Consider the following 56,360-nt stretch of genomic DNA (forward strand, 5'->3'; position numbering starts at 1 on the left):
CACCGCCAGCACGCCGCATAATCAAACCAAACAGATGAGCCAAACTCTCTCTTAGGTTCGGACGCTCTTGGTCCCAAAAACCCTGACGACGGACACTCAGGCGGTGGGCTGTTTCATAGTTTCCTTTGGCCTCAACCTTTCGAAGTGTCTTTAGGATCATAGGTGCGGTGATCTCTGTGATCGGCATTCGCCCAAAGTCGCGAGACGCCAACTTGAGATGGTACTCTGTCTTATCCAGCGTGGCTTTTGATTTGCCTTCTTTGCGTTGCTTTTCAAGAAAGGACTCCCCAATCCTCTGGAATGTCTGACCTTTTGCTTCTTGTCTGATCCGCTTGGTTTCTTGTTTAACTTCGTTTGGATCGTTTCCTTCGGCCAACTGTGTTTTGGCTGCGTCTCGGGCCTGTCTCGCTTGGGCAAGAGTGACGGCAGGGTAGTCACCGATAACCAACAACTTTTCTTTGCCATCAATCCGGTATTTGAAACGCCAGGATTTTGATCCGCTCACTTTCACCAAAATAAACAGGCCTTCAAAGTCACTGACCTTGTAGGGCTTGCCCCTTGATTTCAGGTTCCGAAGCTTGATGTCACTGAGAGGCATTGTGGGGGTACGCAACTTTTCCAATTTTCATCGTACCCCCAAAAATACCCCTTATGTGGGGGTACGACGCTGGACGCTAACGTACAGCGTTGGACAAACGATCTCGATGATACCTTTGTAAACATAAGGTAATCGGATGTCATTGGATAATTTTGGATGATGAAATGGTGCCCCCACACGGACTCGAACCGCGGACCTACTGATTACAAATCAGTTGCTCTACCAGCTGAGCTATAGGGGCGTACTATACTGCAACGGAAGCGATATAGTCGGCTGACGAAGAGATAACACCTAGGCACCCTCAGGGGGCCCGAACAACATCGCTCCAACAGCGACGATCCGTTTAGTCATAATCCTGCTGCCACGCAAGTGGGTGATGACAATTTTTTATTTTCTTTGTTGTGGGTGGAATCAACCGTAGCCGCGCAAATAATTGAGATCGCAGAACGGTATAAGGATTCTTCGAACAGCAGGGTTGCCAAGGTTGAGTTCGCAAGCGCTTTTGGCGACGATAAAACAACGTCGAGACAGGCGTTCACAAGATCCAGAACAACGGAAATGCGATCTATTTGTTCGGTGATCTCATGATTGATTAGGTCGCTTACGGGATCTATCACCGCGGACTTGGCTATTCCAATGGCCGCCTGACCAACGAGGGGGGCAATGCAAATGCCCGCGTCGAAGAGGTTGCGTTCTGGTTGGATCAACTGCTGGCCGATGATCTGTCTGCCGGCACATTGAGCAACCCTGATGTCGTGCTGGCAAATCAAGGCATGACTGGCATCGTTCTGTACGGTCTGGTCGATATGGTCAATGCAGACCCGCGGCTGGAAAATTGTGTCTCGGCCGCCGAGTTCAAAGAGGGTGCTGCTGCGGCAGACCAGACGAATGCGATCGTGATCGAGGGGATCAAAGTCACCGGTATTGCTAACGATGGCAAGATCACCCGCGCCGATATCATGGAATTGTCGGACTGGATCGCCAAAAAGTCGCCTTGATGTCTGGCTTGAGGCACTGCTGGCTGACGACCTTGCAGACGGCAGTTTGGCAAGGGCCGCTGTTGATCTGTATCCGCAGGGCACAACCGGCACGGCCTTTGACCAGATCGCTGAACTTGTGACCGCTGACGAAGGGCTGACGAAACGCTATAGTGCCAGTGATTTGACAGAGATTGCGCCAGATGTTGGCGCGCTGAACAAGATTCTTGTGCAGACAATCTTAGAAACGGGGTCAATAAACGATGGCAGCCTGACCGCTCAGGATGTGGTGGCTATTGGCAATTGGTTCAAGAACAAGGCCGCCGAAGAGTTCATCGTCAATGATCGTGCGCTCACCTATGGTTAGATTGCAGGTCTCAATGGTTTCAACATAGACGTGGTCCCTGTCGGCGGTGCTGTCACACCGCCCGTCGAATACACGGACGATGACGCAGACGACCCGACACTGCCGCAGATGGTGGCGATGACACCGGTTGTAACGGCACAGGGTCGGACGATCAGGCCAAGGAGGATGAATAATCTCCAGCCGGTCCGATGGACGGTATCATGGACGGGCCCGATGACAGTGGATCACTTGGGACCGCAGGCGGCACCAAAACCGGCAGTGAAGGCACAGACCTCTATATCGCTCTGGCTGGTGACAATGACACTTCTGGTGCCGGAGGCGGCGACCTGCTGATTGGTGGTTTTCAGGATGACACACTTGAGGGCGGCGATGGCAATGACGCACTGATCGGTGATTTGATTGGCGCGATCTTCGGTGGGAACGATATCCTTGACGGCGGCGCTGGCGACGACATGTTGCGAGGCGGGCTTGGTGCGGACATCTTCCGCTTTGGAACAAATGACGGTGAGGATATCATTGCGGCCTTCGGGCTCGATTTCACGAGTGTTGGGTCCGATGCAGGGTTCCAGACCGACCCGACCGGTCGGGATTTCACTGTTGTCGTCGACGAGGTTTCATTGAACGGGTTTACGACAGAGTCACAAGGCAATGTGCTATCCAGTGGCGCGCCGACCTCAACGGCAGAGGGCAACGTATTTTCCGCCGAGGGCACAACGATCGTGCTGTACGGTTTTAAACTGCCAACCTTGTCTGAAAGCGACTTCACCTTCGGCCAACCCCGGACCATCGAAAAGAATACCGACACCCTGAAGACCAAAGTTTCGCCCTTTGCGCCATCGCAACTCTGCTCGCTGGCTGTGGCGGCGGTGAAAGTGGAGGCAGTGATGCTGGTGCCCCTCCGGCTGTAACAAGGGATATCTTGCCTTATCCGGTCAATGGCACCAGCCAGACCTATCTTGCGATACGCGACACCTCTGCTGGTGAAACAAGTCAACTTGCTGGGTTCGTGCTGGCTAGGTCCAACACTGTTTTCAGTCATTGACGGGTCATTGGACCATTCATCACAATTCTTGACACTGTCCGGTGTGGCAGGTCCACTGCGTGTCGATAACTAAAGTCCATTCGCCTTGAGTAGGTTCGCCTAGCTGTCAGACCCAGAGATTGACGACTCGACCTTTGCAATCGTCGGTGTTCCCACAGCGCTGGACGACATATCTGACAGCCGTGTTGCAGCCTATACCGGCGACCTTTTAGCGCAGGTCGCCGCGAATGGCTCGCTTCCCACGGTGCTTGACTGGGATTCATTCATCCAAGTCAATTTCGCTGGAAGCTGTCGCGTTGATATGACCTTTCGCGGTGAATGCTCATCCCAGATTGATGCGATTACCATCGAAGGCGCAACTATTTTTGGAAATGGTTTTTCAGACAGGACGCTGACGGCCCTGAACAATAACAGTGGCGTTAACATTCTGGAGCAGTCTGTCGATGTGAAGGGACAATTCTTTGGATACAATGCCGCATCGTCCGATCCCGCGGAAGTTGCCTGGGCTATTGTCGCAAGAGGGTCCAATTCGACGCTTGATGGCATGTTTGTCGCTGGCGACTAGACCGTGCAATCACCTTCCCAGAAAAGAAAGGTAGCCATTGGCCAACGTTTTTTTTGGACTGAATTTTAAAACTTATCCGCGCCAGCTGCGCACCTGCCCGCAATCCATATGGACAAAGTTTGACCCCGGATAGCGCCCGACACCGCCCGCGCGGCATGATAGTGCGGCATTGGCGATCTGCGTCGTTGACCGCCCATTGATCCGCAGATCAGCAGCTTGCCCGCGCATGTGCAAGGAATTGCGCGCAACCCCGCGCGACTTGCTGCGCAACATTGCATTTGTTTGCGGCGATCTGTAGCCGGACAAAAGCATATAGGGCTCGCTGGTGTCCATCAGGTTCAACGATGCAGCCATGATGTCGATCGTGCGCAAGTCGATTTGTACGGCCTCGCTTGTCCGCCAATCGCGCATAAATACGTTGATTTCTTTGACGGCCTCACCGATGTATTCGCCATCAATCCAGTAGATCGTATCGATACGTTCGCCCGTGCGGCCGGAGTACATCGCGATATGCCTGACATCGCCCGCGTTCCCACGCAAGAAACCTGCCGCATTTGCGTAAACCGGCGCTGTTGTTACTGCTGTTGCGGCAAAGGCCCTCAGCAATCCACGCCGGGTCATCCCCGTAGAACTTTGTTTTTTCATATCTGTAGCGCCTGTCCCGTCGCCCATTAGATTTCCGCTTTGATGCGGATTTTTTACCTTCATGCCCTTAGACGTTTCCATTTTTATGACATATTTCGAATCGATGACCAAGGTTGTTTATGTGAAAGAAGGTTAATTTGCCTGAAATGAGCGACATTTTGCCCATTTTTGGCCGCGAAAGACCCGTTGAAAGGCAATTGAAAGGGACATGTTCGCAACACCTTGCCTTTGCCTGAGGCTATCGCCGCTTTGTGAATAGACAGGGCGCGGTAAGGTTATTGATACTCTCGTTAGCTCAGTTTTTACATTATTATGGCTGTATTGTTGCCAAAAGGGGATTTTCTTTGATGCGCGTTGTTAGGTTTCCAACTCCGGGGATGGGGTTTCAGTTTGCAGCCCTGTGCGCGGCGGTCGCGATGTGGTTCTTGTCGGTCTCTGGCGCGGTGGCCCAGGTTACTGAATTCCGACAGGCCGTTGCTCAAGCGGCGGCTCGTGACGACGATCTGGCCGCCTTCTACCGCGCCCGCGATTTCCAGGGGATCTGGAGCGGGCGCGAAAACAGTGCCCGCCGCAACGCACTCGTGGCGGCTTTTACGTCTGCTGGCGATCACGGCCTTGCTGCGGACCGTTATGACCCCGATGCCGTTATGGCCAATTTGCAGGCCGCGGCCACACCTGACGCACAAGGCCGGCTCGAGGTCGAAATGAGTCGCCAATTCCTGCAATATGCGCGGGACGTGCAAACCGGTATGCTGACGCCTTCGCAAATCGACAGGAACATTCACAGGCAAGTGCCATTGCGGTCCCGGCTAGGGACGTTGCAGGCGTTTGCCAAATCCAGCCCGGCCGCTTTCTTGCGTGCCTTGCCGCCGCAATCCCCTGAATACACCCGTTTGATGCGTGAAAAGCTCGCGATGGAGCGACGGCTTGCCAATGGCGGCTGGGGCCCGACGGTGCCAGCTGGAAAATTGCAGGCAGGCGACACGGGCGCGCGCGTTGTTGCTTTGCGTAACCGTTTGATTGCGATGGGTTTTCTTGAGAGAACGAATACGCAGACCTATGATCAGGCGATCACACAGGCTGTGCAGCGGTTTCAGCAGGCGCATGGTCTTTCCATCGATGGCACAGTGGGCCCAGGCACCATGGCAGAACTCAACACGCCACCGGAACGGCGCCTGCAAAGCGTGATCGTCGCGATGGAGCGTGAGCGCTGGATCAATCGCCCGCGCGGGCAGCGGCATGTCTGGGTCAATCTGACCGACTTTACCGCCAAGATCATCGACAATGATGTTGAAACATTTTCGACCCGCTCTGTGATCGGCGCAAACAAAGACGACCGCGTTAGCCCCGAATTCTCTGACGTGATGGAATTCATGGTGGTAAACCCAAGCTGGTATGTCCCCCGTTCGATCATCACCAAAGAGTATTTGCCGCAGTTGCAGCGCAACCCGAACGCAGTGGGCCAATTGGAAATCACAGATAGCCGTGGCCGCAAGGTAAATCGGGGGGCAGTGGATTTTGCGCAGTTTAATGCGGCAAACTTCCCTTATTCGATGCGTCAACCGCCAAGCCGCGGCAATGCGCTTGGTCTGGTGAAGTTCATGTTCCCCAACCGTTACAATATCTATCTGCACGATACGCCCGCCAAAAGCCTGTTTGGTCGCGAAGTGCGTGCATTTAGCCATGGCTGCATCCGTTTGAATGACCCCTTTGACTTCGCTTACGCCCTGTTGGCCAAGCAGGTCGGCAATCCGGAAGAATTCTTCCAGGCGACGTTGCGGACGGGTCGCGAAACACGTGTGGACCTGGATCAGCCGGTGCCGGTTCATCTGGTTTATCGCACGGCCTTTACCCAGGCGGATGGCCGGATGCAGTATCGCCGTGACGTTTATGGGCGCGATGCGCGAATTTGGAACGCGCTGGCGCGGGCAGGGGTGGCAGTTCGTGCAGTAAGCGGATAATCCTTCTCCCGGACAAGAACCCGGGGCAACGATGGCACATAGCATTGCAGAAATCGCAGCGGCACTTGGGGCAAAAGCCTTTGGTGCCACTGACTTAATGGTCGACAAGGCATCCGAGCCCGCGGCCGCTGGCCCTGCTGATCTCGCCCTCGCGATGACACCGGCCTATGCGCCTGCCTTGGCTGCGGGGCAGGCACGCTGCGCGGTCGTTTGGCCAGATGCGGATTGGCAGTCGATGGGACTTGAGGCTGCGATTTTTGCCCCCCGTGCACGCCTTGCCATGTCGCGCCTGACGCAAATGCTGGATCAGCCATTGCCTGCAATCGGGATTGCACCGACGGCCCAAATCGATCCGTCTGCCCAGATTGGGGAAGGGGTCCACATCGGCCATTTCACTGTTATCGGCGCGGGGGCCGTGATTGGCGACGGCTGCTGGATCGGCGATCAAGTGACCATTCACGCCGGCGTGCTTGTGGGCAAGGCAACTGTGTTGCATCCCGGTGTGCGTTTGCAAAGGGCGGTGACTTTGGGTGACAATGTGATCTTGCAGCCCAATGTCGTGATTGGCGGCGACGGGTTTTCCTTTGTCAGCGCCGCGCCATCACATGTTGAAGCCGCGCGCGAAACGCTTGGCGAAGGGCCGACAGTGATACCGGACGACCCGACATGGTACAGGATACATTCGTTAGGTGGTGTCACGCTCGCGGACAACGTCGAAATCGGCGCAAGCTCGACTGTTGACGCAGGAACAATTCGGGCCACGCAAATTGGCGAGGGCACGAAAATCGACAATCAAGTGCAGGTTGGACACAATGTCATCATTGGCGCACATTGCCTGCTTTGTGCGCAATCGGGTGTGGCGGGGTCTACGATGATTGGTGACAGGGTGGTGATTGGCGGCATGGCCGGCGTTGCCGATAATCTGAAGATCGGCGATGACGTGGTCTTGGGGGGTGCGTCGGTGGTTTTGTCCAACGTGCCCGCAGGGCGGGTCATGATGGGCTATCCCGCCACGAAAATGAAAAGTCATGTCGATAGCTACAAGGCGCTGCGTCGATTGCCACGGTTGCTGCGCAACTTGGGGAAAAGTTAAGAAGCTGTTTCAATGTGCTGCGACTATGACTACATCACAGGTGCGAACAAATTGGGCACAAGAAGAATGAGCACGCAAGACAAGGTCATCGCCATCATTGCAGAGCAGGCACTGCTCGAACCGTCCGATGTCAAACTCGAACACAGTCTGGCAGACGTCGGCATCGACAGTCTTGGACTGGTCGAAAGCATTTTCGCGATCGAGGAAGCTTTTGACGTAACCGTACCGTTCAATGCAAATCAGCCGGACGCAAGTGATTTTGACATCTCTTCGATTGCGGCCATCATCGCGGCCGTTGACAAGTTGGTCGCGGAGCAGGGCAAATAAATGCACCGGGTTGCCATCACAGGCATGGGGACAATCAACGCCCTCGGCGCTGACGTCCCTGCGACCTTTACTGCCATGCGCGAAGGCCGTTGCGGCATTGGACCCTTGGAGATCGCGGATGTTGACCGGCTCTCGATCCAGATTGGCGGGCAGGTCAAAGGGTATGATGAAGCAGCGTACTTCAATCGCCAGAAGATTGCTCTTTATGATCGTTTTACCCAATTTACATTGCTGGCCACAGAACAAGCATTGAGCCAGTCGGGATTGCGCTTTTCGGGTGCGCTTGCCGATCACTCCGGCGTTGTTCTTGGTACTTCGGGCGGTGGGCTGAATACGCAGGACGAAAACTATCGGGCTGTGTATGAAGGCGGCAAAAACCGCGTGCATCCGTTTATCGTGCCCAAACTGATGAACAATGCTGCGGCGTCCCATGTTTCGATGGAGTATAACCTGCGCGGGCCGTCCTTCACCGTTGCCACCGCCTGTGCATCCTCAAATCATGCGATGGGGCAGGCGTTCAATATGGTGCGTTCGGGCATGGCCAAAGTGATGGTCACGGGCGGATCAGAGGCGATGCTGTGTTTTGGCGGGATCAAGGCGTGGGAAGGGCTGCGGGTCATGTCCAAGGATGCATGCCGCCCTTTTTCAGCGACCCGCAACGGCATGGTGCAAGGTGAAGGGGCAGGCGTCTTTGTGTTCGAGGAACTCGAGCACGCGCGCGCGCGCGGCGCGGACATTCTTTGCGAGGTCGTGGGCTTTGCGATGAACTCGGATGCCGCTGACATCGTAATGCCCTCCAAACAGGGCGCGGCGCGGGCAATCGCAGGTGCGCTGCGTGACGCGAAGCTGCCCAAGGAAACTGTCGGCTACATCAATGCCCACGGCACAGGCACGGCGGCCAACGACAAGACAGAATGTGCGGCGGTGGCTGATGTGTTCGGCGCCCACGCTGACCAATTGATGATTTCATCAACCAAATCGATGCATGGCCATCTGATTGGCGGGACTGGCGCGGTCGAGCTTTTGGCTTGCATCATGGCGCTGCGGGACGGGGTGATCGCCCCGACGATAGGCTACGAAGAACCCGACCCGGAATGTGCGCTGGATGTGGTGCCGAATATCGCGCGCGACGCATCCGTTGATGTCGTGATATCAAATGCGTTTGCCTTTGGCGGGCTGAACGCGGTGCTGGTCCTGCGCAAAGTCTGAAGGCGCAACTGGCAGGACCTGTGCCGGCTGCGCCGGGACCATTTAATTGACAGGGTCCAAGCTGTCGAAAGCAGCAGTAAACCCGGTCAGAGACATGACGAGCCTTACTTCGTCCTCAGGGGCTGCGGCCGGTACGACACGCACATTTCCTTCGTTGCCGCGTTTAAACTGGCCCACTTCGTCGGGAGTAAAGCCGATTTTTGCGATACAGCCACCTGCATTGCAGAAATCAAAAGGATAGCGGCGTTCGTTCGCCCCATCGACCGAGACGGTCACACCTTGCCCCAAGAGTGTTTCAAGTGGCACGACGACTGTTGCACCGCCAAGAACCCGCCGGCCTTCTGGAAGCCGGAAGATATTGACCTCTGCGACCTGGTTACCATCGCCATCCTTCAGAAGTTGATAGATGCTGCAAGGGTCCGGGCGGCCTTCCGGCGCTTTGACACAGCGGATTTGCCAATCACCTTCTTCCGTTTTGACGAAGGTTTGGCCAACCTTGGGGCCAACAGGCTCGCCCAGGTTCAGGTTGAGGGTCTCGTCCTCGCCGGATTCTTCTGCTGTCTCGGCGTCGGTTTGGGCTTCCTGAGCGTGACCTGTACTCGCCTGCGCTAGGAGTGCCGCCAAAAAAAGTGATGTCAGTGTGGTGCGCATATGCTCTGTCCTCTAGGTTTCTTGATGTTGCTTTAGCATGGGGCCTTTGGGCTGTCAGGGGCAAAACTTTGTGAACAAAGCGCCGCAAAACAAGGTCCTGAATAGAAAAAGGGCCCCAAAAGGACCCTTCTTCGCTTTTCTCCCTGCCGGACTTTGCCGACTATTTGGCCGAAAGCTACGCAAAGCGATTGTTGCAGTCAACAGGAATTTGGGGAAAATATTTGGCCCGAAGTGGATGCCAAAATCGGCCGCAAAAAAGCCGTGCCCGAAGGCACGGCAAGTCTAACAGGGAGGAAATATGTCGCACAGGTCGCCAGACCAGCACCGACATGATTTACCCTAGCGCCAAATAGTTAAGAATGTATGTTTATCCGAAATATATCTTGACGAAGGGGCGTTTTTGATGAGCGAGAGCATTTTCATAGGTGGGGGCGGGGATGCTTATGGCGATGCGCAAATGCTCTTGTTGGACAAATCGAACCGCCACGGGCTGATTGCCGGGGCGACCGGCACAGGCAAGACAGTGACTCTGCAAATCATGGCCGAAGGTTTTTCCGCGGCTGGCGTTCCGGTTTTCCTGTCGGACGTCAAAGGGGACTTGTCCGGCCTTGCCGTATCCGGTTCGGCAGACTTCAAACTACATGAACCATTTATGAAGCGTGCCGCAACAATCGGCCTTGACCTGCAATATGACAAATTTCCGGTAACATTCTGGGACCTGTTTGGTGAGCGGGGCCACCCGATCCGCGCCACAGTGGCGGAGATGGGCCCGCTTTTGCTGGCGCGCCTGATGGAACTGACTGACGTGCAAGAAGGTGTGTTGAACGTCGCGTTTCGGGTCGCAGATGAAGAGGGTTTGCCGCTGCTGGACCTCAAGGATCTGCAATCCTTGCTGGTCTGGGTGGGACAGAATGCCAAAGATCTTTCTTTGCGCTATGGCAATGTCGCGTCCTCGTCCGTGGGCGCTATTCAGCGACAACTGCTTGTGTTGGAGAATCAAGGCGGCACATCACTGTTCGGCGAACCCGCGCTTGATCTGGCCGACATGATGCGAACAAAAGATGGTCGCGGGGAGATCAACATTCTGGCCGCGGATCAGCTCATGGGCAGTCCGCGTCTTTATGCGACCTTCCTGTTGTGGCTCTTGTCCGAACTGTTCGAGGAGCTGCCCGAAGTGGGTAATCCGGACAAGCCCAAGCTTGTGTTCTTTTTTGACGAGGCGCACCTGCTGTTTGACGATGCCCCAAAGGCGTTGGTCGACAAGGTTGAACAGGTGGCGCGGCTGATCCGGTCCAAGGGGGTTGGTGTCTACTTTGTGACACAGAACCCCGGTGACATCCCCGAGGATGTATTGGGCCAGCTTGGTAATCGTGTCCAACATGCCTTGCGCGCCTTTACGGCGAAAGACCGCAAAGAGTTGAAAACAGCTGCCGAAACCTATCGGGACAACCCTGCCTTTGACACCGCCGCTGCCATACAGGAAGTCGGGACAGGCGAGGCAGTGACATCATTCCTTGACCGCAAGGGCATTCCGCAGATCGTGGAACGTACGTTGATCCGTCCGCCTTCGTCCCAATTGGGTCCAATTTCTGCATCAGAGCGAAAAGCGATCATGCAAGCGTCTGATATGGCGGGAAAATATGACGATAGATTGGACCGGGCAAGTGCGTTCGAGATGCTCGGCAAGCGCGCCGCGCAAGCGGCCGAAGCAGCCGAGAAAGCCGATGCGGCCGAGGAGGCATTGGAGGAAAAGGAGCGCGAATTCAGAGCGGCCCGCCGCTACAAGAGCGAGGGCCGTAGCCGGTCACCATCATCCAGCCGAAGTTTTGGCGGCGAACTTGCGTCGGTTGTGGCCAAGGAATTGACCGGCACAACAGGTCGCCGCTTGGTGCGTGGCATTCTTGGCAGTCTTTTCAAAGGACGTTGATTCTGCTGTTGGCAGAGGCCAACAGCAGAACGGTGGCCCTGTGCCTATTCACCTAGCGCGATACCTTCGCGCCGCGGATCAGCGCCACCTTGCAACTGCTCACCGATAGCGATGGCATGTAGGCCGGAATTGAGCCCCCGGACCGAAACTTCATATCCCAACGCGATGAGCGGCTCTTCAAGCGATACAAGCGCGGTGCCTTCTTCGATATCAAAGGTGCCAAACCGGTTTACAAGATGTGGCATTGATACGGCCTGCTGCACGTCCATCCCCCAGTCGATATGGGCGATGATCGCCTGCGCAACGTAGCCAATGATACGGCTGCCGCCGGGACTGCCGATCACCAGGCTGGGCTGGCCGTCTTGCATGACGATCGTTGGCGCCATGGAAGACCGTGGCCGCTTGCCCGGTTCAATCCGGTTTGCGATTGGCGCGCCATTGTTGTGAGTTGCAAACGAGAAATCCGTCAATTCGTTGTTCAGCAGGAAGCCACGAACGAAAAGCCGCGATCCAAAACCGTTTTCAATCGTCGTCGTCATTGACAGGGCGTTGCCGTAGCTGTCCACGATTGAAATGTGGGAGGTCGAAGGGAATTCGATGCTGACATCATCGCCCCAGATTTGCGCATGGTCCCACTCCGGGCTGCCCGGCGCGACGTCTGGCAGGGCGACACGTCCATCGGTGCGGTCGCCTTCGATCAATTCAGCGCGTGCGGCAAGATATGCAGGGTCAACGAGCCCTTTTGTCGGCATCGGCACATAGTCGCTGTCTGCCATGTAGCGCCCTCGGTCCGCAAATGCGAGCCGCGAAGCATCGCCAATCAATCGCCATGTGTGCGGATCATTGGGGTCAGAAAGATCAAAACTGTTCACGATGCCCAGAATTTGACCCACAGTCAGCGCACCAGAGGAGGGCGGACCCATCCCGCAGACTTCAAACGTGCGGTATGGCACGCAAACAGGGTCGCGCGCGACGACATCATAAAGCGCCATATCAATGGTCGACAATAGGCCGGGATTGCCCTCTGCATTGCGGACCGTCGCCACGATATCTTCGGCGATTGCACCGGTATAGAACGCATCTGTGCCATATGATGCGATTTGGCGTAACGTGTCCGCATAGGCTGGATTGTCGCGCAAATCGCCTGCAGCCAACGGGGTTCCACCCGGAAAGAAATAGTCGGCAGTGGCCGGAAAGCGCTGCAAGCGTTCCGCGTCACGAGCAATAGACTCGGCCATGCGGGGTGAGACGGCAAATCCAGTTTCGGCCAGACGAATGGCAGGCGCGAGCAGCGACGCCCAATTGGACATCCCCCACCTGCGGTGTGCGTCCTCCATCAGTTTCGGGGTGCCCGGTGTGCCCACCGAGAGCCCACCGACAACTGCGTCGAAGAAACCAAGCCGTTCGCCGTTCTCGTCCTGAAAGACTGTTGGTGTTGCTGCAAGTGGTGCCGTTTCGCGGCCGTCCAGCGTTGTGATTGTGCCTGATGCAGCATCAAACCAGACAAGAAACGCCCCGCCGCCAAGGCCTGATGACTGCGGTTCGACCAATCCCAGAACTGACTGTACTGTGACCATCGCATCTGCTGCGGTGCCGCCCTCTGCCAGAATGGTGGCACCTGCCTCGACTGCGAGTGGGTTGGCCGCGGCAATCATCCAGTCATTTGCCGTGACGGGCGAACCTGCATCCTTTGCTGCAATTGCTGCTTGGGCCGCGACGGACAGGTTTTCAAAGGCTCCGTTCGCAGTTTCGTCTTCAGGTGCAATCGCGTCTGCAACCTGTTGACCGATAGCAGGTGACGTCAGTAACAGGCACAGGACGCAGCCCGTAAAAAGATTTTGCAGTGACATGATGACCCCCTCAAGTATTTGCAATCACAGGGTGAAGAAACACCCTGTAATTGCAAGCTTCAAAACGGTGTAAGGGACGATTTTTCTCGAAAAATCGTGTGTCAAAAATCTTCTAGAAGATTTTTCAGCAGATCATCGCGATCGGTGCGTTGTTGCAGATCACAATGAAATCCTGACCGTTGGCAAACAGATGAAAGCCCCGGCGCCGCACTTCAAGCTCAAATCGTTCGCGGCCAACCTCACGGTCAACGTCCTTGATCTTGCGTCTGATGACACCCCCGTTTGCAGCACTCTTGGCATTGAAGATTTGGTTCAGCCAATCCTGACCAACGGGCTTGTTTCGGGTGATTTCATATTCCATGCAGGGAAAATGCAGAGAACTTTCCTAAAATCCGATTAACCGCGCCGTCGCCGACCGGTTCTTGCGCGACCTTCGCCTTGTTTTACGGGCGCCCGGTAATGTTTGATCCATTCGCTGCCGGAAGGATCATTATCGGTGAGAAAATTCGCTGCACGGATGGCTTCCATTTCTTTGCCAGCGCGTGGTTTGGTTGAACCCATGCCGAAGAGGGTAACGAACGTCTCATCGTCGATGTCGGCGGGCAGGATTATCCCGGCTGCTTCAATTTCGGCTTTCTTTTCGGCTATCTTTTTGGGGCCAATCGGCAGTTCCACGGGGTTCATGATGGCGGATGTCATGCCCGCGCCAATGGCCATTGTCAGGAACGCGTTGTTGATCCCGTGCCGGTTTGGCAAGGCGAAGCTAATGTTGGATGCGCCGCAGGTTGTGTTGACGCCAAGTTCCTCTCTCAGCCGGCGCACAAGGCTGAAGACTTGTAGCCCCGCGGTGCCCATGGCCCCGACAGGCATCACAAGTGGATCGACAACAATGTCATGCGCGGGAATCCCGAAATCTGCGGCCCGTTCCACAATTTTCTTTGCAACGGCAAAGCGCACATCCGGATCTTCGGAAATCCCTGTGTCATCATTGGAAATGGCGACCACAGGTACGTTGTATTTTTTGACGAGTGGCAGAACCAGCTCAAGCCGCTCTTCCTCACCGGTCACGGAATTCAGCAGGGGCCGGCCTTCGGCTGTCGCAAGGCCGTTTTCCAGCGCACCCGGAACAGAGCTATCGATACACAGCGGCGTATCGACGACTGCCTGAACCTTTTCAATAAGCGCCTTCATCAGGGCGGGTTCGACAAAGTTGTTGTCGGCGTAGCGCGGGTCTTCGGCCATTTTGTTGGAGAATACAGCGCCAGAGTTCACATCCAGAATGTTGGCACCCGCCACGGTCTGCGCGATTGCGTCGGCTTCGACCCGGCTGAAATCATCGCGTTCCAGCTCGGCGGCCAGGATCTTGCGCCCTGTCGGGTTGATCCGCTCTCCGATCACGCAAAAAGGTTCATCAAAGCCTATGACAGCCGTTTTTGTTTTGGATTCGACAATCGTGCGGGTCATGGGTGGTCCTTAAGTCTGAGATGCGGGGATTGCAGCATTGCCGCCATTGGCGATCGCCCAATTGGCGTTTGTCTTGATGCCGCCAAGCGGAAAGAAATGCACGTTGGTGACATTGAAATCGGGATTGTTCGCCTTGTGGATGGCAAGTGCGGTCAGCACGTCGGTCGGTTCATAAGGCAGCAACAGCTTGGTGACGTCCATCGCGCGCTTTTGCAGCACCTTCAGGGATGGGCCCACGCCGCAGGCAATGGCAAATTTGATCAAGGTTTGCAGTTTCGCAGGGCCAGCGATGCCGATGTGGATAGGCAGCCTAATACCCGCATCGCGCAACGCATTCGCCCAAGCGATGATAGGGTCTGCATCAAAGGCAAATTGCGTGGCCAGGGCCATTTGGGCATCCGTGGTGTCACTGAACGCCTGTTTCCAGCGCAGAGCCTCCATCACATGTGCGTCTGTGCCGTCAGGGTCGATGTCTTTGTTGCCTTCAGGGTGGCCAGCGACATGCAGGCGTTTGAAATCGCCGAAGGCACCGGTTTCCAACAGCTGCATCGAGCTGTGGAAATCCCCATGCGGCTGCGCCACACCGCCTGCCAGCAGCAGCGCCTGATCCACGTTTGCTTCGCCTTGGTAGCGTGCGATCCAGTCGGAAAGCATAGCCTTGTCCTTGATGATGCGGGCAGGGAAGTGTGGCATCACCTTGTAGCCGTCCTTGGCCAGCCGCGCAGCAGTGGCGACCATATCGTCAATCGGCGTGCCCTCGATATGGGCGACATAGACGCGGGTGCCTGCGGGCAGCAAATCGCGGAAGTCTTCGATCTTTTCCGCCGTCCGCGGCATCACTTCGATCGAATAATCCTGCAAAAAGGCCTCGACACGGGGGTCAACCACATGAGCGGCTGTTTCTTTTGATTTCAAAAAGGGCAGAAGAGACATAACGACCTCCGTCAGGCGTTGGGGGAAGGTGGGGGGCTTGCTCAAGCCCAGCCATCCTTGGCGATCAGTGTTTTGATGCGATCCGCGTCATATTCGCGGTCGATGCGCGCCACTTGCGACTGCGCAATCTCGGCGGGATCGCCATCCACGGAAAATGGATCAGCCTTGCGGAACCCTTCCATATAATCATCGGACTGGGCCGCGCCTGACTTCATCGCCGCGCGATCAATGGCCTGTTCAAACCGTTCGGGCAGGGGCATTTTTGTCCCCTTCCGGCCACGGCCAACGATGACCTGTGCTGGCATATCGCGCCAATATACGATGGTGACGTCGGGCATGTGATTCCGTTCTCCCTGTTGGCACGGTTCTAGCAGTCTGCGGCACATGTCAGTGCCGAATTTCGACATAGCAGATGCGTTCCGCGACGGGATGCTTCTATACGCTGGACCCGGCAAGAACGAGGTGTGCAAGCCGTCATACCATTCATATAGAACATGTGGCATCTTCACGATGCGACAGGGAAGGCTTGCGCGAAAGCAATTCGCGGCCTAGCTTGGGGATAACTCGAAAATGGAGGGCGTAAAGATGGCGCCCAAGCGTCCCAGCGGTGCGGGCGCGTTCCCTAAAGCGGTCGATACCCCCGCGCCAAAATCGTCCGATCCGGCGACGCTTTACGCAGCGTTGGATTTGGGCACCAATAGTTGTCGTATGCTGATTGCCCAACCCAAGGGCAGCCAGTTTCATGTGGTCGACAGTTTTTCCAAATCTGTCCAGCTTGGGCAGGGTCTGGAAAGTTCCGGGCGTCTGTCGCGTGCCTCTATGAGTCGCACGATATCAGCCATGCGGATTTGCCGGGACAAACTGCGCAGGCATGGCGTGGAACGCATGCGCCTTGTCGCCACCGAAGCGTGCCGTCGTGCGCTGAATGGCGATAATTTCATCTCTCAAGTGCGTCGCGAAACCGGGTTGGAGCTTGAGATTATCAAGCCCGAAGAAGAGGCGCGGCTTGCTGTGATCTCCTGTGCGCCGCTGGTCAGCACCAAAACCGAACAATTGCTTGTGGTCGATATTGGCGGCGGCTCGACAGAGCTGGTCTGGATTGACCTGACAAATGTCCCCCAGCGCGAGCGTCCGCGCTCAATCATGCGTCTGCACGCGGGGTTCGGCGCTGACCCCGGCCCGTTTGCGGCAGCCAAAGTCGTGGATTGGATATCTGTGCCCTTGGGCGTTGCCACCCTGCGCGACCAGTTTGCCGACGTGGAGGATGATGCGGCGCGCTTTGCCTTGATGAGTTGGTTTTTTGAAGAAAACCTCGAAGCCTTCGCCCCCTATGCGGCCGAGCAGGCCCGCGAAGGGTTCCAGATCGTCGGCACCAGCGGCACTGTCACAACAGTGGCCGCCAGTTTTCTGGGGTTGAAGCGCTATGATCGCACCAAGGTTGACGGCTTGCGCATGACGTCCGACCAGATTGATACGGTGATCCGTGACTACCTGTCATTGGGGCCAACGGGGCGGCGCAATGATCCGCGCATTGGCAAAGACAGGCAGGCGCTGATCATGTCCGGCTCTGCGATTTTGCAGGCGCTGATGCGGTTGTGGCCGACAGACCGGTTGTCTGTCGCAGACCGCGGCCTGCGTGAAGGACTGCTTTACGCCCAGATGTCTGCAGATGGGGTCTTGGAAGACGCGCCCTACTAGACGATCAGGCCAGATTAGGCGATAGGGTCAGCTATGGCAAAGAAACCGACCAAAAACACATCCGGACGCGGGCAGCGTGATCTGACCGTCAAGGTGAAAACCGCACGCGGGCGCAAGCTGAGTTCAACCAACTGGCTGCAACGCCAGTTGAACGACCCATATGTAAAACGGGCCAAAGCCGAAGGCTATCGGGGCAGGGCAGCCTACAAGATACTGGAGCTGGACGACAAATACCGGTTTCTGGTGCCCGGGGCCCGGATCGTCGATCTGGGCTGTGCGCCCGGCGGCTGGTTGCAAGTTGCGGTCAAACGCGCCAACACATTGGGCGAACGCAAAAGCAAGGCGCAGGGCTATGTGCTGGGCGTCGATCTGCAAGAGGTCGAACCGATTGCGGGGGCTGAAATTCACCAGCTCGATTTTCTGGAAGATGATGCAGATATCAAGGTCCGCGAATGGTTGGGCGGCACGGCTGATGTGGTGATGTCGGACATGGCGGCCTCTGCATCAGGACACAAGCAGACCGATCACATGCGTATCATGGCCCTGTGTGAGGCCGCGGCGCATTTTTCTTTTGATGTTCTGACCGAAGGCGGCACCTTCGTGGCCAAGGTTCTGGCTGGCGGTGCAGAGGGCGATCTGCAAAAACTGCTCAAACAGCGGTTCAAGAAGGTGGCAAACGTCAAACCGCCTGCGTCACGGTCCGACAGTTCGGAAAAGTTCGTGGTCGCGACCGGGTTCAAAGGGTCAGACGAAAGCGACTGACGTGCTCCAATCGGCACATTGGTTGATCAATGCCTCTGACGGGATGCGGTCGGTGATAAAATGTGCGACCTGCGCCAGTGAGGCGACTTTGACCGGTGCTTTGCGCGTAAACTTGCTGCTATCTGCCACAAGGATTGTCGCGCGTGCCGCCTTGATCACCTGCTGACTGACGCGCACCTCTTCGGGGTCGAAATCAAGCAGGTCACCGCTGAGGTCAATGGCAGATGTACCAATTACTGCAAAATCAACTTTGAAGCGGTCAATCGCGATTGCGGCCAAATCCCCAACCAAGCCGCCGTCAGAGCGGCGCAGACTGCCGCCTGCGACCACAACGTCGCAACCGGGGTTTTGCGCCAGTATATTGGCCACATTCAGGTTATTTGTGACAACCATCAGGTTGCGATGCGCATGTAGGGCATGCGCCACGGCTTCGGATGTGGTGCCAATGTTCAAAAATAGCGACGCATTGTCAGGGATCAGTTGCGCTGTCCGGCGTGCAATCCTGATTTTGACATCGCGGTTCAGCGCCCGCCGGTCGCCATAGCCGATGTTGCTGACGCCCGAAGGCAACACAGCGCCGCCATGGGTCCTTTCCAGCAGGCCATCGGTACAAAGCGCGCGCAGGTCCCGTCGGATCGTTTGCACCGCAACGCCAAGCTCATCGGCCAGGGTTGTTGCAATAACCTTGCCATCGGTCTGGGCGCGCTGGCGGATAAGGGCTTGACGGTTTTTCGTATCCATATGTTCGCTTACTATCCATTACGAACATTGTATAGAGATTAGGCTCTTTAATTATTAGTGTTCTTCGACCTCGCAAAGGTTCGGTGTGTTTCGTGCGAACATTGCGCTTTGGCGCACTTGCACCCTCCTGCTGTGTTTCATAGCGGGGTGGCAAACGAGGGGACGCAGATGCAAACGGACTTCGATATCTTTATTATTGGCGGCGGTATCAACGGCTGCGGCGTTGCGCGTGACGCGGCAGGTCGGGGCATGAAGGTCGGGTTGGCCGAGATGCACGATCTGGCTGGCGCGACATCTTCGGCTTCGACTAAGCTGTTTCACGGGGGTTTGCGGTATCTTGAATTCTTTGAATTTGGCTTGGTGCGCAAGGCGCTGATCGAACGCGAAGTCCTTTTGAAAGCGATGCCGCACATCAGTTGGCCCATGCGCTTCGTGTTACCATACCACCCTGACATGCGGTTCGAGAGCGAAACACCCACGTCGCGCCTGCTGTCGCTGGTGATGCCATGGATGAAAGGACGCAGGCCCGCATGGCTGATCCGGCTGGGGCTTTTCATCTATGACAATCTTGGCGGACGCAAAATTCTGCCTCCGACACGTGTTGTCGATCTGACAAAGCGGCCCGTTGGTGCACCGCTGAAGGGCAAGTTCAAGACAGCATATGAATATTCTGATTGCTGGGTCGAGGATTCGCGCCTTGTCGTTTTGAATGCCCGCGATGCGCAGGACCACGGTGCCCAGATTATGACCCGTACAAAAGTCGTCAGTGCTGCCCGTGTCGACGACCATTGGGAAATCGTCACTGAAAGGGATGGCCAGCAGCTGACATTTACAGCGCGTGGTCTGGTCAACGCGGGCGGCCCGTGGGTCGAGGATGTAATCCGCAACGCAGTGCGCCTGAATTCCACCGAAGGCGTCAGGCTTGTGCGCGGCAGCCATATCGTCACCAAAAAGCTGTTTGACCACGACAAGGCTTATTTCTTTCAGGGCGAAGACGGGCGCATCATTTTCGCGATCCCCTATGAAACGGACTTTACACTGATCGGGACCACAGATGCCGAACATGATGATCTGTCTCGCAAGCCCACGGCAACCGATGCAGAACAAGATTATCTATGCCAGTTCGCGTCGCAATATTTTGAAAAGCCAGTGACGCGCGACGATATCGTCTGGACCTATTCGGGCGTGCGTCCACTTTATGATGACGGGGCGAAGTCGGCGACAGCAGCGACACGGGATTATGTGTTGTCATTAGATGAAAATGGGGCGCCACTCTTGAATATATTTGGCGGAAAGATCACCACCTATCGCAAGCTCGCCGAAAATGCCTTGAAAAAACTGACCCCAGCGTTGGGTGATACACAGACTTGGACAGCGGGCGTGGCACTTCCCGGCGGGAATTTCGCCGTTGCCGACCGGGACCGATTGGTCAGCCAATTGCAGGCCGATTATCCATTCTTGTCCCCCGCTTGGGCGCTGCGGCTGATCAAAGCATATGGCACAGAAGCACGTGACATTCTGGGTGACGCCAAGGCCGCCGCTGATCTGGGCGTGGATTTCGGTGCAACCCTGACCGAAAAAGAAGTCAAATGGCTGGCGGAAAAAGAATATGCCCAGACGGCAGAAGATATCCTGTGGCGGCGCAGCAAGCTAGGGTTGCGCATGACACCGGACCAAGTTGCCGTGCTTGAAAATTACATGGGCGGTTGAACCCGCCTCACAGACAGATAACCTGCCAGCAACATCGGGGGGACACATGAGTTATATTCTGGCCATTGACCAAGGCACCACATCCAGCCGCGCGATCGTCTTTGATGCGGACATGCAGATCGTCGAAACGGCGCAAGAGGAATTCGCACAGCATTTCCCCAAGTCAGGCTGGGTGGAACATGACCCAGCCGATATCTGGGACACGGTTGTCAGGACGTGCCGTGCCGCGATTGAAAAGGCGCACCTTGCGGCCAGTGATATTGCTGCAATCGGTATCACAAACCAGCGCGAAACAACGCTGGTTTGGGACAAGAGCACAGGTGAGCCGATCCATAATGCGATTGTCTGGCAAGACCGCAGGACATCGCCATTTTGCGAAGCACTGCGCGCCGAAGGGTTCGAGCCTGAAATCACGCAGCGTACGGGCCTTCTGGCCGACCCGTATTTTTCGGGCACCAAACTGCATTACATTCTGAACAACGTTCCAGGCGCCCAAGAGCGCGCGGAAGCGGGCGAATTACTGTTTGGCACGGTCGACAGCTACCTGATCTGGAAGATGACCAACGGTGCCCGTCATGTCTGCGACGCAACGAACGCCGCACGTACGATGCTCTACGATATTCGCAATGGCCGATGGAGCAAGACGATTTGCGACCGTTTTGGCATCCCTGTGACGATGCTGCCTCGGGTGCTGGACTGTGCCGCGGATTTTGGCACGACGGACCCGGGCCTGTTTGGTGCATCCATCCCGATCATGGGGGTCGCGGGCGACCAGCAGGCTGCGACCATCGGGCAGGCGTGTTTCCAACCCGGCATGATGAAATCCACTTACGGTACGGGCTGTTTTGCCCTGCTCAACACCGGCGACACGCTGGTGGAAAGCAAAAAACGGTTGTTGGGGACCATTGCCTATCAGTTCGATGGCAAGCCCACATATGCGCTGGAAGGGTCGATTTTTATTGCCGGCGCAGTCGTGCAATGGCTGCGTGACGGCTTGCAGATCATCGCCGATGCGTCTGAAACGATGCCGCTGGCCCAAAGTGCCGACGCAGGGCAGGAACTTTACATGGTGCCCGCCTTCACCGGCTTGGGCGCACCATACTGGGACGCCGAGGCGCGGGGCGCGATTTTTGGACTGACGCGCAATTCCGGCCCCGCCGAATTTGCCCGCGCTGCGTTGGAAAGCGTGGGCTTTCAGACCCGCGACCTGCTTGAGGCAATGAAAAGCGACTGGCCTGATGCATCGGGCGAAGGCGTGCTGCGGGTGGACGGCGGGATGAGCGCGTCGGACTGGGCGATGCAGTTCCTATCCGACATCATCGGTGCGCCTGTTGATCGCCCGACAATTCTGGAAACCACCGCTTTGGGGGCTGCTTGGCTGGCGGGGATGCGGGCGGGCGTCTATCCCGACCAAGCGGGGTTCGCGGCAAACTGGGCTCTTGAAAAACGGTTTGATCCGGCAATGGATGAGGCGACGCGCGAACGCCGCTATGCTGGCTGGAAAGACGCCGTGCGGCGGACGCTGACGACGGACCAATAGTTTCTGTCATGGGCAATGTGGGATAGCTTCAGCTGGAAAAGCGTGCGTTCCAAAGCTCAGCGCGTGCACGATCTCGCCTGTCATAGTCGGCGACAGCGGTTGCAAGATCGCGCGGTTCATCCGTTGCGCGGTCTTCACCGATATCCGTCAATCGCATCGAATACCACGCGGTGATGCCGCCCTCTGGCGGGTCGGTGAATTTTGGGAAAGCCGGGCCGCCGGATTTGGTGGCGCGCCACGCGTTTGGAAGTGCAGGGTCAAGGACTAGCGCGCGCGCCAAGCCGACCATATCGACAGCGCCATTCGCAAGGGCCACTTCCGCTTCCTCAAAGGTTTTGAAGCCTCCCGTAGCCATAAGCGGCTTACTTGTCTTGCTGCGCGCCTGTTGTGCAAAGTCAAGAAAATAGGGCCCTCGACCGATGCTGTCGGACGCAGACTGCGCACCGGGGAAATAGGTGCCCCCGCTGATGTCGATCAGATCGATGGTGGAATTATCCAGCGTTGCGATAACGGCAAGGGCATCCGTGGGCATGAAGCCACCCTTGAGCCGGTCACTTGAATTCAGTTTCACCGCAACTGGAAAGGCGGGTCCAACTGCGGCGCGGATGGCGTCAATCACCTCAAGCAAAAGTCGCATTCTGCCGTCGATGGACCCGCCATAAGCATCCTCGCGCATATTGAACAAGGGCGACAGGAACTGGCTGAGCAGGAATCCGTGTGCTGCGTGAACTTGGACGCCTGCAAAGCCGAGGTCCTTGGCGAGGGACGCAGTATGGGCAAATGCGGCGGGCAGCGCGCGGACCTCATCCAGTGACAAGGCCTCACATGTGAGGCCGGGCAGGTCCAGCGCGCTTGGTCCTTTGGGCGTGCTGATCTGCGGGTGCGCCATCGCCCCTGCGTGCCCGAGTTGCAGCCAAAGCTGCGCCCCGTCTGCCGCCCCGGCGTCGGCGAGTTTTCTGAATTGACCCATGTCAGAATCGTGCCGCAGGACAAGGTTGCCGGGCTTTTCCGCAAAATGGGGGTCGCCCTGTACTTCTCCGATGATCGACACAGCCACGCCGCCATTTGCCCAGCGTTCGTAAAGCCTGACTTGCGGATCAGTCGGGTTGCCGCGCCCGTCGCCAAGCGAATCCGACATGGCTGACTTGGCGATACGGTTCTTGAGGACAGCGCCACATGGCAAGGTGAGCGGCTGAAACAGGGACGGGTCTGCGTGGTCACCCATGCCGTGCCATTCCCCATACTTCAAACTCCGCGGCGCGCTTGTCGCGCAGCCTGGTTTCAACCTCGGGCGATAAGGCAAGCGGCATCTGTGGCGAGACGTTCTTTTGCTTGAGTGTGATCTCCATCCCCAGCCGATCTTCCAGATATCCGCGCCAGATATCCGTGGCCTCGTAGCGGAACAGATGCTCTACACCCAACTCACCGTCATTGATCCGCAGGAATTTGTTTTGCGAACCGACATTGGCATAGGGCGCGGGGTTTCCCTTGCAGTATTCCAGCACGAAATCATCAAAACTGACGTCGCGGGTGCTGTTTTCATGACCAATCAAATCGTCCCGCGTCCGGTATCGATACCAACTGCCCAGCCAGTCAATGGGATTACGCACAATCGCCATGAGTTCAGGCGTCTGACCGCCGGCCTGTATGAAAAACGGGCGCAAGAATCGTTTATAGCGATAGCACGGCGCATGCTTTAATTGTGGCGGATCACGCAGAACCATGGACGCACGCGGCGCCAATGCCCCCTCGATCGCGGTTGACCCTGTCTTGGGAACAGCCAGTAAAACAAGATTTTCTTTCCAGAAAACAAGCATTTGTTCGGCAACTTTCATTAGTCTGGCCACTGTACACTAATATTTAACCACTCCTGCCAGAAGATGAACCTGTAAAATTTTAGTTGCAATGTTCTTCTTTTGGTCTCATTTAGGGTGAGAACACAATAAGAACAAAGCAGTCATTGTAGCACCTGCGTGCGCATGAAATAAGGACGGGAAATATGGCAACGGCAGATCTCCTCAAAATGGTTGATAAAAAGACAGCAGACAAAGAAAAGGCATTGGAAAGTGCCTTGGCCCAGATTGAACGGCAGTTCGGTAAAGGGTCCATCATGAAGCTTGGCGGCGAAAACAAGATGGCCGATATCGAGGCGACGTCGACAGGCTCACTTGGGTTGGATATCGCGCTTGGCATTGGTGGGCTGCCAAAGGGCCGCGTGATTGAAATCTACGGTCCTGAATCGTCTGGTAAGACAACGCTGACGCTGCACGCCATTGCCGAAGAACAGAAAAAAGGCGGCGTTTGTGCCTTTGTCGATGCTGAACACGCGCTTGACCCGCAATATGCCAAAAAGCTGGGCGTGAACCTTGACGAATTGCTGATCTCCCAGCCTGACACGGGTGAACAGGCGCTGGAAATCGTCGATACGCTGGTGCGGTCGGGTGCCGTGTCGTTGGTTGTGGTTGACTCGGTTGCCGCCCTGACGCCGAAATCCGAATTGGAAGGTGACATGGGCGACAGTTCTGTCGGTGTCCACGCCCGCCTGATGAGTCAGGCGATGCGCAAACTGACCGGTTCGATCAACCGCTCTGGCTGTATGGTGATCTTTATCAACCAGATCCGGATGAAAATCGGCGTGATGTTCGGATCACCGGAAACGACGACCGGCGGGAACGCGTTGAAATTCTATGCCTCGGTGCGTCTGGATATTCGCCGCATTGGCGCGATCAAGGATCGAGACGAAGTTGTTGGTAACGCAACCCGCGTAAAGGTCGTCAAGAACAAGGTGGCCCCGCCATTCAAGCAGGTCGAATTCGATATCATGTATGGCGAAGGTATCTCCAAGAATGGTGAATTGCTTGACCTCGGGGTCAAGGCTGGCGTGGTGGAGAAATCCGGCGCATGGTTCAGCTATGGCGATGAGCGGATCGGGCAGGGCCGCGAGAACTCCAAGATGTTCCTGCGTGAAAACCCCAAGATCGCGCATGAGATCGAAGACAAGATCCGCGCGGCGCATGGTCTGGACTTTGATGCGGACAATGACGGGCCGGATGATGACAATCTGGTCGAAGTCTAGGTCCCGTAGACAATGGAACAGAGGCGTCACGTTGCGGTGGCGCCTTTTTCGTTTGTGCCTGTGGACAGTGCGGGGGCGCAGGGCTATTTCTGCCCCCGATAGCCGCATTTATGGAAACCTGCCATGACGTCCCTCGCTGATATTCGATCAACGTTCCTGAACTACTTCCGCAGCCAAGGGCATGAGGTCGTGGCGTCCAGCCCGCTGGTGCCGCGTAATGACCCGACGCTGATGTTTACTAATTCTGGCATGGTGCAGTTCAAAAACCTGTTCACCGGTGTTGAAACCCGTGATTACACGCGCGCGACCACCAGCCAGAAATGTGTGCGTGCGGGCGGCAAGCACAATGACCTTGATAACGTGGGGATGACCGCGCGCCACCTGACGTTCTTTGAAATGCTCGGTAATTTCAGCTTTGGCGACTATTTCAAGGAGCAGGCCATTCCCTACGCATGGGAGTTGGTCACAAAGGAATTCGATATCCCCAAGGACAAGCTGCTGGTCACGGTCTATCACACCGACGATGAGGCCGCTGATTTGTGGAAGAAAGTCGCGGGCCTGCCGGATGACCGCATCATTCGTATTCCAACGGATGACAATTTCTGGCGCATGGGTCCCACCGGACCTTGCGGGCCTTGCACCGAGATTTTCTTTGATCACGGAGAGCATATCTGGGGCGGTCCTCCGGGTACGCCCGAAGAGGATGGCGACCGGTTCATTGAAATCTGGAACCTCGTCTTTATGCAGGATGAACAGTTTGACGACGGCTCGACCAAGCCGTTGCCAATGCAGTCGATTGATACCGGCATGGGGCTGGAACGCATTTCGTCGCTGCTGCAAGGCACCAACAATGTCTTTGAAACCGACCTGATGAAGGCGCTGGTTGATGCCTCGGCTAATGCCACATCAACCGGGACGGATGAAAACGTCATCACCCACCACCGGGTGATTGCCGACCACCTGCGCTCTACCTCGTTTTTGATTGCCGAAGGTGTGCTGCCGTCCAATGAAGGGCGCGGTTATGTGCTGCGCCGCATCATGCGCCGTGCGATGCGTCACGCGCATTTGCTGGGGGCGAAGGACCCGGTCATGCACCAGCTTGTGCCCGCGTTGGTGCAGCAGATGGGCTCTGCCTATCCCGAATTGGGGCAGGGGCAACGCTTGATTGAAGAAACACTTCTGAACGAAGAAGTGCGGTTCAAGCAAACGCTGGATCGCGGTTTGAAGCTGCTGGATGATGAGTTGGCAGGGCTGCCTGAAGAAGCGGCGCTGCCGGGTGAAGCTGCCTTCAAGCTGTATGACACTTACGGTTTTCCGCTGGACCTGACGCAGGATGCGCTGCGTGAAAAGGGTCGGGCCGTTGATACCGAAGGTTTTGATGCGGCCATGGCCGAACAGAAAGCCAAGGCGCGCGCGGCATGGTCTGGCACCGGCGCTGCTGCGGATGCGGCGATCTGGTTTGATGTGGCTGACAAACATGGTGCCACGGATTTTCTGGGTTACGATACGCTGAAAGCCGAGGGCCAGGTGCAGGCGCTGGTTGTCGACGGCGCGCTGACGGACAAGGCTGACGGAGCAGTGCAAATCGTGCTGAATCAAACACCATTCTACGCCGAAGCAGGTGGTCAGGTGGGTGATGCCGGTGTGCTGCAAACGGAAACCGGTAGTGCCACGATCACTGACACCAAAAAAGTGGAAGGTGTATATGTGCATATCGCTGAAGTGACGCAAGGCACCATCAGCGCGGGCCAAGGTGCCACGCTGTCGGTTGATCCTTTGCGACGGGCAGCGATTCAGGCGAACCACTCTGCCACGCACCTGCTGAACGAGGCGCTGCGCGAAACACTTGGCGATCACATCGCGCAGCGCGGGTCGCTGAACGCGCCGGACAGGTTGCGGTTCGATTTCAGTCATACCAAGCCGCTTAGCCTTGATGAGTTGCGCCAGATTGAAAAGGACGTCAACGCCCTGATCCGCCAGAACACGCCTGTTGAAACCCGGATAATGACCCCCGACGATGCCCGCGCCATGGGCGCGCAGGCGCTTTTTGGCGAAAAATATGGCGAAGAGGTCCGCGTTGTTTCCATGGGCAAGCAGACAGGCTCCGGCAAGGGCGTTGGGGGCGACACCTACTCGCTGGAACTTTGCGGTGGCACCCATGTGCGGCAATTGGGCGAGATTGGCACCTTTGTGACTTTGGGCGATAGTGCCTCAAGTGCGGGCGTGCGTCGGATCGAGGCGCTGACAGGGCAGGCGGCACTTGATTATCTGCGCGCGCAGGATGCCCGGTTGGCGCAGGTTGCCTCCAGCCTGAAAGCCCCGGCAAGTGAAGTGCCCGACCGGATCAAAGCGTTGCTTGATGAACGCAAAGCACTCGCCAACGAGGTTGCGCAATTGCGGCGCGAACTGGCCATGGGTGGCGGCGCGAAAGAGGCCAGCCCGACCGAAACCATTAACGGGATTCCATTTCAGGCACAGGTCTTGTCGGGCGTCACGGGCAAGGACCTGCCATCGCTGATTGACGATATGAAATCAGCTATGGGCAGCGGGGCTGTCCTGCTGATCGCCGACACAGGCGGCAAGGCCGCTGTGGCTGTCGGCGTGACGGATGATCTGAAGGAAAAAATATCGGCTGTTGATATTCTGCGCGCTGTAACGCCCCAATTGGGTGGCAAAGGCGGCGGCGGTCGCCCTGATATGGCCCAAGGTGGCGGCGCGTCTGCTGAAAACGCCGATGCGGCAATTGCGGCTGCGAAACATGTGCTGGAGGAACTGAAATGAGCGCGCTTTGGATTGCCCATGTGACTGTCACGGACGACGCAGCATACAAGAAATATGCCGAATTGGCGGGGCCCGCGATTGCCGACCACGGCGGGATATTCATCGCGCGCGGTGGCCGTTATGTGCAACTTGAGGGCAAGGACCGTCCCCGCAACGTGGTGGCGCGTTTCCCGTCAGTCGAGGACGCGGTGGCCTGCTATAACTCAGATGCCTATCAGGCCGCGCTTGACCACGCACGCGGTGCGTCAGAACGCGAACTGATGGTGGTTGAAATCACCGATTAATTGTTATCCGACAGGCTGTTGCTGTTTTCAGCGACCAACGCTGTGATCGCATCGGCCAGATGCACCGTGTCGATTTGACTGTCGCCTGCGGCCACCCGGATCAGGTGCGCGCGGTGTAGCACGTCGGTATGGGTCAGACCGGCTGGTGGTTCAAACCGATAGGACGCCATTTCAATCAGCATACCGCAGGGATCGCGGAAATATATGCTGTCCATGAACCCACGGTCCTTGGGTCCGGAGTTCTTGATTCCACGCGCGGCGAGCCGATCAACTAATTGGTCAAAGGTGACTTTGGATACGTTGAACGCCAGATGGTGCAAATACCCCTGGCCCTGATCAATAGACTTATCGCCCGGTTTGCGGTTTTCGGATGTGAAAACGGTGATCAACCGCCCGTCGCCCGGTTCGAAATAAAGATGACCCTGTTTAGGGTCGTCCAGATTGGGTTGCTCGAAAACGAAAGGCATTCCCAGCACGCCTTCCCAGAAATCAATGGTGGATTGCCGGTCTGCGCCGGTGACGGTGATATGATGGACCCCCTGGGTCTGTAATTTGTGCATGTTTCCCCTCCGTATCCTCAATAATTTAGTGCAGTGAGCCTGCGCGAAAAGGGACGATAATGCGATAAACAGGATTTAGCAGAAATAATCGCGCCGCGTCGGTCGGTTTGCGCAAATGGTTACTGTTGCAGTTCGGCTTTGTCAGGGACGTTCGCGATCAAGGACAATGTCACCGCGCATGATCTGACCAACATAGGCGCAGGGGTCATCGCGTTGCGACAGATGCAGATAGGACTTCAGTGCAAAGCGATCGGGCGCAAGTGACATGTAGACGAGGTTGATCTCATCACGTGATATCCGGCCCCAACTTTCCGACATAGCCAGCACAGTGGCGCGGTCGCTTGGCGGCAAGCTACGGATTTGCATCGCATAAGCCAGATACTCTGCCGTTGTCGGGCAGTCAGGGAAGGGGCAGATGGCATCTTCATAGGAAGCATGGGTGAGTTCATGCATGATGATACTGGAAAAGAGCACAGAAGGTGCGATATTCCGAAATACGCTGTCTGCTGCCAGCGCATCCGGCAACGCCGCAGGTTTCAACAGGTCGATTCGCGCCTCACCACAATGGTAGAGACCCAGACACGCTGGCGCGAGCCGGTCCTTGATCGTTACGGACAGGGGCAACGGCACGGGCATATTGCAGGCAGCGAGTGCCGCGCTGCTCGTCGCGACCATTTCACAGACCCGCGCTGACAAGCCCGGATCACCACTCGTGACCGTGACTGCGAGGTCGGGGCACTGCAGCCCCTCTGCCTGCGCTGTCAGGGCAACAAGGGTAAATCCGGTGACAAGCCAAATTTTCAGTTGCATGCCCGCCCCTGTGCCCCATAGCCCAGCCAGAAAGCTAGTACAGAAACCGGCGACTTGCGATGATATAGATCAACGCGTCCTAGCTCGCCCGCGCCTGCCGCTTGCGCTCATGTGGGTCAAGATAGCGCTTACGCAGACGGATCGCGTTTGGCGTGACCTCGACCAGTTCATCATCGTCGATATAGGCGATGGCCTGCTCCAGTGACATGGTGACAGGTGTGGTCAGGCGCACAGCCTCATCAGTGCCAGACGCGCGCACGTTGGTCAGTTTCTTGCCCTTGAGCGGGTTCACTTCCAGATCGTTTTCGCGGCTGTGTTCGCCAATGATCATGCCGGTGTAAATTGCTTCCTGCGCACCGATGAACATCTTGCCGCGGTCTTCCAAATTCCAAAGCGCGAATGCGACCGATGAGCCATTTTCCATCGAAATCAGTACGCCCTGACGACGCCCGTCAATCTTGCCTTTATAGGGGGTTGTGCCGTGGAACAGGCGGTTCAAAACGCCCGAGCCGCGCGTGTCGGTCAGGAATTCACCATGATACCCGATCAGGCCACGTGACGGAACATGTGCGATAATGCGGGTCTTGCCAGCACCGGCAGGCTTCATTTCCGTCAGCTCGCCCTTGCGCGGACCGGTCAGTTTTTCGACCACCACGCCGGTATATTCATCATCCACGTCGATGGTGACTTCCTCGACCGGTTCGTGACGCTCTCCGTCGACCTCGGTGAAAATTACCTGCGGGCGCGAGATTGAGAGTTCAAAACCCTCGCGGCGCATGTTTTCGATCAAGACGCCCATCTGCAATTCGCCACGGCCCGAAACTTCGAACGCATCGCCGCCGGGCGTGTCGGCGATTTTGATCGCGACATTGACTTCGGCCTCTTTCATCAGGCGGTCGCGGATTACGCGGGACTGGACTTTTTTGCCGTCCTTGCCAGCCAGCGGGCTGTCGTTGATCCCGAACGTGACGGTGATGGTCGGCGGGTCAATCGGTTGGGCAGGGATCGCTTCATCAACCGACAGATCGCAGATCGTGTCGGCCACGGTGGCTTTCGTCATGCCGGCGAGCGTAACGATATCGCCAGCTTCGGCCACATCGATTGCTGTCTGGGACAGGCCGCGGAAGGCCAGCACCTTGGACACGCGGAACTGTTCGATCTTATCTCCATCGCGTGACAGGGCCTTGACGGTTTCGCCTGCCTTCAGCGTGCCGGCTTCGACCCGGCCCGTCAGGATGCGGCCGATGAACGGGTCGGCAGACAAGGTGGTCGCCAACATGCGGAACGGTTCGTCCTTGTGGGCGATTTGCGCAGGGGCAGGGACGTGATCGATGATCAGGTCAAACAGCGCGTCCAGATTTTCGCGCGGGCCGTCCAGTTCGGCGTCACACCAGCCAGCCCGGCCGGAGGCGAACATCGTCGGAAAATCGAGCTGGTCGTCGTTCGCTTCAAGGGCTGCGAACAGGTCAAAACAATCGTCAACAGCGCGGTCAGGTTCGCCGTCAGGCTTATCGACCTTGTTCACGACCACAATGGGGCGCAGGCCAAGTGCCAGCGCCTTGGAGGTCACGAATTTCGTCTGTGGCATCGGCCCTTCGGCGGCATCGACCAGCAAAACAACACCGTCAACCATCGACAGGATACGCTCAACCTCGCCGCCAAAGTCGGCGTGGCCGGGGGTGTCGACGATGTTGATGCGGATGCCTTTCCATTCGACGGACGTACATTTCGCAAGAATAGTGATCCCACGCTCGCGTTCGATGTCGTTGCTGTCCATGGCACGCTCTTGCGTGGCCTCGTTTTCACGGTAGATGCCCGATTGTTTCAGTAGTTCGTCAACGAGGGTCGTTTTGCCGTGGTCAACGTGTGCGATGATCGCGATATTGCGAATGTCCATTGGTCTGCCTTTGTACGGAAGTTGACGGGCGGATAGCGTGCAATTGCAGCAAAAGCTACCCCTTATTGGGCGGTGTGCCTTTTAGTGCGTGCTTGTGCTGGAAAATAGATGGATAATCAGGATTCCCAGAAGGATCAGGCTGATCCCCAAAATGGCGGGAAAATCCAGCCGCTGTCCAAAAACCACAAAACCGATGGCAGCAATCAGAACGATGCCCAGACCGGACCACATCGCATAGAGGATACCCACGGGCATTTCCTTCAGCGCCAGTGCAAGCAGATAAAAGGATGCAGCATAGGCGACAATGCACAGCACTGATGGCCACAGCCGCGTAAACTGTTGGCTGGCCTGCAAGGCCGTTGTGCCAATCGTTTCGGTCGCGATGGCGATGATCAGAAAGATGTAGTGAGCGGGCATGCGGGCATCTCTAGCTTAGCAGCATATTTGTGTCACGACCCAATTTTTCGAAAAATTTGAGACAGAAACAGGGCGTCGGGTCTGACCGATTTAACGCCATCAAAATGATGGTCGCGTATCGCTCTTGTGACGGATATTCTCGGGGTGTTGCATCATGGGCTGCGGATACTACAGGGTTTTGCTTTTGTTGTGCGGCACTTTGTTGGTTTCGGCTTGTGGTGGTGGGTCAGGCGGCGGCAATGTGTCAGGGCCCGTCGAGGTTCCGCCGGATGCGACGCCGCAGGAAAACGGGCTGCCCTATGGCGGGGCTGGCTGGACCTTTGAAGACGCCGAAGAGGCGGATATCATTGCAGTGGGGGCCGATTACGAGAGTGCCACAGGGACGCAAACCCAGTTGGGGCAGTTGCGTTTTGCATCCGGTTTTTTTGCGGCAGACCCGACCGAACGTGATGCCGTCGCAACCCTGTTCGGCGAAGAAGTCATTATCACAGGCGGTGAAGGAACATTGGCCAATGGGCAAACCGTGCGGATCACATTTGACCCACAAATGGCGGGCGAACATGCGGGCTTTGTGCATGTCCTGTCCTATGCAGCACTTGATTCCGTACAACCTGCCGACCCGGTCAATGGTGAAGCCGCTTATGTGTTCGGCTTCCTGACTGACCCGGACATCATCAATGAGCGGATCGCGGGGAGCGTCACCTATAGCGGTGATCTGTCCGGCATTGGCGCCGTGTCCATAAATGGTGTCCAGTACGGGTCCCCTGCCGGAACAGAATTGGATGGCGCAATCGCGATAAATGCGGACTTCAAGGCAAATCGAGTCGCTGGAAATGTGTCAGCCAACTATGACGCCGGTGCGCGCACCGTTGCCGTCGACCTGTCTATGGACAGCACGCTGTTTGCAGGCAACACCTTTGCCGGGACATTTGATTGCAGCGGCAGTTGCACATCGGACACGGACATGGATGCTGCTTTTTATGGACCCAACGGGCAGGAAGTGGCTGGTGTGCTCGCGGTCGACACCACCCATGACATCAGCGGTAATCGCTATGATTTCGAAGGGGTCGGCAGTTTTGTGATTGTCCCGCAATAGTGCGATGCAGACATAGCTGGGCTTTGGGTTGCGGAATTAACCATGATTTCAATTATTTAGCGAGTGACCGCCGCCATCATTGGGCCGCAATTCGCCGGTATTGAGTCAAATTTTAGTCTTACTGTTCACTTAGTCGGTCCTGGTAACGATTCATTAGGGACCAACATATGTCGAAGAAATTTATCGCACCAATTCTTGCCGTGGCCGCGGTTAGCGGTTTGGCAGGCTGTGAAATCAAACTTGCACCAGTTGACACGGTCAGTCTGGACAACACGGCCGAGCCGGCATCGGACCCGGTGAATCCGCTCTATTTCGGGACGCAATCGGGTGAAGCATCAGCGACCGGAATCGCCTTTGCTTCGGCAGAAGAGGTTTTCGATCTTGCTCGCGATGGTCTGGAATCTGGCGGGACTGTTCGCGTCGTCGCGGTTGAGCGGGATGAGGCTGGCAATGCAAGGCTGCGGATCACAGATGAAACTCTGACAGTCACGCTCCCTGAAACGGAAGGGGATCGCAGGCTGGTGGTGACTTTGACTGACCCCAACGGGCTGCGTTCGAGCGAAAACATGAGCGAAGACAATTATATCTTTGTTGATCAGGGGTATAGATTCGCCTCCGAGGACGGTCGGCCCAGTGTAGCGACAGTGTTCTTTCAGGACGAAACTACCGCGGGATTCGCTGTTTTTGGGGCCGAAACCAACCCTGACGAACTGGTCCCGTCACTTGGAACCGTAAATTATGAGGCACCGCTGCGACTGACGGGCGCGGTCGTAGACGGCGGTGGTCTGGAAAGCCGTCTGCGTGCTGGCGGCTTTATTTCGTTGGACGCTGACTTTGCACAAAGCTCGGTCACTGGTGAAATGGAACTTTTTCTGCCGGTTGATTTGCCGCTTGAGCAAATGGAACTGCCAATGATGCGCCCTGAAGGAACCCTAACCGTTGCGTTGGAGGAGGCCGATATCCTCGGAAACGGATTTGGCACGACTGCGAATACGGTGGTTTCAAGTGTCGATGGCGCGACCTTTACGTCTGACAGTAATGTGGGTGGCGTGTTTTATGGACAAGATGCAGAGACCGTTGCAGGTGTGGTCGGTCTGGACATCACGGCAACAAATGATGAGACCGGCGAAACCCAGCAATTTATCGGTGCAGGCAGTTTCGTGTCGGGCGATGAATTCGGCATGCTCCGGCGTTAGGGTCAGGACCACAGGCGCCGTCCGGCAAATAAATAAGGCCACCCCACGGGGTGGCCTTTTGCATAAATTGCTTTCACTTCATTACATCGCTGCATTCAGATTTTCGTCGATCTTTTCAAGGAAACCTTCGGTGGTCAGCCAGCTTTGGTCAGGTCCTACCAGCAGCGCAAGGTCTTTTGTCATGTGACCGCTTTCCACAGTGTCCACGACAACCTTTTCCAGCGTCTGAGCGAACTTGGCCAGTTGCGCGTTATCATCCAGCTTGGCGCGGTGCTTGAGCCCACCGGTCCAGGCAAAGATGGAAGCAATCGAGTTGGTCGATGTGGCCTGCCCCGCCTGATGCTGGCGGTAGTGCCGCGTCACAGTGCCATGAGCTGCTTCGGCTTCGACAATTTTGCCATCGGGAGTCATCAACTGGCTCGTCATCAGCCCCAGCGACCCAAACCCCTGCGCGACCGTGTCGGATTGCACATCGCCGTCATAATTCTTGCAGGCCCATACAAATTTGCCTGACCACTTCATGGCAGAGGCCACCATGTCATCAATCAGACGGTGCTGGTAAGTGATACCCGCTTTGTCGAAAAGTTCTGCGAATTCTTCATCAAATACCTGCTGGAACAGGTCCTTGAAGCGTCCATCATAGGCTTTCAGGATCGTGTTCTTGGTCGAAAGATACACTGGCCAGCCAAGGTTCAGCCCGTAATTCAGGGATGCGCGCGCAAAGTCGATGATCGACGCATCAAGGTTGTACATGCCCATCGCGACACCGGCACCGGGGCTGTCAAAGACCTCTTTTTCAATCACTGTGCCATCTGCACCAACGAATTTCATCGTCAGTTTGCCGGGACCGGGCATCAGAAAATCGGTGGCCTTGTACTGGTCGCCAAAGGCGTGGCGGCCAATGACAATGGGATGGGTCCAGCCGGGCACAAGGCGCGGGACATTCTTGCAGATGATGGGGGCACGAAAGACCACGCCACCCAGAATATTGCGGATCGTGCCGTTGGGGGAACGCCACATTTTTTTCAGCCCGAATTCTTCGACCCGCTGTTCATCGGGCGTAATCGTCGCACATTTGACACCCACACCGTACTTTTTTATCGCTTCGGCGGCATCAATGGTGATCTGGTCATCGGTGGCGTCGCGCACCTCCATTCCCAAATCGTAATATTTCAGATCCACATCCAGATAAGGCAAAATCAGCTTTTGCTTGATGAAATCCCAGATAATCCGGGTCATTTCATCCCCGTCCAGTTCGACGATGGGGTTCTGTACCTTGATCTTGGACATGCGCTTGTCTCCGCAATGATTGAATCTATGGGATGCGCATAGCGCACTTTCCACCAAACAGAAAGATGGTATGCATTCGTATACAAATTGTGAGTATTTGGTAGACTCGGTAGCCTCGGAAGGGTCGTTTCTGCTTGATCTTGGCCGGGACTCGAGGTCTCACATTATAATTTAAAATCAATGATTTGCTATTTCCATTTGCGCGGTACTGTCTCCTTCTGGCTCACTTCGAGCCAGCATAGAAAGGTGGATTAAACGGAGGATGAAAATGCCGCTAGATAAACTCTCGGCGGTGAAGGTGAAAGCCCTCGGCGCAGGCAAATATAACGACGGCGGCGGGCTTTGGTTCTGGAAAAGATAGGACGGCGGCCACTAATAGGTCCTCCGGGTCACAGTCCACGGTCGGCGGCGGGAGATGGGTCTGGGCGGTTCGGACATGACGCTCGCAGATCGCCGCGACCGATCACTGCGATCAGGTCTCTCCGGCCGTGTTAGAGGCATAATAGGGTCGGACGGCGTCCCGTTTATGGAGGCGATCGTCGGGATGTTGGCACGGCGGGATATAGCGCACATGCAAGAAGGCATGGATGCGCCTATGACGGCGGGCAAGCGGTTTGTGCCGACAAACCCAGGTCGAGGTGGAGATTGATATGGCCGCATGGGAGGATAAGTTCGCGCGCTTTCCGGGATCGAGGTTTCGCGGAGACACGATCAAGGCGGCGCTCCAGGGGAAGGGCTTCCACGAGTTCCGGGTCACGGACGATTGGCCTGTCGGCTGCAATTGAGGGCGGTTCGACAAGAAGCACCCGGTCTTCGTTCGGCGCGAGGCCAATATAGGGGCCAATGGGGTCAGTTGTTCCAATAGACTGAAGAACTTTTAAAAGAGATCTCTGGGGGTGGATATAGGGCCTTATGGAGCGGTTATAGGGGTTTTGTGGTGGCGCGTTCTCTGATGTGGGAAAGTTGGCCCCATGGGTCCCCCGGCGGCTGATCGGGGGGTAGTTGCGGCGGCCTGGGACTGGATCGAGCCCCGGTCCTGGGGGCTGGGGAAGTTGATCGGCCAAGCCCCACAAGGATAGCGGCCCATACCTATAGGAATTCCAGTTAATGGAAGGTTAGCTCAGGACCTCCAGCCGAGAGCACCGGTTCACCTTTGTCCGTGACCAGGAGACTGACTTTTCCCAGTATAAGAACCGAACACAAGACACCAATTCACACGCCTGACGCCCGGACAAGCCGTGTCGTTCCATCACGTCACGCCGTATCTGCACGAACTGAGATCGGCATTAGGTCCGCGGTGCGGACGAAACAGCCGCCTGCTGCGACTGCGTGGCTTGCTTTTTAGTGGTCACAGTGGGTTCGTAAGAAGACAAAAACAAAGCACTGCTTGTAATGCGCGCCGGAAAGTTCAAGGTCACGAATCTTCAACAATAGATAGTAAAGCAATCAACTTAAGAGACGTTTTGACTTCGATCAATCCAGCAAAGTCAACTGACGATATTATCCAAATTTACTGAACTTACCGAGGATAGAGAAAGTTTGGCCGATTAGGACATTTCCATGGCAAGTAATTTTTGTTCAATAGAAATCTGACGGCATGCGTGGTTTGAAACGAGGTTTGACCAAGTGATGCTCTGTCCTCCAGATTGGAGGAAATATTATGATTACACGACGTAGCTTTCTGGAATTTTCCACTATTGCGGGAGGTGCCTTCGCGCTCCCGGGACTCTTCGGCGCGACACGAACCGCAGCGATACCGTTGGCGGCTGGGCTGTCAGATCCAAGCTTGCAGCCCAAGTTCATCGAACTCGCGCCGAACGCTCTTGACCCTGCTTTCCTGTACAAAGACCTGAACGAGAATGGAAAACCCGCTATGAAGCCGGACTTTTCCGTCAAGGCTGGCGAAAACATTCAGGAGACCGGGCTGGTCGACCCCAAGAACGGCAGACGGCTCAAGACGCCAATCTGGGGCTATGGAAATGATACAATATCATGGCCCGGCCAGACCATTCAGGTGGTAAGCGCCTCTCACGGTGGCGCTGAGGAAACCATCGTCAGGTGGGCAAACGAGATCAAAGCCAATGAGCATCTGCTGCCTGTCGACGAAAACCTGCACTGGTGCTACTCGCTGCATGGCGCCTCGTCGGCCAATGGCGTCGACTACCGCGCCTACAGCATCAAGAAGAACGGCGTGCCGATGATTCCGCATCTGCACGGGGGGCGCACCGACTTCCAATTCGACGGCAACCCGGAATACTTCTTCAGCACCGACGGCGATGTAAAGGGGCCACAATGGGATTTCGTCGAGGGGGGGTTCCAGACGGATTTCCGCTACGACAACAACGTCCAAGCGGGCAACCTCTGGTACCATGACCACGCGCTTGGAATCACGCGTCTCAACGTCTACGCCGGGCTCGCCGGCTTCTACTTCGTGCGCGACGAGTTCGATACCGGCCAGCCGGACAACCCGCTTGGGCTGCCGGCCTTCCCCTACGAACTCGCTTACGCGATCCAGGACCGGATGTTCACCAACAAGGGCAACCTCTTCTATCCTGCCTATCCAGGTGATCCGTTCTACGACGATTTCATCACCGGCGAGGGCGCGGTGCTCCCGCCGGACCTGTTCCCGGGCGGCGGCCCGACCGCGCTTGCCGAGTTCTTTGGCGATCACGTGGTGGTGAACGGGAAGATCTGGCCCAAGGCAAATGTTGAACCGCGGCATTACCGGATGCGGTTGCTGAACGGTTGCGACTCGCGTTTCATGGTGTTGCGCTTCCGGGCTGCGGCTGCACCCTCCGCGACCAACCTTGACGGTGCGAGCGCGCCGATCCCTTTCTGGGTTATCGGGATGGATCAGGGCTTTGCGAAGGAACCGACGCAGACCGATACGCTCGTCTTTGAACCGGGTGGACGCTACGACATTGTCTTCGATTTCTCCGGTGTCCCCTCAGGATCGCGCGTGATCATGGAGAATATCGGCGGCGACGCGCCCTTCGGCGGAGCCTTCGGCGACGACCTCGACTCTGGGGACCTTTTCCCTGACCGTCAGACCGACCGCATCATGGCTTTCGACGTGGTGGTTTCGCTCAATTCAAGCATTCCCGACGCGTTCGACCCGTCGGCACTGCCGGGCTGGAAAGGCAACATGGCGCAGGTTTCCAACTTCCGCCAGGTTGCGCTCTTTGAGGGCACTGATGAATTTGGTCGGCTGCAGCCCCTTCTTGGCACAGTGAACGGCGACGGGACAGCGACCGGGTATACGTGGTTCCAAGACACGACCGAGGTTGTTTCGCTTGGCACGACCGAGATCTGGGAGATCTACAATTTCACTGGCGATGCACACCCGATCCACCTGCACCTCGTAGACTTCGAGGTGCTTGATCGTCAGGATTTCACCTTCACTTCGGATGGAACGGTACCGGTGCCGCAGCACAGCGGTGCATTTGGCGAGGTCGTGAACGTGACCAGCATCACCGAGGCTGGGGGCGTGCCGGACCGTCCGGAAATCGTGGAGAACGGTCCGCGGGACATGGTGACCGCGCTTCCGGGGGATCCGGACACAGGGATCGGGCAGAAGGTGGCAATCAAAGCTACCTTCGACAAACCCGGTCGCTATGTCTGGCATTGTCATATCCTGTCCCATGAGGACCATGAAATGATGCGGGTGCTGGAAGTCATCTAGATCGTCAGTGCAGATGACGCCACAGCTTGAACCGCATGTTCGAAGAGGCGCGAGGGGGTAGCCGGACTCCGGTTTTGGCTTCCCTCGAAAGTCCGGCGGCATGTATGCATTATGGGTGGCCTGCAGATGATCGCCGGTGGCGGGTGCAGAGCCGCGCTTGCCTCTAAGACTGGTTGGATCGCCGTGAATGTCGGCTTGCTCCATGCGTTGGCCACTGACCCGACCTTCTTCGATACAGCCGGTGAATGTCGTCTAGAACAGGTGTCGTAGAAGTTCGCTCTCCCTAAACCGACCATGCCGGTTCTTTGAGAAGGTGGAATGATCCGGGACACGATCGCTCAGATCGAGGCGGCAGAACCAACGATACGCGAGGTTCAGATGCACCTCTTCGCAGAGCTACCGCTCTGACCGGATGCCAAAGCAATAGCCGACCAGCAGCATCCGGATAAGCAGTTCGGGATCGACCGACGGGCGACCCGTATGGCTGTAGAACACCGCCAGATGGGCGCGGATACTGCTCAGGTCGACGAACCGGCCGACGGATCAAAGCAAGTGATTCATGGGGATGTGATACTCGAGCGAGAACTCGTAAGACAGCGCCGGTTGCGCATCTTGCTTCGGGCCCATCATCGCCGATCCTCTCCTCAATTGCAGGAATTGAATCAGCAGTTCAACTCTCGATCAAAGAAGAGGTTTTCAACAAAATTCGACCTTAATACCAAAATAGACTTGCTGCAGGATTGGTCACTTTGGAAACGAAGCGGCCGTTCGCTTCGCTCTGCCGCAAGGGCTGCTCAGCGGGACAAAGCCGCTTTTCGTTGGGCAATGTGCTACGGTTCGTGGTATGAATGCTCGCTATCAACAAACGCTTGGGAGGAAATCACTATGGGCGGGAAGGTCTGCGCAATTGTCGGTTTTGGTCCAGGCCTTGGGACTGCATATGCCGAGACATTCAAGCAAGCCGGATACGATCTTGGTCTACTAAGTAGATCGGGCGCTGATCTCGAAGGCGCAGAGCCATCCGACATTTCAGTTTGCGCGTATAGGTGCGACGCCGGAGATCCCGAAAGCCTTAGAGGCGGTCTCTCGTTGGTCCAAGACGATCTCGGTCCGATTGACGTCGTGATCTACAATGCCGACCTCGCTCAATTCGGAGCACTCGATGAGGTTTCAGAGCTCCAGTTCGAACAGAGTTGGCGTGTTAGCGCGCTGGGTCTATTTGTCACCGCCAAGCTGCTAGGATCTCAGATGTCAGAACGCGGCTCGGGCGTGATCATTGTATCCGGTGCTACCGCAGCGCTTCGTGGCAACGTATGGACGACTACCTTTGCTCCCGCGAAGTCCGCCCAGCGTACGTTGGCGAACGCACTCGCCAAGCAACTCGGCCCAAAAGGCATCCATGTTGCATATCTTATTATAGATGGCGTGATAGATACAGAAGACACGCGAGCCAATTTCGCACCAAGTGAACCCGACGAGTTCTTCATCAAACCCGCTCGGATTGCGGAAACGGCACTAATGCTCGCACACCAAGATAAATCGGCTTGGACCTTCGAGCTCGACATCCGTCCCTTCGGCGAGAAGTGGTAAAACATTGCGCGAAGCGATTGCTCCCACGCGTACCAAGCTGCCCTGCATATTAGGCTGCTAAAGGGGTTGGTGCGTGTGGCCCCTGGATTTTCCAGAATAGTACCCAAACGACCGAGAGATTAAGCGCACCAGCCACAGCCGCTAAACCGTAGGCGGCCGCATATCCACCGGTCATGTCGTAGAGATAGCCGCCAAGAAAGCCGCCACTAGCGTGGCCAAACCAGCCGAACATGGTGACAACACCCATCGCAAAACCGCGACGTGAGGGTGGAGTATGGGCCGCGACAGTGGCGAGCACACCCGTCATAACTCCTGCATACCCGAAACCGTAAATCGGGGCGTAAAGGTAGAATGTGGACAAGTCGTCGATGAGCATGAAGCCATAAATCAGCAGCGTCATCCAACCAGTCGCAGTCATGTAGGCGGGGATGGCGCCGATCACATCGGCCAGCTTGCCAAAAGCGACACGTCCGAGGATGCCCACCATGAGCATTAGGAAGATGACACCACCAGCCTGATCAGCCGAGTATCCACGTCCCTGTATGTGTGGTACGAGGTGCATCAGCGGGACTGACATGCATATGCAGCAGAGTAAGATTGCGAGGCACATCATCGGCACAACCAGCCGGATTGGAGGATAATCCTTCTCAACGTCTGCTGCGCCTTGTCCTGTCTTGAGAAGCGCTACGGGTCGCAACAGGGAAGCCAGCGGAAGCAGCACGATCAGCATAAGCCCTCCAGTGACCGCAAGCGCTCCGGAAACGCCCATTGCGTTGATTAGGATGGCCGAGCCGAATGGTACGAAGCCTTGCCCAAGGGCCTGCCCAGCAGACGCGATGCCGATTGCAAGGCCCGCACCGATCGGGAACCACTTTCCTACAAGCGACATGATAGGGGCGAAGATTCCTGCGGCACCGAAGAAACCGGCAATGAACATCAGCAGGTAGTACTGCCAGAGATCATCCGCAAAAGATGCGGCAAGATAGGATATGCCCATAACCGTACTACCGGCCAATACCACAATCCGGGTGCCAAACCGGTCCGCAACGCTTCCCGTCAGGAGGCCGCCAAGCGCCAGCCCCATGATTCCGGAAACATTGATTAGCGACACTTCCGCACGATCCCAGCCGTGCAACTGTTCAAGAGGCACGACATAGGCCGACATGCCGTTGACGATTGAGCCAAGAGCAAGTGCTAGTATCAGTGCAGAGGCCAAGACAATAACCCAGCGATAGCGAGGCAGTTCTGGTTGGAGCTCTGGCATGGCTGATATCCCTCTGCGAATAGCCATAACATATTTCTCCAAGATGGCAGACACCTAGTCAAAAAATGGGCTTCACGTTTAAGGCAGCTTCAGGCTTAAAGTCGCCGTTCGTTTCGCTGTCCATGGAGGTCCGGTTTCTGCCGAAAGGAGAGCATGACGCAAAGGGCGAACAACTGCCACTTGCTGCGCAGGTCCGCAGCGACACATCCAGTCCGGCAAAATAATCCATCGTCTTTCTCCCTTGTTCACAGCAATCCTGTGATCATATCGGGAGCATGACCGCGGAACAGAGGCAGCCCAATTACGCATACTATGGGCCGGAAGTCGCCAGCGGACACGCAGAAAGGTGATCAAACTGATCTGGCCCAGCACTTATCAAGAGACAGATAGATGGCTGTCTCGATTGTGGTTTGCGGGATTACTCTTTTGGATTGCGCTAGAAAAAAGGTGGATAACGGGGTGTATTTACGTTCGTAAATCCGCCTAAGATACTGTAAAAAATAAAAAAAGGGGAAGTGGTAGGCCCGGCAGGACTTGAACCCGCAACCAAAGCGTTATGAGCGCTCTGCTCTAACCAATTGAGCTACAGGCCCCTACCTGCACTGGGTTAGCAGAACAGCGGCGCTGGTCAAGTTTGAATTGGCCGGAAAGTCATTGGGCGGCGATGACATTTGGCCACCAGCCGCCCGAATTCTAGCGAGACTGTCATAAGCGAGGCGAGGTCGCTTACTTCTCGCTCCATTCGTTGGCATATGATTTACTAATGCAAAGTTAATAAACTCAGGAATATTTGTTTTTTGTTAAAATCTGTCCGTTGCACCGGGCCGGACCATCCGGTATCGCGACCGCAACCAATCTCACAAGGTGCCCGACATGGAAAAGAATGGCCTGACTTACGCCGATGCCGGTGTTGATATCGATGCTGGAAATTCATTGGTCGAGCGGATCAAACCAGCGGCCAAACGCACGGCCAGATCCGGTGTCATGGCGGGCCTTGGCGGCTTTGGCGCGCTTTTTGACCTCAAGGGTGCCGGGTATCAGGATCCGATACTGGTTGCGGCAACCGATGGCGTGGGTACCAAACTGCGGATCGCTATTGATACGGGCAATGTGGACACGATCGGTATCGATCTGGTCGCCATGTGCGTGAATGACCTCGTTTGCCAAGGGGCAGAGCCGCTTTTCTTTCTCGATTACTTTGCGACAGGCAAGTTGGAACTGGACCAGGCCACGCGCATCATCGAAGGCATCGCGGCAGGTTGCGAAGCCTCGGGCTGTGCCCTGATTGGTGGCGAAACCGCTGAAATGCCGGGCATGTATCATGCGGGTGATTTCGACCTTGCGGGTTTTTCCGTTGGCGCGATGGAGCGCGGCGCAGACCTGCCACGCGGCGTGGCGGCTGGAGACGTTTTGCTCGGGCTTGCCTCTGATGGGGTACACTCGAACGGCTATTCGCTGGTGCGGCGGATCGTTGATTTGTCCGGCCTTGCATGGGCCGATACGGCACCTTTTGCCGATGGAACCCTTGGGGCCGCATTGCTTGCGCCAACGCGGCTTTATGTCAAACCCGCGCTGGCTGCGGTCAGGGCAGGGGGCGTAAATGCGCTGGCCCATATTACTGGCGGTGGCCTGACCGAAAACCTGCCCCGGGTCCTGCCGGACGGTCTGGGCGCAGACATCGATTTGAACGCATGGGAACTGCCGCCTGTTTTTGCGTGGCTCGCAGGCATCGGCGGCATTGCCGAGGCTGAATTGCTCAAGACATTCAACGCAGGCGTTGGCATGGTGCTTGCGGTTGATGCGGGGCAGGCCGAAGCCCTGACAAGCTTGTTGTCGGGTGCTGGCGAAACCGTCTATCAGCTGGGCCACGTGACTGAAGGTGCTGGCATTCGCTATTCAGGGCAGCTTCTTTGACAAGACGTGTCGCGATTCTGATTTCCGGCGGCGGGTCCAACATGGAAACGCTGGTCAAGTCGATGACGGGCGACCATCCTGCAAGACCTGTGCTTGTGCTGTCGAACACCCCCGATGCAGGCGGCTTGGCCAAAGCGCGGGCACTGCATGTGCCCACTTCTGTCGTTGACCATCGGCCATTTGGCAAAGACCGGGTTGCGTTCGAGGCGGAGTTGCTGAAGGTGTTGAAGACTGCGAAACCGGATATTATATGCCTTGCCGGCTTTATGCGTATCCTGTCGCCCGAATTCATGCAGCATTGGTCAGGTCAGATGCTGAATATCCATCCGTCGTTGCTGCCCAAATACAAGGGACTGCATACCCATGCCCGCGCAATTGCCGCCGGTGACAGCGAACATGGATGCACGGTCCATGTTGTGACGCCAGAGCTGGACGACGGCCCGATCCTGGGTCAGGCCAAGCTGCGCATCCAGCCTGACGATACGGCACAAACGCTTGCGGCGCGGGTGTTGCCGTTGGAACATGCGCTGTACCCGAAAGTACTGCGCCGCTTTGCGGCCGGTGATCCCACACCGGTCACACTTGAACAATAACATGGGGCTTACCTTCCCAATGCCCGCCGTTTGCCCTACAACGGGCGAGCAATCGGGTGTGGGGCTTGAACGCGTGATTGACTAACTATGAAGAAGATAACGACCACCGAGGCACTGGCTGAATTTTGTAACGAGGCAGCGAAACGTTCGTATGTCACTGTAGATACAGAGTTCTTGCGCGAACGTACCTACTACTCCAAGCTATGTTTGGTTCAGTTGGCCTATCAGGATTCTGGCAGCAACGACGCGGTTCTGGTTGATCCGCTGGCCGAAGGGCTGTCGCTTGATCCGCTTTACCGGCTCTTTGAAGACGTAGGCGTGGTCAAGGTTTTCCACGCGGCCCGTCAGGATCTTGAAATTTTCTACGTCGATCAGGGCATTATACCGACCCCGTTGTTTGATACGCAGGTGGCCGCGATGGTTTGCGGGTTTGGCGATCAGGTTGGTTACGAAACACTGGTGCGCAAGATCGCAAAGTCTGATCTGGATAAATCCTCGCGCTTTACCGATTGGTCGCGCCGTCCGTTGACCGATGCACAGGCCAAATACGCTTTGGCCGATGTGACGCATCTGCGCGACATCTACGAATATCTGTCTGCGCGCCTTGACCAGTCAGGTCGCAAAAAATGGGTGGCCGAGGAAATGGCAGTTCTGAATGATCCGGCCACATATCAGTCGGACCCTGAGCAGGCATGGCGGCGGGTAAAGACCCGGACGCAGTCCGGCAAGTTCCTTGCAATTGTGCGCGAATTGGCGCGCTTTCGGGAAAACTACGCGCAAGAACGCAATATCCCGCGCAACCGTGTGTTCAAGGACGACGCGCTGGTTGAATTGGCATCGACCAAGCCGCAATCAGAGCAGGACCTTGGGCGGTCTCGTCTGTTGCTGCGAGAGGCGCGCAAGGGCGATATTGCGACGGGCATTCTGGATAGCGTCAAGGCAGGGCAGGAGGTCAAACCCGAGGACATGCCACGCCCCGACAAGGACCGTGGCAAGCTACAGGTGAACCCGGCGCTGGCGGACATGTTGCGGGTATTGCTGAAAGCCAAGACTGACGACAAGGACGTAGCCCAAAAACTCATTGCCTCATCCAGCGATCTGGATGCGCTGGCATCGGGGCAAAGGGATGTGCCCGCGCTGAAAGGTTGGCGCCGCGAAGTATTCGGCAACGATGCGCTGCGCCTGTGCGACGGAGAAATCGGGCTGGCGGTCAAAGGGCAGAAAGTCGTTACCGTTCCGCTTTGATCTGGACGCGGCCCTTATTGCGCCCTACATGCAGAGATGAAGTGGAAAGGCGTTTTAATGGCAAATCCTGACTTTGAAGAACTGGTCGAAACCTTTGAATTCCTTGATGATTGGGAAGACCGCTATCGCCATGTGATCGACATGGGTAAAGCGATGGACCCACTGGAAGATGCGCTGCGCGTGCCCGCAACCAAAGTGGACGGCTGTGCCAGTCAGGTCTGGCTTGTGCCTCAAATCAAGGATGGCATTTTCACCTTTCGGGGCGAAAGTGACGCGATGATCGTGCGTGGGCTGATTGCTGTTCTGCATACGCTCTATAACGGAGTGCCTGTGGCAGAGGTAAACAAGATCGACGCGGCGGCAGAACTGGGGCGGCTTGGTCTGAATGATCATCTGTCAGCCCAGCGGTCAAACGGGCTGCGCGCAATGGTCGCGCGGATCAGGGAAACGGCGGCTGCCGCCTAAAGCGCCGCCAAGGCTGTCATCAGATCACCGTAACCGGTAAAGCGCCGTTCGAACCCAAGGCCAAGCCTGTCGGCATGCGCACGCGCTTTTTGCGTCAGTGCGGGGTCGTCGGTCTGGGCCTGATAAACCACCTTTTCGTAATTGCCAAAGTACATTTCGCGCAAATCGGGATGCCGGTCCAGGCCGAGTGGTTCCCAGACGAATGCATCAAACTGCCGGACAAGAAAATCGGTTAGGTAGAAGGCTGTAATTTCATCGCGCTCTGCAAAGGCGGCGTTGCCTTCGTAAAAGGCATAGCAGTGGGGGCCGGGCACCATGTCTACGCCCATCTCTGCGCAGGCTACCTTTAAAAGCCCGCCTGTGCCGCAATCGGCGTAGACCACGAAAAGCCGGTCGTAACTGTCGCGATGTTTTTCGACCGCCGCGCGGACCGCATCCACGATCTTGTGTGGATGGTTATGCAGGATGGCGGGCAAACACTGCAAATCCAGATGGTCCCAGCCGTTGGCCGCTTTCAGGGCCAGAATTTCGCGGGCCAATGCACCGCAGGCAATCAGCAGCACGCGACCTTGGCCCGTTGGGGCAAGCCCGCGTGTGGTCAGTGCCGCATCGGCGATCACGACAAACGCACCGCCGTCCCGTATGCCACAATCTCGGACGCACCATTCATGATCGATGATGTTTCCATGCGAAACCCAAGGATGGCATCAGCGCCCATGGCACTTGCTTCGGCTTTCATGCGGTCCAGCGCCTGTTCGCGGGCACCAGCCAGCAGCGAGGAATAGCCTTTCATTTCACCACCGACAAGATTGCGCAGACCGGCAACGATATCAGTGCCCACATGTTTGGCCCGCACGGTTGCACCGCGCACCAACCCCAAGGTTTCAGCAACCTCGCGGCCAGCGACGGAGTGGGTTGTGCAAATCAGCATATCAGTTTTCAAACTTATCATAATGGTTGTCGTCTGAGTTCGTCAGGCGATCTGCGATGATACGCCATGCGATATATGCACAAATCGCAATCAACCCCAGCGCGGTCAATCCCAGCACCGGGCTGACCTGCACGCTGGCAAGCAAAATTGCGGCTACCCATATGGTTGCGCCCGCCGCAGCAATCACGCTGACCAGAATCAGAACAAGTTTATCAATGGGCATCAGATCCTCCTTTGTCTTATGACATAGGGATCAGTCCTAAGCCGCACCAGCCCCCTGATTGTGCTTTCTTGCGACAAAGGTCTTGGCTGTTTCAACGGCTACCGCCGCATCACGGCAGTAGGCGTCAGCGCCAATTGCCTTGCCGAACTCTTCGTTCAGAGGGGCGCCGCCGACCAGAACGATATAATCATCACGGATACCTTTTTCGACCATCGTGTCGATGACAACCTTCATGTACGGCATGGTCGTCGTCAGCAGTGCGGACATGCCAAGGATGTCAGGCTCTTCCGTTTCAATTGCCTCAAGGTAATTCTCAACCGCGTTGTTGATACCCAGATCAACCACTTCGAAACCCGCCCCTTCCATCATCATGGAGACGAGGTTTTTACCGATATCGTGAATGTCGCCCTTGACCGTCCCAATCACCATTTTGCCGACGCGGGGCGCACCGGTGGCAATCAGAAGTGGCTTGAGAATGGCCATGCCGCCCTTCATGGCGTTGGCCGCCAGCAGCACCTCTGGCACAAACAAGATGCCGTCACGGAAGTCATGGCCGACGATGGTCATACCGCCGACCAATGCTTCGGTCAGCACGCGGTAAGGCTCCCAGCCGCGCTCAATCAGAATATTAACCGCTTCTTCGATCTCTTCTTTCAGACCGTCGTATAGATCGTCAAACATCTGCGCGACGAGGTCTTCGTCACTCAGTTCGGACAGGATGATGTCATCTTCTTCGTCAGACATTGGAGACCCTTTGCATTCACTTGTGCAATTAGTAGTGCGCCTGATTGGTCTTGACTACCTACACAATTGCGACATTCGCAGAAACGTGACCGACCCGCCATTGCCTGCGTTCATGAATTGTTCTAATAAACATCATGTCTGAACATCCCGTTTCACCGCGACATCGCACACCGGGACGTGCTGCCGGGTCAAACCCGGATGTGCGCTTTGACAGGTTAACGTCAGAGGCGGTTGATGACGGGTGGCAGCGCGACGAAGAATTGCCAGTCCTGCGCACCGAAGTCAGCGAGGAGGTGGCGCGCAAGGTTATCACCCGCAACACCTCGCCGGATTTGTCCTTCGACCGCTCGATCAACCCGTACAGGGGCTGTGAACATGGTTGCATCTATTGTTTTGCGCGCCCCAGTCATGCCTTTTTGGGACTGTCGCCCGGTCTGGATTTCGAAACCAAACTGATCGCGCGCCCAAATGCGGCCGAACGATTGCGCGCCGAATTGTCAAACCCCCGTTATGCGCCCGATACAATTGCCATAGGGACCAACACTGACCCCTATCAACCGATTGAAAAAGAACGCGAAATCATGCGGCAGATACTGATGGTCCTGCGTGATTTCAACCACCCCGTGGCGATCGTGACCAAAGGGACATTAATCGCTCGCGATATTGATATTCTGGCCCCAATGGCGGCCAAGGGGCTTGTCCGCGTCGGCATTTCGATGACAACGCTTGACCCCAAGACATCGCGCGCGATGGAACCACGTGTGCCGCTGCCAGCAGCGCGTCTGCGTGTGATCCGGCAGTTAACCGATGCGGGTATCCCTGTGCGTGCGATGGTATCGCCCGTTGTGCCAGCACTGACCGACCACGAACTCGAGGCGATCCTTGCCGCCTGCCATGATGCGGGCGCCGTGGCGGCCTCTTCGATTGTTTTGCGACTGCCGCGCGAGGTGTCTGCGCTTTTTCAGGAATGGTTGGTTGCGCAATTCCCCGACAGGGCGGCGCGCGTTATGGGGCGCGTGCGTGAACTGCACGGCGGCAAGGACTATGACCCTGCCTTTGGCAAGCGCATGGTCGGGCAGGGGGAGTGGGCAAAGATGATCCAACAACGCTTCAAATTGGCCACCCGCAAGCTGGGCCTTGATCGGTCTTTACCAAAGTTAAGCACCGACCTGTTCGCCAAACCCCCGGAAACTGGCGACCAATTGGCGCTGTTTTAGGCCTTGCGGCGACGTCCGCGGCGCGGTGCGGCGGCGGGACCTGCGCCATCAGTGCCATCCGATTCAGACGAAAAGCCACCCAGCGCTTCGGTGATCTGCTCCAACGTCGGTGTGTCGCCGACAGGCCGAGTTTCCAGCGCGTCACGCATGGCGCGCAGATGTTCCGGCGTGGTTCCGCAGCAGCCACCAATGATCGTGGCCCCGCAGGCACGCGCCAGAACGGCGTAGTCGGCCATCAATTCCGGTGTGCCGTCATAGTGGATGTGGCCATCGTGATACTTGGGAATGCCCGCGTTGCCCTTGGCGATCAGCGGCAAGGTTGAACCGGCAGCAGCCATCCCCAAAACAGTGCGCAACAGATCAGATGCCCCAACACCACAATTTGCCCCAAAAGCAAGGGGTTGGTGGGTGATCTTGCCAACAAGCTTGACCATATCTGCTGACGTGTGGCCCATCATCGTGCGACCTGCTGTGTCAAAGCTCATCGTGCCGCACCATGGCATGTCGGCCAGTGCAAACGCTTCGGCAGCGGCTTTGAATTCTTCGGCAGCGCTGATGGTTTCGACCCACAGAACGTCTGCGCCGCCAGCTTTCAGCCCTTCGGCCTGCTCGTGAAACATCTCGACGGCGCGCTCGTGGGTGAGGGTGCCCATCGGGCTCATTATCTCGCCCGTGGGACCGACAGAGCCTGCCACGACAACGGGGCGCCCGGCCGCATCGGCAACGTCACGGGCGATTTCGGCAGCGGCTTTGTTCAGTTCATGCACGCGGCTTTCGGCACCGTGCAGTCTTAGGCGCGATGCGTTGGCCCCAAAACTGTTGGTCAGAAAGACATCGCTGCCCGCATCAACGGCACCCTTGTAAAGCGCTGTGATTTTTGAGGTTTCGTCAATGTTCCACATCTCGGGCGCATCACCTGACATCAACCCCATATTGAACAGGTTGGTGCCGGTGGCCCCGTCAGCCAAAAGCCAGTCACGGGTTTCAAGAAGCTTGGAAAGTGCGTTCGTCATTGGCCTTTAGCCCCCGATTAGTGCGTTAGCGTCGCTTGTCACGCCTCATCGCGATTTACAATCGCCATTTGGCCGTCAGCCCTTGATATTTCTGCATGATGATCTTGAGCGCAAGGACAAGTATCCAGGGCGCATTGTGAAACGGGCGAGGGCTGGCCAGTCCGATCATCACGCCGGTAAACCAAAAGCCCGCTTGCTTGGGGGCGGCGTGATAGCGCGGCACCCAAATGGGCTGAAACCCGCGTTTGAACTGGATCAGGCCCGCACGGCGGTTTGACCAGAAAGGCGGCGCAAAGGGTGGATCGGGGGCGCAGGCCAGTGACACATGGCGCGTCTTCTCTGACCGTGCTGTTTCGATCACTGTGAAAATCGCGGACTGGAGCGCGTCATCAGGCACATGATCTACGTGGCGGATCAAATCCAATTCCTTACCTGTCATGCAGGTGACAAAGCCAACCAGTTCCGCGTGCTGATAGATCAGAAAAACCTGCTTTTGCGCTACCAGATGCGGGCTGTACCGGCCCATCGAAAAGCCGTGTTCACCGCCACGGGACATGGCCCAGGCGCGCGCGATCTTTCCCATCTGTTTCAGCGGCAGGTCATTGCCCGCTGCAACAGAGATCACATCCGCCGCGCCGGGCGGTGGTGTCTGATACTCCGGTGCGCAAGACCCGGCGCCACATTGCATCATAACGCCCAAAAGCCTGAAAGCTTAAAAATGTGGCAACCACAACCAAGAGCCATTGTTGCAGGCTGACCTGCGCCATTGCCGTACGCACCCACGGCCATATCCATCGGGCGATCCGTTGCAGCAACAACCAGCCGCAGATCGTCAAGGGCACCACCGGTAAACTGTGGCGCAAAAGGGCACGTGGGCGTGTATGGTGGAAAGAAATCATTGTACTCTGCCAAGGACCAACACCGGGCTGGCGGGGCGAAGTAAACGGCCCGCAATGGAACCGTTCCAAAGAATGGTTAACGGCGCCCCCGGACAAGCCGAGTCGCCGTTAAACTATCGAAAAGTTTACGAAAACTAGATTTCGCTGAGGATCTGCCCTTTGGCTTCGACCAACAGTTCGGCCATCTTCGCGCGGATCAGCTCTTCGCTTGCGATGCTGCCAAGGTCGCCCGAAATCTTGCGGAACACATCCTCGTCACCGGGTTCTTCCATGTCGGCTTTGATCACCTCTTTGGCATATGCGGCGGCCTCTTCCGGTGATTTGCCCATCAGATCGGCTGCCCACAGCCCCAGCAGCTTGTCGCGTCGGGCTTCTGCCTTGAACTGCATTTCAGCATCATGGGCGAATTTGTTTTCAAATGCGTGTTCGCGGTCGTCAAAGGATGTCATCGTTGAGCCTCGTGATTTTTTGGACGTCACTGTTTGATATGCCCTTGCTGGTCCTTGCCCGCAAGGGGGGCTTGCACTATGACGCGCACAACAGCGCACCCATCTCAGGGCCGCGCGAGAACGAGGGGGTCGTGATGGCGCGCCGCAAGAAGATTTATGAGGGTAAGGCAAAGATCCTTTATGAAGGTCCAGAACACGGCACCCTAGTGCAGTATTTCAAGGACGATGCGACTGCTTTCAACGCGGAAAAGAAGGCCGTTATTGAAGGCAAAGGTGTCTTGAACAACCGCCTTTCAGAGTTCTTCATGACCGGGCTGACCCAAATCGGCATTCCCACGCATTTCATCAAGCGATTGAATATGCGCGAGCAGCTGATCCGTCAGGTCGAGATTGTGCCGCTTGAAATTATTGTGCGCAATCTTGCGGCGGGCAGCATGGCCAAACGTTTGGGGTTGGAAGAAGGCACCGCATTGCCGCGCCCGATTGTCGAGTTTTCCTACAAGGACGACGCGCTTGGCGATCCGCTGGTGCCCGAAGAATACATCATCGCTTTTGGCTGGGCGACACAACAGGATATGGATGATATCGTCAGCCTTGCCCTGCGGGTGAACGACTGGATGTCGGGCGTGATGTTCGGGGTCGGGATCAAGCTGGTCGATTTCAAGATCGAAGTCGGGAGGGTCTGGGACAATGAATTCCCGCGGTTGATCCTTGCCGACGAAATCAGCCCCGACAGTTGTCGCCTTTGGGACATCGAAAGCGGGCAAAAGCTCGACAAGGATGTGTTCCGCCGCGATCTGGGCAATCTGACCGATGCCTACACGGAAGTGGCCAAACGTTTGGGGGTGCTCCCTTCAAACGTCACGCATCGTCCCAGCAAACCGACGTTGATTAACTAGACCTGAAGGCTGCAAAGCAAGTTGGCGCAAAGATGAAAGAGACACAGCGATGAAAGCCCGTGTGCATGTGATGTTGAAGAACGGTGTACTTGACCCCCAAGGCGAGGCTGTGCGCCACGCGCTTGGTGCGCTTGGCTTTGAGGGCGTTGAAGGCGTCCGGCAGGGCAAGGTGATCGAGCTCGAGCTGGCGGATGGCACAAGCGAAGACACGATCCGCGATATGTGCGAAAAACTGCTCGCAAATACTGTGATCGAAAGCTACCGGATCGAGGTACTCTGATGCGGGCCGCAGTCATCGTTTTTCCCGGCTCCAACTGTGACCGCGACATGGCGGTCGCCTTGAAGTCTGCTGGCGCCGACGTCGATATGGTCTGGCACAAGGATGCGGCCTTGCCCGATGGCGTTGATCTTGTGGCGGTGCCGGGCGGGTTTTCCTTTGGCGATTACCTGCGCTGCGGCGCGATTGCGGCCAAATCACCGATCTGCAAGGCACTTGTGCAACATGTCGAACGCGGCGGCTATGCGCTTGGGGTCTGCAACGGCTTTCAGGTCCTGACCGAAACAGGGCTGCTGCCCGGTGCGCTGATGCGCAATGCCGGGCTGAAATTTGTCTGCAAGACGGTTGATCTGCGGGTCGAAACTTCGGACTGCGCCTTTACCGAAGGGTACAAGGCCGGCGATATCATCGCCCTTCCGGTCGCACACCACGACGGCAATTACACTGTTGATCCCGATACGCTCGCGCGTCTGGAGCAGGATGCGCGTATTCCCTTCCGCTATTTGCAGAATACCAATGGCTCTGTCGCGGATATTGCGGGTGTGCTGTCGGAAAACCGGCGGGTGCTTGGCATGATGCCCCACCCCGAGAGAGCCGTGGATGCCGGGCATGGCGGCACTGACGGACAGGCGCTTTTCCGCGGTATTGTGGCACAGTTGGCGACTGCCTGATCTGGCTTCTTGCTGCGTGGCAGCAGGCAGCGTACAATTAAACTATGTTTGGCTTCGAAAAACTGATGTCACGACGCGGGCAGGGCAGATGGTATCTGCGCCTGTCTATTCTGGTGATATGCCTTTTTGCGGTCATCGTGATCTATGTCAGCAACCAGTTTCTGACCCAGCGCTTTACCGAGACGACACGCAATGGTGCTGACGTCAGGCTCGCGCTTTATGTCACCAACCTGACCAGTGAGCTGGAACGAAACGCGATGGTCACGCGGGTCCTCGCCCGTGACCCTGACCTGATCACTGCTCTGCAAGAACAGAATTATTCCCTGTCCACCGCGCGGCTGATGTCGTTCGTCGAAGAAATTGGAGCGGCATCCCTGACCTTGCTTGACAGCGATGGCCGCTCGGTCGCGGCCACGGATCGTAACCGCTTGGGAGAACAGCACGGGTCCAGCCCTTATTTTGTGAATGCGCAACGCAACACGCAGACGATCTACACGACGCACCGCGATGAAATCGGCGCCTATTCCTTTGTCTATTCGCGCCGGATTGAAAAAGATGGTGCATTCTTGGGCGTTATCATGGTCGAAATCGATGTACCCACGCTGGAGCGCGGCTGGGCGGGTGTGTCAGAGGCTGTGTTTGTAACTGACAGCAAAGGCACGATCATCATGTCCACCGAACCGCGTTGGCGCGGTTTGCAGGAGGACGAGGCGCTTGAACTCCAGTCAGCGCCTTCGGCGATTGATCGCTGGATCAGGGCGACACAGGGTTGGTCTGTCCGACCGGCCGACGCCTACGTCCGTGGAGAGGCAGTTTTGCGCCGCGAAAAACGTGTGCAGTATCAAGGCTGGACGATGGTCAGCTTTACGACCTACGCATCCGTGCGCGAAAAGGTGAACGGTATTCTGGCGCTCGAGGTCATGGGATTCGCCTTGCTTCTGGCGATTGCATTTTACTTCATGTCACGCAAAACCGCGTCGCGGCTGGTGTTTTTTCAGCGCGAGTCAGCAGAGTTGCGCGCACTCAACCGCCGACTACAGCGGGAAATCGCCGAACGTGAAAAGGTTGAAAAAACGCTGCAAGTGGCAGAGCAGACGATTGCGCAATCGTCAAAACTGGCTGCATTGGGTGAAATGTCTGCCGCGGTCAGCCACGAATTGAACCAACCGCTGGCGGCCATGAAAACCTATCTGGCCGGTGCGCGGCTGTTGTTACAACGCAAGCGCCCCGACGAAGCCCTGTCGTCGTTTCAGCGAATCGACGACCTGCTTGAACGGATGGGCGCGATCACCCGGCAGTTGAAATCTTACGCGCGCAAAGGCTCGGAAGCCTTTGAACCTGTTGACACTCGTGCGGCTGTGTCTTCGGCGCTGGCGATGATGGAACCGCAGCTCAAGACCCGTTCGGTCAATATCATCCGCAGCCTGCCCAATGAGCCGGTGATGATTCTGGGCGACCGTTTGCGTTTGGAACAGGTGATTGTAAACCTGCTGCGCAATGCGCTGGACGCAACCAAACTATCGAGCAATCCAACCGTTGAAATCCTGCTGGCAGCCGGTGACACGGTCAGCCTGCAAATCCGCGACAACGGCGAAGGGATCGAAAATCTCAATGATTTGTTTGAGCCATTTTACACCACCAAGGCGCCCGGTGACGGAGTAGGACTTGGACTTGCCATCTCATCAGGTATTGTAAACGACCTGAACGGAAGACTAACCGCCCGGAACGCAGTCGACGGCGGCGCGATTTTTGAAGTGCAGCTCCCCAGTCTGAATCTGGACGTGGCGGCGGCTGAGTAAGGAAGAAGAAACATGTCGAAAGCCATGAAAATTGCAATCGTCGATGACGAAAAAGATATGCGTCAGTCGATCAGCCAGTGGCTGGCCCTTTCGGGGTTTGACACTGAAACCTTTGCCTCTGCAGAGGATGCGCTGAAGGGGCTGGGGTCGGACTATCCCGGTATCGTTGTGAGTGACATCAAAATGCCTGGCATGGACGGGATGCAGTTTCTGCGAAAGCTCAAGGGTGTCGATAGTTCTCTGCCCGTCATCATGATCACAGGGCATGGTGATGTGCCCATGGCGGTCGAGGCGATGCGCGTCGGTGCCTTTGATTTTCTGGAAAAGCCCTTCAACCCGGACCGCATGACCGAACTGGCCAAAAAAGCGACCCAGGCCCGGCGTCTGACCCTTGATAACCGTGCGCTGCGCCGCGAATTGTCGGATGGCAACGCAATCATGAAGAAACTGATTGGCCAGTCATTGCCGATGGAACGGCTGCGCGAAGATATCCTCGATCTGGGGCAGGCGGATGGCCATGTTCTGGTTGAGGGTGAAACAGGGACCGGCAAGACGCTTGTTGCCCATGCGCTGCATGCGGTCGGGGCGCGGGCAAACAAGAAATTCGTGCTGCTCAGTTGTTCGGCCTTTGACGAGGAAACCCTTGGCCGGCGCATCTTTGGCCCTGCCAATGATGATGAACCGTTGCCCGCAATGGAAGAAGCGCGCGGCGGCACACTTGTGCTGGAAGATATCGAAGCGCTGAGCCACGCGCTTCAGGCCCGCTTGTTGACAGCAATCAATGATCAGGGCACGCCTGCTGAAACAAGGATCACGGCGATCTGTAACCTGCAAGAGCAGGACAAGACCTGCGAAAGCGTATTGCGCCCCGATCTGTTCTATCGCTTGGCGGCGCTGCGGATCACTGTGCCACCACTGCGGCAACGCGGCGAGGATATCCTCGCGCTGTTTACCCGCCTTGGAGAACAGTTTGCCGATGAATATGGCTGTGATGCACCCGAAGTCAGTGCACAGGAAG

The 56,360-nt window shown here is 56.6% G+C and carries 56 protein-coding genes, 2 tRNA genes and 1 pseudogene (1 of these 59 running past the window's edge); 30 read left to right on the forward strand and 29 right to left on the reverse strand.

Annotated elements, in window-relative coordinates; translation table 11 throughout:
- The 3 genes from C8N45_RS18855 to C8N45_RS18865 all read right to left on the reverse strand — a co-directional run.
- Positions 1–622: tyrosine-type recombinase/integrase (locus C8N45_RS18855; RefSeq protein WP_245882752.1), on the reverse strand; the 622-nt coding region annotated here is incomplete at its 3' end.
- Between the two features lie 141 nt (positions 623–763).
- Positions 764–839 (reverse strand) — tRNA-Thr (locus tag C8N45_RS18860).
- Between the two features lie 106 nt (positions 840–945).
- On the reverse strand, positions 946–1,305 hold the full coding sequence (locus C8N45_RS18865; protein ID WP_108387863.1) for a hypothetical protein: 360 nt from the start codon (positions 1,303–1,305) through the stop codon (positions 946–948).
- Here C8N45_RS18865 and C8N45_RS18870 point away from each other — a divergent pair.
- From C8N45_RS18870 to C8N45_RS18885, 4 genes are all read left to right on the forward strand, one after another.
- A complete protein-coding gene (locus C8N45_RS18870) occupies positions 1,297–1,596 on the forward strand; it encodes a hypothetical protein (protein WP_108387865.1) in 300 nt (99 codons plus the stop codon). The genes C8N45_RS18865 and C8N45_RS18870 overlap by 9 nt on opposite strands.
- Positions 1,532–1,942, forward strand: a complete 411-nt coding sequence (locus C8N45_RS18875; protein ID WP_133176013.1) for a hypothetical protein — start codon at positions 1,532–1,534, stop codon at positions 1,940–1,942. Before C8N45_RS18870 ends, C8N45_RS18875 begins: the two co-directional genes overlap by 65 nt.
- A gap of 200 nt (positions 1,943–2,142) precedes the next feature.
- Positions 2,143–2,850 (forward strand): calcium-binding protein, encoded by a 708-nt coding sequence (locus tag C8N45_RS18880; protein WP_133176014.1) that lies wholly within the window; start codon positions 2,143–2,145, stop codon positions 2,848–2,850.
- Positions 2,851–3,285: 435 nt separating this feature from the next.
- Positions 3,286–3,549 (forward strand): hypothetical protein, encoded by a 264-nt coding sequence (locus tag C8N45_RS18885; protein WP_114427860.1) that lies wholly within the window; start codon positions 3,286–3,288, stop codon positions 3,547–3,549.
- A gap of 72 nt (positions 3,550–3,621) precedes the next feature.
- On the opposite strand, the gene mepK is transcribed toward C8N45_RS18885, so the two are convergent.
- Positions 3,622–4,194: a peptidoglycan L,D-endopeptidase MepK gene (mepK, locus tag C8N45_RS18890; protein ID WP_108388070.1), complete on the reverse strand. Its 573-nt coding sequence runs from the start codon at positions 4,192–4,194 to the stop codon at positions 3,622–3,624.
- A gap of 347 nt (positions 4,195–4,541) precedes the next feature.
- Between mepK and C8N45_RS18895 the strand changes: the two genes are divergently transcribed.
- The 4 genes from C8N45_RS18895 to C8N45_RS18910 all read left to right on the forward strand — a co-directional run bounded on the left by C8N45_RS18895 (position 4,542) and on the right by C8N45_RS18910 (position 8,784).
- Positions 4,542–6,155 carry a L,D-transpeptidase family protein gene (locus C8N45_RS18895; RefSeq protein WP_375342483.1) on the forward strand — a complete coding sequence of 538 codons (1,614 nt, stop codon included), beginning with the start codon at positions 4,542–4,544 and terminating at the stop codon, positions 6,153–6,155.
- Between the two features lie 31 nt (positions 6,156–6,186).
- Entirely contained in the window at positions 6,187–7,248 is a 1,062-nt protein-coding gene (lpxD, locus tag C8N45_RS18900) for a UDP-3-O-(3-hydroxymyristoyl)glucosamine N-acyltransferase (RefSeq protein ID WP_108387875.1), read from the forward strand.
- 66 nt (positions 7,249–7,314) lie between these two features.
- Complete coding sequence (locus C8N45_RS18905) at positions 7,315–7,575, forward strand: acyl carrier protein (protein ID WP_108388072.1); 261 nt, start codon at positions 7,315–7,317, stop codon at positions 7,573–7,575.
- Positions 7,576–8,784 (forward strand): beta-ketoacyl-[acyl-carrier-protein] synthase family protein, encoded by a 1,209-nt coding sequence (locus tag C8N45_RS18910; protein WP_108387877.1) that lies wholly within the window; start codon positions 7,576–7,578, stop codon positions 8,782–8,784.
- A gap of 42 nt (positions 8,785–8,826) precedes the next feature.
- On the opposite strand, the gene C8N45_RS18915 is transcribed toward C8N45_RS18910, so the two are convergent.
- On the reverse strand, positions 8,827–9,435 hold the full coding sequence (locus tag C8N45_RS18915) for an invasion associated locus B family protein (RefSeq protein ID WP_108387879.1): 609 nt from the start codon (positions 9,433–9,435) through the stop codon (positions 8,827–8,829).
- A gap of 403 nt (positions 9,436–9,838) precedes the next feature.
- Between C8N45_RS18915 and C8N45_RS18920 the strand changes: the two genes are divergently transcribed.
- Positions 9,839–11,362, forward strand: coding sequence for a helicase HerA-like domain-containing protein (locus C8N45_RS18920; protein WP_108387881.1), 1,524 nt, complete (start codon positions 9,839–9,841; stop codon positions 11,360–11,362).
- 44 nt (positions 11,363–11,406) lie between these two features.
- On the opposite strand, the gene ggt is transcribed toward C8N45_RS18920, so the two are convergent.
- The 5 genes from ggt to C8N45_RS18945 form a co-directional block, all read right to left on the reverse strand.
- On the reverse strand, positions 11,407–13,212 hold the full coding sequence (ggt, locus tag C8N45_RS18925) for a gamma-glutamyltransferase (protein ID WP_108387883.1): 1,806 nt from the start codon (positions 13,210–13,212) through the stop codon (positions 11,407–11,409).
- Between the two features lie 124 nt (positions 13,213–13,336).
- On the reverse strand, positions 13,337–13,573 hold the full coding sequence (locus tag C8N45_RS18930) for an N-(5'-phosphoribosyl)anthranilate isomerase (protein ID WP_108387885.1): 237 nt from the start codon (positions 13,571–13,573) through the stop codon (positions 13,337–13,339).
- A 35-nt stretch (positions 13,574–13,608) separates the two neighbouring features.
- Positions 13,609–14,676, reverse strand: coding sequence for a methyltetrahydrofolate cobalamin methyltransferase (locus tag C8N45_RS18935; RefSeq protein ID WP_108387887.1), 1,068 nt, complete (start codon positions 14,674–14,676; stop codon positions 13,609–13,611).
- 9 nt (positions 14,677–14,685) lie between these two features.
- Positions 14,686–15,609, reverse strand: a complete 924-nt coding sequence (locus C8N45_RS18940) for a methylenetetrahydrofolate reductase (protein ID WP_108387889.1) — start codon at positions 15,607–15,609, stop codon at positions 14,686–14,688.
- A gap of 41 nt (positions 15,610–15,650) precedes the next feature.
- Complete coding sequence (locus C8N45_RS18945; protein WP_108387891.1) at positions 15,651–15,947, reverse strand: virulence factor; 297 nt, start codon at positions 15,945–15,947, stop codon at positions 15,651–15,653.
- A gap of 247 nt (positions 15,948–16,194) precedes the next feature.
- Between C8N45_RS18945 and C8N45_RS18950 the strand changes: the two genes are divergently transcribed.
- Positions 16,195–17,307, forward strand: coding sequence for a Ppx/GppA phosphatase family protein (locus C8N45_RS18950; protein ID WP_108388074.1), 1,113 nt, complete (start codon positions 16,195–16,197; stop codon positions 17,305–17,307).
- 33 nt (positions 17,308–17,340) lie between these two features.
- The gene (locus C8N45_RS18955) at positions 17,341–18,069 is read left to right on the forward strand and encodes an RlmE family RNA methyltransferase (protein ID WP_108387893.1); all 729 of its coding nucleotides are present in this window, start codon (positions 17,341–17,343) and stop codon (positions 18,067–18,069) included.
- Here C8N45_RS18955 and C8N45_RS18960 read toward each other — a convergent pair.
- A complete protein-coding gene (locus C8N45_RS18960) occupies positions 18,052–18,810 on the reverse strand; it encodes a DeoR/GlpR family DNA-binding transcription regulator (RefSeq protein ID WP_108387895.1) in 759 nt (252 codons plus the stop codon). The two genes, C8N45_RS18955 and C8N45_RS18960, sit on opposite strands and share 18 nt — an antisense overlap.
- A 168-nt stretch (positions 18,811–18,978) precedes the next feature.
- On the opposite strand from C8N45_RS18960, the gene glpD reads away from it, so the two are divergent.
- Complete coding sequence (gene glpD, locus C8N45_RS18965; protein ID WP_108387897.1) at positions 18,979–20,520, forward strand: glycerol-3-phosphate dehydrogenase; 1,542 nt, start codon at positions 18,979–18,981, stop codon at positions 20,518–20,520.
- Positions 20,521–20,566: 46 nt separating this feature from the next.
- Positions 20,567–22,060, forward strand: a complete 1,494-nt coding sequence (gene glpK / locus C8N45_RS18970) for a glycerol kinase GlpK (protein WP_108387899.1) — start codon at positions 20,567–20,569, stop codon at positions 22,058–22,060.
- Positions 22,061–22,088: 28 nt separating this feature from the next.
- Here glpK and C8N45_RS18975 read toward each other — a convergent pair whose 3' ends face one another.
- Positions 22,089–23,285 (reverse strand): NADH:flavin oxidoreductase/NADH oxidase family protein, encoded by a 1,197-nt coding sequence (locus tag C8N45_RS18975; protein ID WP_108387901.1) that lies wholly within the window; start codon positions 23,283–23,285, stop codon positions 22,089–22,091.
- A complete protein-coding gene (locus C8N45_RS18980) occupies positions 23,278–23,877 on the reverse strand; it encodes a gamma-glutamyl kinase (protein ID WP_108388075.1) in 600 nt (199 codons plus the stop codon). The genes C8N45_RS18975 and C8N45_RS18980 overlap by 8 nt, the downstream gene beginning before the upstream one ends.
- A gap of 182 nt (positions 23,878–24,059) precedes the next feature.
- Between C8N45_RS18980 and recA the strand changes: the two genes are divergently transcribed.
- From recA to C8N45_RS18995, 3 genes are all read left to right on the forward strand, one after another.
- Complete coding sequence (gene recA / locus C8N45_RS18985) at positions 24,060–25,136, forward strand: recombinase RecA (protein ID WP_108387903.1); 1,077 nt, start codon at positions 24,060–24,062, stop codon at positions 25,134–25,136.
- A 123-nt stretch (positions 25,137–25,259) separates the two neighbouring features.
- On the forward strand, positions 25,260–27,917 hold the full coding sequence (alaS, locus tag C8N45_RS18990) for an alanine--tRNA ligase (protein WP_108387905.1): 2,658 nt from the start codon (positions 25,260–25,262) through the stop codon (positions 27,915–27,917).
- Positions 27,914–28,201 (forward strand): DUF1330 domain-containing protein, encoded by a 288-nt coding sequence (locus C8N45_RS18995; protein WP_108387907.1) that lies wholly within the window; start codon positions 27,914–27,916, stop codon positions 28,199–28,201. Before alaS ends, C8N45_RS18995 begins: the two co-directional genes overlap by 4 nt.
- Here the strand turns inward: C8N45_RS18995 and C8N45_RS19000 are convergent.
- The 4 genes from C8N45_RS19000 to C8N45_RS19015 all read right to left on the reverse strand — a co-directional run bounded on the left by C8N45_RS19000 (position 28,198) and on the right by C8N45_RS19015 (position 31,885).
- Entirely contained in the window at positions 28,198–28,761 is a 564-nt protein-coding gene (locus C8N45_RS19000; RefSeq protein ID WP_108387909.1) for a VOC family protein, read from the reverse strand. The genes C8N45_RS18995 and C8N45_RS19000 overlap by 4 nt on opposite strands.
- 141 nt (positions 28,762–28,902) lie before the next feature.
- A complete protein-coding gene (locus C8N45_RS19005) occupies positions 28,903–29,571 on the reverse strand; it encodes a DUF6639 family protein (protein ID WP_108387911.1) in 669 nt (222 codons plus the stop codon).
- A gap of 79 nt (positions 29,572–29,650) precedes the next feature.
- The gene (gene typA / locus C8N45_RS19010) at positions 29,651–31,468 is read right to left on the reverse strand and encodes a translational GTPase TypA (protein WP_108387913.1); all 1,818 of its coding nucleotides are present in this window, start codon (positions 31,466–31,468) and stop codon (positions 29,651–29,653) included.
- An 81-nt stretch (positions 31,469–31,549) separates the two neighbouring features.
- Entirely contained in the window at positions 31,550–31,885 is a 336-nt protein-coding gene (locus C8N45_RS19015) for a DMT family transporter (RefSeq protein ID WP_108387915.1), read from the reverse strand.
- Positions 31,886–32,039: 154 nt separating this feature from the next.
- Here C8N45_RS19015 and C8N45_RS19020 point away from each other — a divergent pair, with 154 nt between their 5' ends.
- Positions 32,040–32,981, forward strand: coding sequence for a transferrin-binding protein-like solute binding protein (locus C8N45_RS19020; RefSeq protein WP_108387917.1), 942 nt, complete (start codon positions 32,040–32,042; stop codon positions 32,979–32,981).
- 167 nt (positions 32,982–33,148) lie between these two features.
- Positions 33,149–34,177 carry a transferrin-binding protein-like solute binding protein gene (locus C8N45_RS19025; RefSeq protein ID WP_108387919.1) on the forward strand — a complete coding sequence of 343 codons (1,029 nt, stop codon included), beginning with the start codon at positions 33,149–33,151 and terminating at the stop codon, positions 34,175–34,177.
- Positions 34,178–34,258: 81 nt separating this feature from the next.
- Here the strand turns inward: C8N45_RS19025 and C8N45_RS19030 are convergent, their stop codons facing one another.
- Positions 34,259–35,467: an NADP-dependent isocitrate dehydrogenase gene (locus C8N45_RS19030; RefSeq protein ID WP_108387921.1), complete on the reverse strand. Its 1,209-nt coding sequence runs from the start codon at positions 35,465–35,467 to the stop codon at positions 34,259–34,261.
- 1,660 nt (positions 35,468–37,127) lie between these two features.
- Here C8N45_RS19030 and C8N45_RS19035 point away from each other — a divergent pair.
- Positions 37,128–39,149 (forward strand): multicopper oxidase family protein, encoded by a 2,022-nt coding sequence (locus C8N45_RS19035; RefSeq protein ID WP_108387923.1) that lies wholly within the window; start codon positions 37,128–37,130, stop codon positions 39,147–39,149.
- Between the two features lie 255 nt (positions 39,150–39,404).
- On the opposite strand, the pseudogene C8N45_RS19040 reads toward C8N45_RS19035, so the two are convergent.
- A pseudogene (locus C8N45_RS19040) lies at positions 39,405–39,779 on the reverse strand (transposase); the annotation flags it as partial.
- Between the two features lie 255 nt (positions 39,780–40,034).
- Between C8N45_RS19040 and C8N45_RS19045 the strand changes: the two are divergent.
- A complete protein-coding gene (locus C8N45_RS19045) occupies positions 40,035–40,739 on the forward strand; it encodes an SDR family NAD(P)-dependent oxidoreductase (protein ID WP_168769525.1) in 705 nt (234 codons plus the stop codon).
- Positions 40,740–40,788: 49 nt separating this feature from the next.
- On the opposite strand, the gene C8N45_RS19050 is transcribed toward C8N45_RS19045, so the two are convergent.
- The 3 genes from C8N45_RS19050 to C8N45_RS19055 form a co-directional block, all read right to left on the reverse strand.
- Entirely contained in the window at positions 40,789–42,045 is a 1,257-nt protein-coding gene (locus C8N45_RS19050; protein ID WP_245882753.1) for an MFS transporter, read from the reverse strand.
- Between the two features lie 16 nt (positions 42,046–42,061).
- On the reverse strand, positions 42,062–42,232 hold the full coding sequence (locus C8N45_RS23315) for a hypothetical protein (RefSeq protein ID WP_168769526.1): 171 nt from the start codon (positions 42,230–42,232) through the stop codon (positions 42,062–42,064).
- A 287-nt stretch (positions 42,233–42,519) separates the two neighbouring features.
- Positions 42,520–42,596, reverse strand: a tRNA-Ile gene (locus tag C8N45_RS19055).
- A 280-nt stretch (positions 42,597–42,876) separates the two neighbouring features.
- Here C8N45_RS19055 and purM point away from each other — a divergent pair.
- From purM to C8N45_RS19075, 4 genes are all read left to right on the forward strand, one after another.
- On the forward strand, positions 42,877–43,917 hold the full coding sequence (purM, locus tag C8N45_RS19060; protein WP_108387927.1) for a phosphoribosylformylglycinamidine cyclo-ligase: 1,041 nt from the start codon (positions 42,877–42,879) through the stop codon (positions 43,915–43,917).
- Entirely contained in the window at positions 43,914–44,510 is a 597-nt protein-coding gene (gene purN, locus C8N45_RS19065) for a phosphoribosylglycinamide formyltransferase (RefSeq protein ID WP_108387929.1), read from the forward strand. The genes purM and purN overlap by 4 nt, the downstream gene beginning before the upstream one ends.
- Before the next feature lie 87 nt (positions 44,511–44,597).
- Complete coding sequence (gene rnd / locus C8N45_RS19070; RefSeq protein WP_108387931.1) at positions 44,598–45,755, forward strand: ribonuclease D; 1,158 nt, start codon at positions 44,598–44,600, stop codon at positions 45,753–45,755.
- 57 nt (positions 45,756–45,812) lie between these two features.
- Positions 45,813–46,220, forward strand: coding sequence for a SufE family protein (locus tag C8N45_RS19075; protein WP_108387934.1), 408 nt, complete (start codon positions 45,813–45,815; stop codon positions 46,218–46,220).
- On the opposite strand, the gene C8N45_RS19080 is transcribed toward C8N45_RS19075, so the two are convergent.
- From C8N45_RS19080 to C8N45_RS19095, 4 genes are read right to left on the reverse strand one after another with little or no spacing between them, the layout of a single operon-like run.
- Positions 46,217–46,840 carry a DUF1638 domain-containing protein gene (locus C8N45_RS19080; RefSeq protein ID WP_108387936.1) on the reverse strand — a complete coding sequence of 208 codons (624 nt, stop codon included), beginning with the start codon at positions 46,838–46,840 and terminating at the stop codon, positions 46,217–46,219. The two genes, C8N45_RS19075 and C8N45_RS19080, sit on opposite strands and share 4 nt — an antisense overlap.
- Positions 46,837–47,151 carry a YbjQ family protein gene (locus C8N45_RS19085; protein ID WP_108387938.1) on the reverse strand — a complete coding sequence of 105 codons (315 nt, stop codon included), beginning with the start codon at positions 47,149–47,151 and terminating at the stop codon, positions 46,837–46,839. Before C8N45_RS19085 ends, C8N45_RS19080 begins: the two co-directional genes overlap by 4 nt.
- A gap of 1 nt (position 47,152) precedes the next feature.
- Entirely contained in the window at positions 47,153–47,374 is a 222-nt protein-coding gene (locus C8N45_RS19090; RefSeq protein ID WP_108387940.1) for a hypothetical protein, read from the reverse strand.
- A gap of 36 nt (positions 47,375–47,410) precedes the next feature.
- Positions 47,411–48,118 (reverse strand): cobalamin B12-binding domain-containing protein, encoded by a 708-nt coding sequence (locus C8N45_RS19095; RefSeq protein ID WP_108387942.1) that lies wholly within the window; start codon positions 48,116–48,118, stop codon positions 47,411–47,413.
- A gap of 134 nt (positions 48,119–48,252) precedes the next feature.
- Between C8N45_RS19095 and C8N45_RS19100 the strand changes: the two genes are divergently transcribed.
- Positions 48,253–49,335: a PA0069 family radical SAM protein gene (locus C8N45_RS19100; RefSeq protein ID WP_108387944.1), complete on the forward strand. Its 1,083-nt coding sequence runs from the start codon at positions 48,253–48,255 to the stop codon at positions 49,333–49,335.
- Here C8N45_RS19100 and bmt read toward each other — a convergent pair.
- The 3 genes from bmt to C8N45_RS19115 form a co-directional block, all read right to left on the reverse strand.
- Positions 49,332–50,348, reverse strand: a complete 1,017-nt coding sequence (gene bmt, locus C8N45_RS19105; protein ID WP_108387946.1) for a betaine--homocysteine S-methyltransferase — start codon at positions 50,346–50,348, stop codon at positions 49,332–49,334. The two genes, C8N45_RS19100 and bmt, sit on opposite strands and share 4 nt — an antisense overlap.
- Before the next feature lie 55 nt (positions 50,349–50,403).
- The gene (locus tag C8N45_RS19110) at positions 50,404–51,039 is read right to left on the reverse strand and encodes a phosphatidylglycerol lysyltransferase domain-containing protein (RefSeq protein ID WP_108387948.1); all 636 of its coding nucleotides are present in this window, start codon (positions 51,037–51,039) and stop codon (positions 50,404–50,406) included.
- A gap of 342 nt (positions 51,040–51,381) precedes the next feature.
- Complete coding sequence (locus C8N45_RS19115) at positions 51,382–51,696, reverse strand: DUF1476 domain-containing protein (protein ID WP_108387951.1); 315 nt, start codon at positions 51,694–51,696, stop codon at positions 51,382–51,384.
- Between the two features lie 134 nt (positions 51,697–51,830).
- On the opposite strand from C8N45_RS19115, the gene purC reads away from it, so the two are divergent.
- The 5 genes in view from purC to C8N45_RS19140 are tightly spaced (at most 49 nt apart) and all read left to right on the forward strand, a layout consistent with a single transcriptional unit that may run on beyond the window.
- Positions 51,831–52,595, forward strand: a complete 765-nt coding sequence (purC, locus tag C8N45_RS19120) for a phosphoribosylaminoimidazolesuccinocarboxamide synthase (protein ID WP_108388079.1) — start codon at positions 51,831–51,833, stop codon at positions 52,593–52,595.
- A 49-nt stretch (positions 52,596–52,644) separates the two neighbouring features.
- Positions 52,645–52,875, forward strand: coding sequence for a phosphoribosylformylglycinamidine synthase subunit PurS (purS, locus tag C8N45_RS19125; protein WP_108387953.1), 231 nt, complete (start codon positions 52,645–52,647; stop codon positions 52,873–52,875).
- The gene (purQ, locus tag C8N45_RS19130) at positions 52,875–53,543 is read left to right on the forward strand and encodes a phosphoribosylformylglycinamidine synthase subunit PurQ (protein ID WP_108387955.1); all 669 of its coding nucleotides are present in this window, start codon (positions 52,875–52,877) and stop codon (positions 53,541–53,543) included. Before purS ends, purQ begins: the two co-directional genes overlap by 1 nt.
- 44 nt (positions 53,544–53,587) lie before the next feature.
- Complete coding sequence (locus tag C8N45_RS19135) at positions 53,588–55,342, forward strand: sensor histidine kinase (protein ID WP_245882755.1); 1,755 nt, start codon at positions 53,588–53,590, stop codon at positions 55,340–55,342.
- A 12-nt stretch (positions 55,343–55,354) separates the two neighbouring features.
- Positions 55,355–56,360, forward strand: the 5' portion of a protein-coding gene (locus tag C8N45_RS19140) for a sigma-54-dependent transcriptional regulator (protein WP_108387957.1). 326 nt of this gene lie beyond the right edge of the window; the window shows 1,006 of its 1,332 coding nt (coding positions 1–1,006); the start codon lies at positions 55,355–55,357; its stop codon lies off the right edge, out of view.

The sequence above is a fragment of the Yoonia sediminilitoris genome (genome assembly GCF_003058085.1).
GTDB lineage: Bacteria > Pseudomonadota > Alphaproteobacteria > Rhodobacterales > Rhodobacteraceae > Yoonia > Yoonia sediminilitoris.

Bases quoted from the DNA above. Each gene is read 5' to 3' on its own strand.
- C8N45_RS18875 (WP_133176013.1), top strand. From the start codon at position 1,532: ATGGCAAGATCACCCGCGCCGATATCATGGAATTGTCGGACTGGATCG.
- C8N45_RS18880 (WP_133176014.1), top strand. From the start codon at position 2,143: ATGGACGGGCCCGATGACAGTGGATCACTTGGGACCGCAGGCGGCACC.
- C8N45_RS18885 (WP_114427860.1), top strand. From the start codon at position 3,286: ATGACCTTTCGCGGTGAATGCTCATCCCAGATTGATGCGATTACCATC.
- mepK (WP_108388070.1), bottom strand. From the start codon at position 4,194: ATGAAAAAACAAAGTTCTACGGGGATGACCCGGCGTGGATTGCTGAGG.
- C8N45_RS18895 (WP_375342483.1), top strand. From the start codon at position 4,542: ATGCGCGTTGTTAGGTTTCCAACTCCGGGGATGGGGTTTCAGTTTGCA.
- lpxD (WP_108387875.1), top strand. From the start codon at position 6,187: ATGGCACATAGCATTGCAGAAATCGCAGCGGCACTTGGGGCAAAAGCC.
- C8N45_RS18905 (WP_108388072.1), top strand. From the start codon at position 7,315: ATGAGCACGCAAGACAAGGTCATCGCCATCATTGCAGAGCAGGCACTG.
- C8N45_RS18910 (WP_108387877.1), top strand. From the start codon at position 7,576: ATGCACCGGGTTGCCATCACAGGCATGGGGACAATCAACGCCCTCGGC.
- C8N45_RS18915 (WP_108387879.1), bottom strand. From the start codon at position 9,435: ATGCGCACCACACTGACATCACTTTTTTTGGCGGCACTCCTAGCGCAG.
- C8N45_RS18920 (WP_108387881.1), top strand. From the start codon at position 9,839: ATGAGCGAGAGCATTTTCATAGGTGGGGGCGGGGATGCTTATGGCGAT.
- ggt (WP_108387883.1), bottom strand. From the start codon at position 13,212: ATGTCACTGCAAAATCTTTTTACGGGCTGCGTCCTGTGCCTGTTACTG.
- C8N45_RS18930 (WP_108387885.1), bottom strand. From the start codon at position 13,573: ATGGAATATGAAATCACCCGAAACAAGCCCGTTGGTCAGGATTGGCTG.
- C8N45_RS18935 (WP_108387887.1), bottom strand. From the start codon at position 14,676: ATGACCCGCACGATTGTCGAATCCAAAACAAAAACGGCTGTCATAGGC.
- C8N45_RS18940 (WP_108387889.1), bottom strand. From the start codon at position 15,609: ATGTCTCTTCTGCCCTTTTTGAAATCAAAAGAAACAGCCGCTCATGTG.
- C8N45_RS18945 (WP_108387891.1), bottom strand. From the start codon at position 15,947: ATGCCCGACGTCACCATCGTATATTGGCGCGATATGCCAGCACAGGTC.
- C8N45_RS18950 (WP_108388074.1), top strand. From the start codon at position 16,195: ATGGCGCCCAAGCGTCCCAGCGGTGCGGGCGCGTTCCCTAAAGCGGTC.
- C8N45_RS18955 (WP_108387893.1), top strand. From the start codon at position 17,341: ATGGCAAAGAAACCGACCAAAAACACATCCGGACGCGGGCAGCGTGAT.
- C8N45_RS18960 (WP_108387895.1), bottom strand. From the start codon at position 18,810: ATGGATACGAAAAACCGTCAAGCCCTTATCCGCCAGCGCGCCCAGACC.
- glpD (WP_108387897.1), top strand. From the start codon at position 18,979: ATGCAAACGGACTTCGATATCTTTATTATTGGCGGCGGTATCAACGGC.
- glpK (WP_108387899.1), top strand. From the start codon at position 20,567: ATGAGTTATATTCTGGCCATTGACCAAGGCACCACATCCAGCCGCGCG.
- C8N45_RS18975 (WP_108387901.1), bottom strand. From the start codon at position 23,285: ATGGGTGACCACGCAGACCCGTCCCTGTTTCAGCCGCTCACCTTGCCA.
- C8N45_RS18980 (WP_108388075.1), bottom strand. From the start codon at position 23,877: ATGCTTGTTTTCTGGAAAGAAAATCTTGTTTTACTGGCTGTTCCCAAG.
- recA (WP_108387903.1), top strand. From the start codon at position 24,060: ATGGCAACGGCAGATCTCCTCAAAATGGTTGATAAAAAGACAGCAGAC.
- alaS (WP_108387905.1), top strand. From the start codon at position 25,260: ATGACGTCCCTCGCTGATATTCGATCAACGTTCCTGAACTACTTCCGC.
- C8N45_RS18995 (WP_108387907.1), top strand. From the start codon at position 27,914: ATGAGCGCGCTTTGGATTGCCCATGTGACTGTCACGGACGACGCAGCA.
- C8N45_RS19000 (WP_108387909.1), bottom strand. From the start codon at position 28,761: ATGCACAAATTACAGACCCAGGGGGTCCATCATATCACCGTCACCGGC.
- C8N45_RS19005 (WP_108387911.1), bottom strand. From the start codon at position 29,571: ATGCAACTGAAAATTTGGCTTGTCACCGGATTTACCCTTGTTGCCCTG.
- typA (WP_108387913.1), bottom strand. From the start codon at position 31,468: ATGGACATTCGCAATATCGCGATCATCGCACACGTTGACCACGGCAAA.
- C8N45_RS19015 (WP_108387915.1), bottom strand. From the start codon at position 31,885: ATGCCCGCTCACTACATCTTTCTGATCATCGCCATCGCGACCGAAACG.
- C8N45_RS19020 (WP_108387917.1), top strand. From the start codon at position 32,040: ATGGGCTGCGGATACTACAGGGTTTTGCTTTTGTTGTGCGGCACTTTG.
- C8N45_RS19025 (WP_108387919.1), top strand. From the start codon at position 33,149: ATGTCGAAGAAATTTATCGCACCAATTCTTGCCGTGGCCGCGGTTAGC.
- C8N45_RS19030 (WP_108387921.1), bottom strand. From the start codon at position 35,467: ATGTCCAAGATCAAGGTACAGAACCCCATCGTCGAACTGGACGGGGAT.
- C8N45_RS19035 (WP_108387923.1), top strand. From the start codon at position 37,128: ATGATTACACGACGTAGCTTTCTGGAATTTTCCACTATTGCGGGAGGT.
- C8N45_RS19045 (WP_168769525.1), top strand. From the start codon at position 40,035: ATGGGCGGGAAGGTCTGCGCAATTGTCGGTTTTGGTCCAGGCCTTGGG.
- C8N45_RS23315 (WP_168769526.1), bottom strand. From the start codon at position 42,232: ATGGATTATTTTGCCGGACTGGATGTGTCGCTGCGGACCTGCGCAGCA.
- purM (WP_108387927.1), top strand. From the start codon at position 42,877: ATGGAAAAGAATGGCCTGACTTACGCCGATGCCGGTGTTGATATCGAT.
- rnd (WP_108387931.1), top strand. From the start codon at position 44,598: ATGAAGAAGATAACGACCACCGAGGCACTGGCTGAATTTTGTAACGAG.
- C8N45_RS19075 (WP_108387934.1), top strand. From the start codon at position 45,813: ATGGCAAATCCTGACTTTGAAGAACTGGTCGAAACCTTTGAATTCCTT.
- C8N45_RS19085 (WP_108387938.1), bottom strand. From the start codon at position 47,151: ATGCTGATTTGCACAACCCACTCCGTCGCTGGCCGCGAGGTTGCTGAA.
- C8N45_RS19090 (WP_108387940.1), bottom strand. From the start codon at position 47,374: ATGCCCATTGATAAACTTGTTCTGATTCTGGTCAGCGTGATTGCTGCG.
- C8N45_RS19095 (WP_108387942.1), bottom strand. From the start codon at position 48,118: ATGTCTGACGAAGAAGATGACATCATCCTGTCCGAACTGAGTGACGAA.
- C8N45_RS19100 (WP_108387944.1), top strand. From the start codon at position 48,253: ATGTCTGAACATCCCGTTTCACCGCGACATCGCACACCGGGACGTGCT.
- bmt (WP_108387946.1), bottom strand. From the start codon at position 50,348: ATGACGAACGCACTTTCCAAGCTTCTTGAAACCCGTGACTGGCTTTTG.
- C8N45_RS19110 (WP_108387948.1), bottom strand. From the start codon at position 51,039: ATGATGCAATGTGGCGCCGGGTCTTGCGCACCGGAGTATCAGACACCA.
- C8N45_RS19115 (WP_108387951.1), bottom strand. From the start codon at position 51,696: ATGACATCCTTTGACGACCGCGAACACGCATTTGAAAACAAATTCGCC.
- purC (WP_108388079.1), top strand. From the start codon at position 51,831: ATGGCGCGCCGCAAGAAGATTTATGAGGGTAAGGCAAAGATCCTTTAT.
- purS (WP_108387953.1), top strand. From the start codon at position 52,645: ATGAAAGCCCGTGTGCATGTGATGTTGAAGAACGGTGTACTTGACCCC.
- purQ (WP_108387955.1), top strand. From the start codon at position 52,875: ATGCGGGCCGCAGTCATCGTTTTTCCCGGCTCCAACTGTGACCGCGAC.
- C8N45_RS19135 (WP_245882755.1), top strand. From the start codon at position 53,588: ATGTTTGGCTTCGAAAAACTGATGTCACGACGCGGGCAGGGCAGATGG.